The sequence below is a fragment of the Afipia sp. MLSD5-FHT05B12 genome (assembly GCF_058793355.1).
Genome location: NZ_JBXAFS010000016.1, coordinates 1 through 57,671, shown reverse-complemented (window position 1 = coordinate 57,671; position 57,671 = coordinate 1). Strand labels below are relative to the sequence as shown.

The 57,671-nt window shown below is 62.0% G+C and carries 50 protein-coding genes and 1 pseudogene (1 of these 51 running past the window's edge); 23 read left to right on the top strand and 28 right to left on the bottom strand.

The genetic code is table 11. The features are described from left to right. Together AC1Q6J_RS18135 and AC1Q6J_RS18130 are read right to left on the bottom strand one after the other, a co-directional pair. Positions 1-344: the 5' end (the start) of a heavy metal translocating P-type ATPase gene (locus AC1Q6J_RS18135; protein WP_492280598.1), read on the bottom strand. It extends 2,110 nt beyond the left edge of the window; 344 of the gene's 2,454 nt are visible here — the first part of the coding sequence; its start codon is at positions 342-344; the stop codon falls past the left edge of the window. A 52-nt stretch (positions 345-396) separates the two neighbouring features. Continuing rightward, complete coding sequence (locus AC1Q6J_RS18130; protein ID WP_492280597.1) at positions 397-621, bottom strand: heavy-metal-associated domain-containing protein; 225 nt, start codon at positions 619-621, stop codon at positions 397-399. A 128-nt stretch (positions 622-749) separates the two neighbouring features. Here AC1Q6J_RS18130 and AC1Q6J_RS18125 point away from each other — a divergent pair, with 128 nt between their 5' ends. The 4 genes from AC1Q6J_RS18125 to AC1Q6J_RS18110 all read left to right on the top strand — a co-directional run bounded on the left by AC1Q6J_RS18125 (position 750) and on the right by AC1Q6J_RS18110 (position 8,329). Then, on the top strand, positions 750-1,103 hold the full coding sequence (locus AC1Q6J_RS18125; protein ID WP_492280596.1) for a hypothetical protein: 354 nt from the start codon (positions 750-752) through the stop codon (positions 1,101-1,103). Between the two features lie 1,571 nt (positions 1,104-2,674). Beyond that, positions 2,675-6,124, top strand: coding sequence for an AAA domain-containing protein (locus AC1Q6J_RS18120; protein WP_492280595.1), 3,450 nt, complete (start codon positions 2,675-2,677; stop codon positions 6,122-6,124). Beyond that, positions 6,121-7,593, top strand: a complete 1,473-nt coding sequence (locus tag AC1Q6J_RS18115) for a hypothetical protein (RefSeq protein WP_492280594.1) — start codon at positions 6,121-6,123, stop codon at positions 7,591-7,593. Before AC1Q6J_RS18120 ends, AC1Q6J_RS18115 begins: the two co-directional genes overlap by 4 nt. Further along, on the top strand, positions 7,583-8,329 hold the full coding sequence (locus AC1Q6J_RS18110) for a PP2C family protein-serine/threonine phosphatase (RefSeq protein WP_492280593.1): 747 nt from the start codon (positions 7,583-7,585) through the stop codon (positions 8,327-8,329). Before AC1Q6J_RS18115 ends, AC1Q6J_RS18110 begins: the two co-directional genes overlap by 11 nt. Before the next feature lie 3 nt (positions 8,330-8,332). On the opposite strand, the gene AC1Q6J_RS18105 is transcribed toward AC1Q6J_RS18110, so the two are convergent. Then, positions 8,333-8,953 carry a hypothetical protein gene (locus AC1Q6J_RS18105; protein ID WP_492280592.1) on the bottom strand — a complete coding sequence of 207 codons (621 nt, stop codon included), beginning with the start codon at positions 8,951-8,953 and terminating at the stop codon, positions 8,333-8,335. A gap of 309 nt (positions 8,954-9,262) precedes the next feature. Between AC1Q6J_RS18105 and AC1Q6J_RS18100 the strand changes: the two genes are divergently transcribed. The 8 genes from AC1Q6J_RS18100 to dinB all read left to right on the top strand — a co-directional run bounded on the left by AC1Q6J_RS18100 (position 9,263) and on the right by dinB (position 18,243). Then, a complete protein-coding gene (locus AC1Q6J_RS18100; RefSeq protein WP_492280591.1) occupies positions 9,263-9,907 on the top strand; it encodes a hypothetical protein in 645 nt (214 codons plus the stop codon). Between the two features lie 279 nt (positions 9,908-10,186). Continuing rightward, the gene (locus tag AC1Q6J_RS18095; RefSeq protein ID WP_492280590.1) at positions 10,187-10,423 is read left to right on the top strand and encodes a hypothetical protein; all 237 of its coding nucleotides are present in this window, start codon (positions 10,187-10,189) and stop codon (positions 10,421-10,423) included. Positions 10,424-10,644: 221 nt separating this feature from the next. Continuing rightward, the gene (locus tag AC1Q6J_RS18090; RefSeq protein ID WP_492280589.1) at positions 10,645-11,022 is read left to right on the top strand and encodes a hypothetical protein; all 378 of its coding nucleotides are present in this window, start codon (positions 10,645-10,647) and stop codon (positions 11,020-11,022) included. Between the two features lie 122 nt (positions 11,023-11,144). Then, positions 11,145-12,422: a metallophosphoesterase family protein gene (locus tag AC1Q6J_RS18085; RefSeq protein WP_492280588.1), complete on the top strand. Its 1,278-nt coding sequence runs from the start codon at positions 11,145-11,147 to the stop codon at positions 12,420-12,422. Beyond that, the gene (locus AC1Q6J_RS18080; protein ID WP_492280587.1) at positions 12,422-15,916 is read left to right on the top strand and encodes an AAA family ATPase; all 3,495 of its coding nucleotides are present in this window, start codon (positions 12,422-12,424) and stop codon (positions 15,914-15,916) included. Before AC1Q6J_RS18085 ends, AC1Q6J_RS18080 begins: the two co-directional genes overlap by 1 nt. A gap of 48 nt (positions 15,917-15,964) precedes the next feature. Then, positions 15,965-16,414 (top strand): hypothetical protein, encoded by a 450-nt coding sequence (locus AC1Q6J_RS18075; protein WP_492280586.1) that lies wholly within the window; start codon positions 15,965-15,967, stop codon positions 16,412-16,414. 3 nt (positions 16,415-16,417) lie between these two features. Next, positions 16,418-17,143: an SOS response-associated peptidase gene (locus AC1Q6J_RS18070; protein ID WP_492280585.1), complete on the top strand. Its 726-nt coding sequence runs from the start codon at positions 16,418-16,420 to the stop codon at positions 17,141-17,143. Continuing rightward, positions 17,140-18,243 (top strand): DNA polymerase IV, encoded by a 1,104-nt coding sequence (gene dinB, locus AC1Q6J_RS18065; protein WP_492280584.1) that lies wholly within the window; start codon positions 17,140-17,142, stop codon positions 18,241-18,243. Before AC1Q6J_RS18070 ends, dinB begins: the two co-directional genes overlap by 4 nt. 283 nt (positions 18,244-18,526) lie before the next feature. On the opposite strand, the gene ligD is transcribed toward dinB, so the two are convergent. Further along, entirely contained in the window at positions 18,527-19,450 is a 924-nt protein-coding gene (gene ligD / locus AC1Q6J_RS18060; RefSeq protein ID WP_492280583.1) for a non-homologous end-joining DNA ligase, read from the bottom strand. A gap of 264 nt (positions 19,451-19,714) precedes the next feature. Between ligD and AC1Q6J_RS18055 the strand changes: the two genes are divergently transcribed. The 3 genes from AC1Q6J_RS18055 (at position 19,715) to AC1Q6J_RS18045 (ending at position 21,828) form a co-directional block, all read left to right on the top strand. Continuing rightward, on the top strand, positions 19,715-19,843 hold the full coding sequence (locus tag AC1Q6J_RS18055; RefSeq protein ID WP_492280582.1) for a hypothetical protein: 129 nt from the start codon (positions 19,715-19,717) through the stop codon (positions 19,841-19,843). A 456-nt stretch (positions 19,844-20,299) separates the two neighbouring features. After that, positions 20,300-20,893: a DUF6932 family protein gene (locus tag AC1Q6J_RS18050; protein ID WP_492280581.1), complete on the top strand. Its 594-nt coding sequence runs from the start codon at positions 20,300-20,302 to the stop codon at positions 20,891-20,893. Further along, positions 20,890-21,828 (top strand): hypothetical protein, encoded by a 939-nt coding sequence (locus AC1Q6J_RS18045; RefSeq protein ID WP_492280580.1) that lies wholly within the window; start codon positions 20,890-20,892, stop codon positions 21,826-21,828. Before AC1Q6J_RS18050 ends, AC1Q6J_RS18045 begins: the two co-directional genes overlap by 4 nt. 12 nt (positions 21,829-21,840) lie before the next feature. On the opposite strand, the gene AC1Q6J_RS18040 is transcribed toward AC1Q6J_RS18045, so the two are convergent. The 3 genes from AC1Q6J_RS18040 to AC1Q6J_RS18030 are packed head-to-tail and all read right to left on the bottom strand — an operon-like array spanning position 21,841 to position 24,688. After that, on the bottom strand, positions 21,841-22,194 hold the full coding sequence (locus AC1Q6J_RS18040) for a ubiquitination-like system serine protease family protein (RefSeq protein WP_492280579.1): 354 nt from the start codon (positions 22,192-22,194) through the stop codon (positions 21,841-21,843). Further along, complete coding sequence (locus AC1Q6J_RS18035; protein ID WP_492280578.1) at positions 22,191-23,594, bottom strand: ThiF family adenylyltransferase; 1,404 nt, start codon at positions 23,592-23,594, stop codon at positions 22,191-22,193. Before AC1Q6J_RS18035 ends, AC1Q6J_RS18040 begins: the two co-directional genes overlap by 4 nt. Next, positions 23,591-24,688 carry a multiubiquitin domain-containing protein gene (locus AC1Q6J_RS18030; RefSeq protein WP_492280577.1) on the bottom strand — a complete coding sequence of 366 codons (1,098 nt, stop codon included), beginning with the start codon at positions 24,686-24,688 and terminating at the stop codon, positions 23,591-23,593. Before AC1Q6J_RS18030 ends, AC1Q6J_RS18035 begins: the two co-directional genes overlap by 4 nt. A gap of 162 nt (positions 24,689-24,850) precedes the next feature. Here AC1Q6J_RS18030 and AC1Q6J_RS18025 point away from each other — a divergent pair, with 162 nt between their 5' ends. Together AC1Q6J_RS18025 and AC1Q6J_RS18020 are read left to right on the top strand one after the other, a co-directional pair. Continuing rightward, the gene (locus AC1Q6J_RS18025; protein WP_492280576.1) at positions 24,851-25,231 is read left to right on the top strand and encodes a helix-turn-helix domain-containing protein; all 381 of its coding nucleotides are present in this window, start codon (positions 24,851-24,853) and stop codon (positions 25,229-25,231) included. Positions 25,232-25,356: 125 nt separating this feature from the next. Continuing rightward, entirely contained in the window at positions 25,357-26,163 is an 807-nt protein-coding gene (locus AC1Q6J_RS18020) for an ImmA/IrrE family metallo-endopeptidase (RefSeq protein ID WP_492280575.1), read from the top strand. Here AC1Q6J_RS18020 and AC1Q6J_RS18015 read toward each other — a convergent pair. The 6 genes from AC1Q6J_RS18015 to AC1Q6J_RS17990 form a co-directional block, all read right to left on the bottom strand. Further along, entirely contained in the window at positions 26,155-28,938 is a 2,784-nt protein-coding gene (locus AC1Q6J_RS18015) for a phospholipase D-like domain-containing anti-phage protein (protein WP_492280574.1), read from the bottom strand. The two genes, AC1Q6J_RS18020 and AC1Q6J_RS18015, sit on opposite strands and share 9 nt — an antisense overlap. Positions 28,939-28,944: 6 nt before the next feature. Then, on the bottom strand, positions 28,945-31,932 hold the full coding sequence (locus AC1Q6J_RS18010) for an anti-phage-associated DUF1156 domain-containing protein (RefSeq protein WP_492280573.1): 2,988 nt from the start codon (positions 31,930-31,932) through the stop codon (positions 28,945-28,947). An 11-nt stretch (positions 31,933-31,943) separates the two neighbouring features. Continuing rightward, positions 31,944-32,525, bottom strand: a complete 582-nt coding sequence (locus AC1Q6J_RS18005; RefSeq protein WP_492280572.1) for an anti-phage-associated DUF3780 domain-containing protein — start codon at positions 32,523-32,525, stop codon at positions 31,944-31,946. Then, entirely contained in the window at positions 32,522-35,659 is a 3,138-nt protein-coding gene (locus AC1Q6J_RS18000) for an anti-phage-associated DUF499 domain-containing protein (protein WP_492280571.1), read from the bottom strand. Before AC1Q6J_RS18000 ends, AC1Q6J_RS18005 begins: the two co-directional genes overlap by 4 nt. Before the next feature lie 17 nt (positions 35,660-35,676). After that, the gene (locus tag AC1Q6J_RS17995; RefSeq protein ID WP_492280570.1) at positions 35,677-35,799 is read right to left on the bottom strand and encodes a hypothetical protein; all 123 of its coding nucleotides are present in this window, start codon (positions 35,797-35,799) and stop codon (positions 35,677-35,679) included. Positions 35,800-36,579: 780 nt separating this feature from the next. After that, on the bottom strand, positions 36,580-36,828 hold the full coding sequence (locus AC1Q6J_RS17990) for a helix-turn-helix domain-containing protein (protein WP_035651211.1): 249 nt from the start codon (positions 36,826-36,828) through the stop codon (positions 36,580-36,582). A gap of 239 nt (positions 36,829-37,067) precedes the next feature. Between AC1Q6J_RS17990 and AC1Q6J_RS17985 the strand changes: the two genes are divergently transcribed. Further along, a complete protein-coding gene (locus AC1Q6J_RS17985; protein ID WP_492280569.1) occupies positions 37,068-37,442 on the top strand; it encodes a hypothetical protein in 375 nt (124 codons plus the stop codon). 28 nt (positions 37,443-37,470) lie between these two features. Here AC1Q6J_RS17985 and AC1Q6J_RS17980 read toward each other — a convergent pair whose 3' ends face one another. The 14 genes from AC1Q6J_RS17980 to AC1Q6J_RS17915 all read right to left on the bottom strand — a co-directional run bounded on the left by AC1Q6J_RS17980 (position 37,471) and on the right by AC1Q6J_RS17915 (position 50,840). Next, positions 37,471-38,325, bottom strand: coding sequence for a relaxase/mobilization nuclease domain-containing protein (locus AC1Q6J_RS17980; RefSeq protein ID WP_492280568.1), 855 nt, complete (start codon positions 38,323-38,325; stop codon positions 37,471-37,473). Positions 38,326-38,543: 218 nt separating this feature from the next. Beyond that, complete coding sequence (locus tag AC1Q6J_RS17975) at positions 38,544-39,062, bottom strand: plasmid mobilization protein (RefSeq protein WP_492280567.1); 519 nt, start codon at positions 39,060-39,062, stop codon at positions 38,544-38,546. A gap of 424 nt (positions 39,063-39,486) precedes the next feature. After that, positions 39,487-40,479, bottom strand: coding sequence for a ParB/RepB/Spo0J family partition protein (locus AC1Q6J_RS17970; protein WP_492280566.1), 993 nt, complete (start codon positions 40,477-40,479; stop codon positions 39,487-39,489). Next, positions 40,463-41,233: a ParA family protein gene (locus AC1Q6J_RS17965; protein ID WP_441519575.1), complete on the bottom strand. Its 771-nt coding sequence runs from the start codon at positions 41,231-41,233 to the stop codon at positions 40,463-40,465. The genes AC1Q6J_RS17970 and AC1Q6J_RS17965 overlap by 17 nt, the downstream gene beginning before the upstream one ends. 508 nt (positions 41,234-41,741) lie before the next feature. Beyond that, positions 41,742-42,197, bottom strand: a complete 456-nt coding sequence (locus tag AC1Q6J_RS17960) for a hypothetical protein (RefSeq protein ID WP_492280565.1) — start codon at positions 42,195-42,197, stop codon at positions 41,742-41,744. A gap of 274 nt (positions 42,198-42,471) precedes the next feature. Then, entirely contained in the window at positions 42,472-43,026 is a 555-nt protein-coding gene (locus tag AC1Q6J_RS17955) for an RES family NAD+ phosphorylase (RefSeq protein ID WP_492280564.1), read from the bottom strand. A 149-nt stretch (positions 43,027-43,175) separates the two neighbouring features. Further along, complete coding sequence (locus AC1Q6J_RS17950) at positions 43,176-43,586, bottom strand: antitoxin Xre/MbcA/ParS toxin-binding domain-containing protein (protein WP_371422619.1); 411 nt, start codon at positions 43,584-43,586, stop codon at positions 43,176-43,178. A gap of 273 nt (positions 43,587-43,859) precedes the next feature. After that, complete coding sequence (gene repC / locus AC1Q6J_RS17945; protein ID WP_441519577.1) at positions 43,860-45,092, bottom strand: plasmid replication protein RepC; 1,233 nt, start codon at positions 45,090-45,092, stop codon at positions 43,860-43,862. A gap of 216 nt (positions 45,093-45,308) precedes the next feature. Next, entirely contained in the window at positions 45,309-46,328 is a 1,020-nt protein-coding gene (repB, locus tag AC1Q6J_RS17940; RefSeq protein WP_441519578.1) for a plasmid partitioning protein RepB, read from the bottom strand. 2 nt (positions 46,329-46,330) lie between these two features. Next, entirely contained in the window at positions 46,331-47,536 is a 1,206-nt protein-coding gene (gene repA, locus AC1Q6J_RS17935) for a plasmid partitioning protein RepA (RefSeq protein ID WP_441519583.1), read from the bottom strand. 320 nt (positions 47,537-47,856) lie between these two features. Next, positions 47,857-49,032, bottom strand: a complete 1,176-nt coding sequence (locus AC1Q6J_RS17930; protein WP_492280563.1) for a site-specific integrase — start codon at positions 49,030-49,032, stop codon at positions 47,857-47,859. A 13-nt stretch (positions 49,033-49,045) separates the two neighbouring features. Next, on the bottom strand, positions 49,046-50,134 hold the full coding sequence (locus AC1Q6J_RS17925) for a hypothetical protein (protein ID WP_441519487.1): 1,089 nt from the start codon (positions 50,132-50,134) through the stop codon (positions 49,046-49,048). Beyond that, on the bottom strand, positions 50,131-50,568 hold the full coding sequence (locus AC1Q6J_RS17920; protein WP_441519488.1) for a type II toxin-antitoxin system VapC family toxin: 438 nt from the start codon (positions 50,566-50,568) through the stop codon (positions 50,131-50,133). The genes AC1Q6J_RS17925 and AC1Q6J_RS17920 overlap by 4 nt, the downstream gene beginning before the upstream one ends. After that, positions 50,565-50,840, bottom strand: coding sequence for a type II toxin-antitoxin system Phd/YefM family antitoxin (locus AC1Q6J_RS17915; protein WP_441519489.1), 276 nt, complete (start codon positions 50,838-50,840; stop codon positions 50,565-50,567). The genes AC1Q6J_RS17920 and AC1Q6J_RS17915 overlap by 4 nt, the downstream gene beginning before the upstream one ends. 141 nt (positions 50,841-50,981) lie before the next feature. Here AC1Q6J_RS17915 and AC1Q6J_RS17910 point away from each other — a divergent pair, with 141 nt between their 5' ends. The 4 genes and pseudogenes from AC1Q6J_RS17910 to AC1Q6J_RS17895 all read left to right on the top strand — a co-directional run. Continuing rightward, positions 50,982-51,293: a prevent-host-death protein gene (locus AC1Q6J_RS17910; protein WP_441519490.1), complete on the top strand. Its 312-nt coding sequence runs from the start codon at positions 50,982-50,984 to the stop codon at positions 51,291-51,293. 299 nt (positions 51,294-51,592) lie between these two features. Further along, positions 51,593-53,236 (top strand): transposase, encoded by a 1,644-nt coding sequence (locus AC1Q6J_RS17905; RefSeq protein WP_492280562.1) that lies wholly within the window; start codon positions 51,593-51,595, stop codon positions 53,234-53,236. Next, positions 53,233-54,150, top strand: a complete 918-nt coding sequence (locus tag AC1Q6J_RS17900; protein WP_492280561.1) for a TniB family NTP-binding protein — start codon at positions 53,233-53,235, stop codon at positions 54,148-54,150. Before AC1Q6J_RS17905 ends, AC1Q6J_RS17900 begins: the two co-directional genes overlap by 4 nt. Continuing rightward, positions 54,147-54,572: pseudogene (locus AC1Q6J_RS17895) on the top strand (TniQ family protein); the annotation flags it as partial. The gene AC1Q6J_RS17900 and the pseudogene AC1Q6J_RS17895, both read left to right, overlap by 4 nt. A gap of 640 nt (positions 54,573-55,212) precedes the next feature. Here AC1Q6J_RS17895 and AC1Q6J_RS17890 read toward each other — a convergent pair. Further along, positions 55,213-56,178 (bottom strand): recombinase family protein, encoded by a 966-nt coding sequence (locus AC1Q6J_RS17890; RefSeq protein ID WP_492280560.1) that lies wholly within the window; start codon positions 56,176-56,178, stop codon positions 55,213-55,215. A gap of 788 nt (positions 56,179-56,966) precedes the next feature. On the opposite strand from AC1Q6J_RS17890, the gene AC1Q6J_RS17885 reads away from it, so the two are divergent. Beyond that, positions 56,967-57,671: RHE_PE00001 family protein (locus AC1Q6J_RS17885; RefSeq protein ID WP_492280559.1), on the top strand; the 705-nt coding region annotated here is incomplete at its 3' end.

The window sequence follows — 57,671 nt, the reverse complement described above, 5'->3', positions numbered from 1 at the left end:
AGGACGAAACGCCGGGCCTCGCGCACCAGATCGCGCTCTTCCTCTTCGAAGGCCCTGAGCTTGCGGGGATCGGAGATGGTGTAGCCGATATCGCGTAAAGTCTGCAGCAACTGCTCCGGACGCGCGACAGCCGGGTCATATTCGACCAGCGCCTGCTCATGCGTCAGGCTTACGGCGACCTTGTCGACGCCGGGCATTCGGCCGAGCGCCTTCTCGATGGTGCCGGTGCAGAGCGAACAATGCAGGCCTCCGATCCGAGCACGTATTTTCCTGCGATCGGGGCGCGCCGCGGGCTCTTCGCTCCAGAGATCGAACGTCGAAACGGTTGCTGTGGAATCGGTCATGGAAATCTCCGGAAGCCGTTGTCTGGGACGAGTAGAGAGTGGAGTCAGACGGTCACCTCAGCTCTTCGCGTCCCACCACCCGAAAACCGGGCTTTTGGATCGTGGCGACGAGCTGCTCTTCCGCGATCGATTTCGGATCGAACAGCACGCGGGCCTGCCGCTCGCTGTAGGAGACGGAGGCCATCTGCACGCCCGGTTCTTTCTCGACGAGAGTCTTGATCGTGTTGGCGCAGGCGTCGCAGTTCATGCCTTCGATTTTGAAAGTGGTGGTCTTCATCTCGTTCTCCGCTTTTCGAGGCCGTAATGCAGCCAGGCTAACCCTTAGAGGTACCTCCCAGGTCAAGCGCTTTTGGAAGCAACGAGGATGATGGTGAAGCCATCGAGAGCGGCCAACCGGTGCTGCGTGTGGCTCGATTCGATACGATTCTCGCCAAGGTCGTCGTGCCGTCCGGTATCGCAGTGTCTGGCGATGCAGCGGCTCGAGTGATCGTGATCGGGCAAGACAATCACCCACTCGCAGGCGAGAGTATTGCGCTCGTCGCAGTCGACCCGAAGACGCAAGGCCAGACCTTCATCGTCCGGCTGCGGGCTGACGGATTCGCTTTGCGGCCGGGGCAAGCCGTAACGGCATATCTCGCAGCGCCTGGGGAGCCGCTCGCAGGCGTCATAGTGCCTCGCGAAGCGCTGGTACGCTATGCGGGTAAGGCATGGGTCTATGTGCAGACCGAGAGAGAGAGACCTTTTTACAGCGTGAGGTAACGACGGACACTCCGGTTGACGGCGGGTGGTTTGTGACTAGCCGGTTCAAGCCGGCAGAACGAGTCGTTACCGTTGCGGCTGAGACAGTTCTGTCCGAGGAACTGAAGGCGCAGATCCCGTCCGGCGAAGAGGGAGAGTCAGCGGAACAGCAAGAGCGGAACAGCAAGAACGGGAAAAGCAGGAGCGCCAGAAATGACGAGGCTCTGATCCAATGCTTCGACAACTCATCTCTTTTTCCATCCGCTTCCGCACGGTCGTCCTTGTCCTCGGCTGTATTCTCAAAACGAATACTTGCAGCCAGTGAAAAACGATTCCCCCTCAAGCGGTTATGAGTTCTTCACGGTCGACTATCGAGTGGCACGCAGGGCAAGGAGCTCTGCCGCTCGATACTTAGGCCGCGCTCACAGCGCATGAATGGACAATAATAGAACGCCCCGGGCGTTAGCGTTTCTAGGAATATATTCCATAATGAAGGTTATGCGAATCAAAGACTTGGTGGATGAAAGTGCGCGCGACGGGCGCGAGATCGTGCGGAGCGCGTTTCAAATCGGGGGGCGCAACCAGTGATACCGCTACGGCGCAGCGGCGCCTTGGCTCGTGTTCGTCGCCATTTATCCAGCATGCGCTCTGGCCAGCGGTAGCCTGAAGGAAAAAACCGCGCCGCGCTGCCGATTTTCCGCCCAGATGTCGCCGCCGTAACTTTCGAGATATGGCACTGAAAACCACACTTGTGCTAGGTCGTGCCCGGATGCAGCCCCACCTCGAAAGTCACTATTCCCCCCGCTCTTTCTAGAAATCTCCTCCAGGTTGAACAGTGAAGCAAGAGCTCGAAGTAAGAGCTGCCCTAAATCATAGTTTGGCCTCAACAGATAGTCGGCTGGGCCGTCCTAAGGAAAGCACAATCACAATCGAGCGGTTGCCGGGCGAGTTGGCGCGGCATCCTCATTGCTCCGGAGGGCGGCGCCTTCCCGCCGCGAAATGGCAGGCGATTATAAGTGACCGCCCCGTGCGGAAGCAGCGCAATCTCACTGCCCTCCCCCATAAAGCCGCGGAAACCAGCGATCGACCACGCTGGCCGGGAACCCCAGCCGCACGGGGCTGCGGGTGGTCTCCCAGATGAGGTAACCTTGGTTGATGAGCATCCGGATCCCTGGATGTGTTAAGCAGGAGGGAATACCCCCAGTCCCAGTCGGCGATCTCGACGACGTAGTCGACGAACTCCTCCCGCGATGCGCGGCGGCGCTTCTTCTTTGCGGCTGCTTTCAGCTTCGGTTCGGCGGCCATCTCAATCCGTCATCTGGCAATCCACCCTGCGAGGCTATCCGAGTCGTCCGAGCCCGTTAACGCCAGTCTGTGGCGTTCCGGCGCCTGCCGCAACGACCTAGCGGGAGCAGGACAACCACGCCTCGCTCACGGCGCCGGGACGAGATGTTTCGTCGGCGATGCTTCACTGATCTTCTGATCCATGTCCCGGAGAACGAGGATGAAGGGTGCGTATTCGTTGTAGCTGGTATAGGTTGCAACCCGCTGCGCCTACCACGCGATCGTCAACAACTGGCATCCTCATCGTCATGGTCATAAAAGCCGAGAACGCACCGCGAATCCTTGGCAACCGCTACGCCCTGACGAAAACGGAGCGTCACGGCGCGCAGGCGATCGTCACCCAGGCATTCGACACTCAAAAGGCCACGCCGGTCGCGATCAAGCGCATGCGATTCGGACCCGAGGACGAGCGGTCGCGGGAAGGCTTTCAACGAGAGGTCCGGATGCTGCAGGATCTCCGGCACCCCAACATCGTTGAGATGCTGGAAGTCGACCGCGACGACGAGGGACACTGGTACATCGTTCTTGAGTGGGTCCCGGAAAACCTCGAGACCGTCATCGAGCGGGACGGCCCCTGTTCGTGGGAGGTTTTTTGGCAGCGATCCGGCCGACAGATCCTCGATGCCGTCGTCTACGGGCAGAAGAAACAGATCGCCCATCGCGACATCAAACCGAAGAACATCCTTGTGTCCGCGGACGGCGTACCGAAGCTCGCCGACTACGGAATCGCGAAGCTGCTGGATCAGGTCGGCAACTGGGCGCCGGTCAAAGGACTGACGTTCAGGTTCGACTATACCAAGGGGTATACGCCGGCGGAACCGGATGTCGCCGAGCATGCTCTGAGCCGGGATTGTTACGCCTTCGCGGCGGTAGCGCTGTCGTGCGTGACGGGTCGTGTCTTCGACAGTGTGGAAGATCCACTGATCGCCCTGCAGGAGGCTGTGCTGCCAGGCAACATCCGCGCGGTCCTCGGGCAATGCCTGGATAACGACGTTGCGAAGCGGCCCGCGCTGGCATCCATGCTTCTCAGTCAGATTGAGAGGGCGGAGGAGGAAACCAGACGCGCATCTGCCGCCGTTTCGATCTGTCATCTTTCCCTGTCGAGTACCGTCTTGACGCGGATCTGCTCGCGAATGGACCTGCAGGACCGGAAGGATGCCGAACGCTTCGTGCGAGACGAACTCGACGAGGTCGCGGGGATCATGCCTGCCGAGGATACGATGGCGGGCGGCGAAAGGATCGACGCAGACCTGATCGGCGCGACCTGGCGGTTCAGATGCCGGTTGAGCGGGCGCCACAATGAGATGCTCGAACTGGTGCACGTGTTGGAAATCGACGCTTCCCTCGCCACGAGCCTCAGAGACGGCTGCCCGACTCGTCGGATGACATTTTCCTTCGACCGGCCGCGCGACCCGGAAACCGCTGGGCAACAGCTCGGGCTGCTGCTTGCGGAGGCAGGCGAGCTTCGACGACAGTTAGCCGAGGAACGCGAGGCCAAGGCCGGCCAGCGGATATTTCGGGTTTGGCGCAGCTACCTGCGCGACAGAGCCGACCTGGAAGCGAAGCGCACGAATGCCATCAGATACGTCAATCGAGTCGTCACGGAGGATCACGTGACACTGACGACCGAAATCGCGCAGAGCGAAGAGCTAGTCGGACAGGAACGCGTCATCACGTTTACTACTGGCGGGAGGGTGACCGGCATCGTCACCACCGTCACCTTCAACAAGATCACGCTCAACGTCACATTTGGCGATGCGAGCCGGCTGCCAAGGCGGGGAGAGCTTGCGATCAACACGCTCGCCGCGCAGCGCGCTCTCGACCATCAGAGCGCGGCTCTGAACTCCGTGTACTTCGGCAGGGCAGTGAGCGACCAGCTCAAGGGCATCATCCTCGATCCCCGCACGGCAAAGCCCGTGGTGGTTGTGGAGGACGTCGTTCCAACTGCTTCGGATTTCGACGAGGAGAAGGAAGAGATCCTGGCGAAGGCGTTGGGCGTGCAGGATATCCTTGCGATCGAAGGTCCGCCAGGAACCGGAAAGACCAAACTTATCGCGGAAATCGTCGTTCAGTGGCTCAAGCGCAATCCTCGGGACAGGATCTTATTGTCCTCGCAGACGCACATAGCACTCGACAACATCCTGGAACGGATCACGGAGACGCAGTTGCCGCTCGAGATGATTCGCATCGGGCGAAGCGACGAAACGCGCATCTCCGAACTCGGGCACAAGCTTTTGCTCGAGCGACGCGTCGAGGCCTGGATCAAGGAGGTTCGTAAGGCCGCGGAGGCGGATATGCAGAGGTGGGCGGCGGAAAAGCAGGTCGATCGCCAGGCCGTGGCAGTCGGGATGAAGGTCGAGCGTCTCCTGCAGGTGCTCGCGATCCAAAAGGACCTCCGCGACCGTATCGCCAGGCAGGAAGCCGATCGGGTCAGCGTCGAGACGGCTGGCGTCGATTCCGCTGGCGGTCCCGCCGATCAGGACGAGGTCGAAGAAGAGACGACGCAGATCGACAGCGAGATCGGCGAGAGCAAGCAAACGCTCAAACGGACAGTCGTCGAGGAGGGGGACCTGCGAGCCGAATTGCAGAAAATGGGCGAGTACGCTGCGGGCCTCGCTCAATCGAAGGACCCGAACGAGCTCGGGGAATGGGCCGCCCATTTCCTGGCAGACACCCCGATAATATCGGCGTGCCGGAATCGGCTGAAGCTGCTTGAGGATTGGCTGCTGCGGGTCGGACGATCTTCAGATTTCAACGCCGCCATGCTGTCGTCGGCCCAGATCATAGCCGGGACATGCGTCGGAATCGCCGGCGTCCGCGGCATGGAGGAGGTCGCCTACGACCTCTGCATCGTCGATGAAGCGTCTAAAGCGACCGCGACCGAGATTCTCATCCCGATGTCCCGAAGCAAGCGATCCATCATTGTCGGCGACCCCGAGCAACTCCCTCCGTTTTTTGAACAATTTGGCGACGAAATCCTGAACGAGTTCGAGGCTGAGGAGGTGCAGGCGACACTCCTCGACAGATTGTTGAACGAGGATACCGGCCTCCCCGCGGGATGCCGGGCCGGCCTGAAGAGCCAATACAGGATGATCGAGCCGATCGGCGATCTCGTCAGCACATGCTTCTACGGCGGAAAACTGAGGAGCCCGGTGAAGTCGCATGGGCTGAAGTTGTCCGCAGCCTTTCCCAAACCGGTAACTTGGTATTCGACCCAGGACCTGCCCGGTCGCTTCGAGGAGCCCGAAGGATTTACGTTCAAAAACCCAACCGAAGTCACCAAGATCCGCGAAATCCTGCTGCGCCTTCAGTTTGTAGCGAAGGCTCAAAAGGAACGCATATCCGTCGCTGTTTTGTCTGGCTACACGGCGCAGGTGAGGCTTCTCAATGAAATGATCGATCGGGGTGTGGCCGAATGGTCGTCCCTCGATATCTACTGCTCGAGCGTCGACGCCTTCCAAGGGCGTCAAGCAGACGTATGCATCTACTCGGTCGTCAGATCGAACGACCAGAAGGACCTCGGTTTCCTGCGCGAACGCCCTCGGCTGAACGTGGCCCTGTCGAGGGGTAAGAGCGGTCTCGTGATTGTGGGAGACAATTTCTTCTGCCGAAACATCCGAGGCAAGAATCCGTTCAAGGCGGTGATCGACTACATCGACAAAAACGAGCGAACCTGCAAGGCGGAGGAGCTTCAGTGACGCCAGAGCTCGCTGCGAGGAAGTACCAGTTCCGCGAGGGCTTTCACCTCGTCGATTACGGTGAGGTCGGACTGCCGATTTTCCGCTTGACGCTCGAAGCCATTACGATGGCGCCGCGGGTCATGCCCACCATCCAGGAATTCGCCATGCGCTGCTTAGCTTTGGGGGAGACGCACGAGTCCGACGTCGCCAACATGCTCGGGCTGAAGCTTGACGTCGTGGTCGGCGCCATGAACATGCTCATCTCCGACGGTTACGTCACCAGGCAGCCGAATAGCGACGGCTCCGACGTCTTTCATCTGACGGAGGCCGGCGAATTGCGTCTCGGAACCGACCGCTTGGAGATCCCCCAGGAGGAGATGATAGTCGTCGACTACGACGGCATCCGCCGAGGCCCCCTGCGCTTGACGGGTGAAAGCGTTGTTCGTCCCAGCCAACTTCAGGGCACCGGAGCCGTTCAGATCCGACCCTATCCGGCGGAGCCGCCGGGGATTGACGACTTGGCCATTCCGGACATCTCGAAAGTCATCCGACGACGGCGGAACGAGGACTTCCGGCGAACCGTGCTCTCGCTTAAACGCGTGGTCCGACGAAACAACCTCTTCCGGGAGGGTGTCGCACTCGTCTACGCCGCCGAAAAGTCCGACGAGATCCAGGTGGCGTTCGTCGTAGACGGCAAGCTGGCCGACGCGTATGAACTCGCCTTCGCGCGGCACGGCGGTCCCCGGAAGATGGGGTTCCTACGGGCGATTGCGGACACCGACTTGAGTAAAAAGCTCGAAAAGATGGTCGGCCGTCCCATGTACAGGAGCATGCCCGATCGCGACGCGATCAGATCGGTGCGAAAAAGGGAGGTTGATAGTCTGGTGGAGGTGGACTCGGTGAGAAGAGCTGCAGCCGGTTTGCAGCCGCGCGGCCCGAACCCCCCCGTCGCCGCCTTGGTAGCGGCCGAAGAACGTCAGGAGATCGCAAAGCACGAGTTGGATGCTTTCGAGGTCCGTCCCCTTTCATGCTACGAGCAATTCGAACTTCTGGACGAGGCCTTGAAAGTGGCCCGCAAATCGTTGGTCATCACGAGCGCCGGAATCCAGCCGTCCATCGTCACCGGAGCCAGGCTGCGCGAAATGGATCTATTGATCGGAGAAGGCGTCCAGATCGAGATCGAGTCCTATCTCGCTCCTCAGACCGAACCCCGCACCGGTGGCCGATACGATCCTCTGTCAGAATTCGCCCGCCGGGCTGCCAAGGGCGGATTGACGATCCGGAAAGGCCGGACGCAAGACTTCTTCTTCCTGGTCCAGGACGATGAACTGGCGGTCATCTCGACACGACCGTTCCTCGGCGAAGTCTCGCGCCGGACGGGCTTCATGCGTGTCCAAGGTCTCGTGACGCGTAAGCCGGCGTTCGTCGAAGAAATCAGGAGAATCGTGCTCGGCAGCAGCCGCCCGGTAGGACGACATGGCAACTGACCGGCCAGTGTGGACCGCTACTCACGTCGGCCGCGTGAGAAGCGCGAACGAAGATCTATATCTCGTCGGGAATCGGATTGGCCGCGATCCGATCGAATGCTGGTCTGGGACCCTCGCAGGCGGTCACGGCTGGGCCGTTATTGCGGACGGTATGGGCGGGCACGAAGGCGGCAAGATAGCCAGTCGCGTCGTCGTCGAGGCGATCGCAGGATCGATTGATCGCGCACGCGACGAAGCCGACGTCACGTCGATTATCACCAATGCCAACCGAAGGCTGTTCGAAGAGATGTTTTCCGGCGAGGGACGACCGGGGATGGGTACGACAATCGTAGGAGTTCTTTACTTCGACCGCGAAGCGCTGGTCTTCAACGTCGGGGACAGTCGCGCGTATGAGCTCCGACGAGGCCAAATGCTACAGTTGAGTCGGGACGATACGCTCAACGCGGATCGAGGTCGAAGAGGCGTTCGAAGCCACGCGCTCACCCAGTCGCTCGGTGGCACGACCAAACCACTCGCCTTGCGTCCCCACATCCGGCGCCTTCCGCTCGAGGACCATGTCGGCATTCTGCTTTGCTCCGACGGTCTCAGTGACATGGTCCAAGAGGACGAGATAGGACGCGTTCTCGCCGCGCACTCCGACGATCCGGCCGAGGGACTGGTGGCGGCCGCTCTCGACGCGGGCGGGAAGGACAACGTGACCGTGATCGTCATCGGTCCCAAGACGGTCGGCGGATAGCTCCTATCGAGTTCGCGTCCATTTTCGGTCGATAATCTCGGCCATCGCGGAATCCAGTTTCAACGCGCTCATCGGTTTCACCTCTCGCGGAAGTCCGGCTTCCTTCAGAATGCGCTGAAACCTCGACCAGCCGATCTCGTTCGACCGGCCGGCGGAATCTTCGGTGTAGAACCGGTTGAGGTCGGGTTCCGGATCTCTCAGCAACACCCGCACCCGCCGGGTGACGACGGGACGCTTTCGGTCTCGCCAATTGTAGATCCGGATGAGAGTGTCGCCAGGTCCGCACTCGCGGCCGAAGCGGGATTTCTTTCCCCAGCGAATCCAGCCGAAATCGTCCTCTTCCGTTCCCAGCCGCTCGTTCAACTCCCTGGTCCTGCGATCGATGCGCTTCTGCTGACGCTCTGTCGGACCTTTCTTCATCTCCTTCACGCCGAGGATCCAAGTCGCGTTTCCCAGTCTGCGGACTGGGTTCGATGTGCGTTGCTTACCGGTAAAATGACCGGTTCGTACCACCTCCATTGCGCAGAGCTTCCCGATTTCGCCGGCATTCAGCCTCGTTAGCGAGGTCGACAGTTTCTTGATGAACGCAGCTACTCCGGACACGATGACGGGGCTGTCGGTCATGACAGACGCCTCGATAAGGTCAGCTCCAGACATGTTCGCGGAGCCGACGATCGCATGCTTTCCGAATAGCGCGACCTTCGAATGCAGGCCCTGTCGACTGTAGATGACGACACCTGCGCCGTGCAGCTTGCGCAGCAGTTTGGCGTCCGTCTGTCCCGATCGGATGGCTCGAGTGGACGCGTCGGTAACCAGTTATCCGCCGGACAATCACAACTGCCGCAGTGCGGTATTTCGTTCGAACTCGCCGGCTTTCCGTGCCAATGGTGCATAATAGCCCAACCGGAGCTCGCATCACAGCGGGAGAACTGAATGGATTTCGACGATCTGATCACCGAGGTCGCACCCTCGCCTAATCGTCTTCGTCGATGCGACGGAGAGCGGGAGCGTCACCTCCACGAAGGAGCCGTCATGATGGCGTATGCCATGCACCTACTGCGGACTACGCCGGCCAGGGAGATTCTGATTCACCCGGACGGCGAGCACGGAAAGCGCTTCGACTTCGCCGGCTGGCTGGACCGGCACGGCTTCGAACGCATGACCCGCATGGGCAAGACCGGGTATGGCGGGGCCTACACCGAGCGAACCGGTCGGCGGATGGTCATAAATCCCAGATCGGGGCTCGGCGACGTCGTTGCCGATGTTGACGGCACGATCATTTCCGCCGAGTGCAAGGGCGGCATCATCAACACACGCCATTCCGGGCAGGTCTCGCGCCTGTATAAGGGACTTTGCGAAACCGTCGGCATGCTGATGACGGTGCCGTCGCGGGGCCGCCAGGTCGCCGTGGTGCCATACACCGACTCGACGTTGAGACTGGCGACCCGCCTGGCCCCGCGCTGCGCCGCGGCGGGCATTGAGATCGCATTGATGAAAAGCAGGGGCGAAATCTTCGACGTGCCTGCGGCGGAAGGTCGTCTTGATCCTTCACCGGCGCCTGTCGTTCCCATCGCATAGCGTCGATCGGCATGTCGACCACATTCGCCGCAAGGACTGCTCGCGGGCGCCCGCAGGTGGAGAATGATCTTCCCAGATTTGAAACCCAGTCTAAAGGAACCCTGGAATCTGCCGACGGCACCCCTTGATCTCAGCCGCAACGCCGCCCAAAAGTGAGGGGCTCGGGATCCTGGACCCGACCACCGGCCTGATCTCTGCTCCGCAGCGCGGCGAAGCCGAACGAGGGACCTGACGCTGCGGTCGTCCGGAATCCAGGAGCGAGCGCTTTAGGAGTGCCTGATGGCGGAAGTGACCTATTATGTCGCCCTGCCCTTCGTCGGAGCCGAGGACGGCATCGCGGCCGGCGAGGCTGTAGAATGCTTCAACCCGAATGCAGCCGTGATGCGCGCCGAAGCACTTTCGCGGAAGGCTGGCCGTGTCGGTGCGATCGCCTTCAGCCGAACGGGGGATCCCGCGACCGGCGAATTCGGCGATGCAACGGTGATCCGGAAGTTCGGCGAAGTACCGGCGATTTGAGCGCGTTGTGAAGCTCCGCTGCCAGAGGTCTCTTAGTGAAGGTGGTTGAATTTGTGGCGATATCGCCGCTATTCCGCTGCTTCACGATGCGCTACTCACCACTTCCCATATCGCCGACAACCGTCCCCGGGATCATTTTTCGGTTTCCGACCGTCGGCGGACTCGACTCAATGTTCCTGATATGTTCTATTTGCGGAATGAATCGACCCGCAAGTTGGCGCATGCCGAGCCCGAAGCTGATGGAGAAGCTTGCCGCTGGCGTCGGCCGGGAGCCCCGCAGGACACCGACTCCGGGCCCGGGCGATGCCCTGTCCCCCGAATATTGGGATGCCGTCCTGCGGGATTGCCTTGCCTACGCCTGTCCGGAGCCGCCGGGTCCGCCGGTCCGGACGCTGCGGCTGTCCGAAATTTCCCATCACATCCTGAGGGTCGGCTGTCGCCGCTGCGGCCGCTCGGTCGAGATCCAGAAGGCCGATGCGGTCCGCCTTTCCGGGCCGGCAGCGTTCTGGAAGTCCGTCGGTCAGCGGCTGCTCGATGACACCTGCAGGCGGCGGACGGGCCGGCTCGAGGAAGACGGCTGCTGGCCGGTGTTCGAATGAATGCGGTCGCGACAAAGCGCTGGGGATATCGAGGGCGGCGACCTCCGGTTGTCTCCGACAATCCAATAACGATTTGCGCGACGCGGTAGACTTCGCTGATTCGACCGGAGTGAGTTGTAAATATGGGCGCCTACCGTTTCGTGCATTCAGCCGACGTCCATCTCGATTCGCCGTTGCGCTCGCTCGCGCTACGCGATCCGCGACTGGCGGAATTCGTCGGCAACGCCAGCCGGCAGGTTTTCTCGCGTATCGTCGACTTGTGCCTCGACGAGCAGGTGAACGCACTCCTGCTCGCCGGCGACCTCTATGACGGCGAGCAGACTTCGATGAAGACTGCGCGCTTTCTCGCCGAGCAACTCCGCCGCCTAAATGCCGCAGGCATCAAGGTCTTCATTATCCGGGGCAACCACGACGCTCTGTCCAAGATAACGAAGGAACTCGTCCTTCCCGAAAACGTCCATTTGTTCGGCGGCCGGGCCGACGCCGTCGAGATTCCGCGGGATCGCGGAGAGACACCCATCGCGATCCATGGACTTAGCTTCGCCAGGCCGCAGGCCCCGGAAAGCCTTCTCGCCAAGTACCGGCCGCCCGTCGTCGGCGCCATCAACATAGGACTCATGCACACCAGTCTGGACGGTTCGCCGCCTCACGACGTCTACGCGCCGTGCAGCTCGGCGGACCTCCTCGCCTCGGGCTTCCGGTACTGGGCGCTGGGGCACATCCACAAGCGCTCGACGACCGAGGGCCCCTGCACCGTCGTGATGCCGGGGATTCCGCAAGGGCGCGACGTCGGCGAGCAGGGTCCCAAGTCGGTGACGTTAGCCAGCGTATTGGACGACGGGTCCGTCACCCTCGAGGAGCGCATCGTTGGGCTGGCGCAATTCGAACGCGTCGCCGTCGACGCCTCGGGGGCGGCGTCGTGGTCCGACCTGGCCGCTCGGCTCGAGAAGGCGCTCGGAGACGCGGCCGACAGATCGGCATCCGATCACCTCGTCGCGCGACTTGCCGTTTCCGGAACGACGTCCCTGGCTTGGACCATCCGGCGCGATGCCGATCTCCTGCGCGGCGAAGCCGAGGCCCGGGCGGAAGCGATAGGCAACGTGTGGATCGAGAAGATCGATACCGACTGCCGACGGCCGGCGGTCGGTTCGGCGGACAGCACTGATCCCGTCGAAACGCTGCGAAGGACGATGAACGACGAAATCGTCGGCTCCGAGGCCTTCCGATCCGAAGCGGACGGTATCGTCAGCGACCTGCTCGCGCAGTTGCCTCCAGAATGTCGACGCAGCCTGGCTCCGGACGACACCGGCCTGGACCTGCTCGTCGGCCGACTCGCCAGCGAGGGATCGGAGGAGGTGCTGGCGCGTCTCGCCGCAGGCAGCTCGCAGGAGGTGCGCTGATGCGCTTTCGAAAGCTCGGGCTTCGACGCTACGGCAAGTTCACCGATGCGGTCATCGATTTCGGAGAGCGCCCGGTCGGCGCGCCCGATCTGCACATCGTCTACGGACCCAATGAGGCTGGTAAATCCACCGCTCTGTCAGCGTGCATGGACCTGTTTTACGGCATCCACCATCAGAGCCGGTTCAACTTTCTGCACCCTTATCCGACAATGCGGATCGAAGCCGACCTCGAGATTCTCGGGACCGTCCGTAGCTTTTCCCGGCTCAAGCTGCCGCACAACAGCCTGCTGGACGATGCCGGCAATCCCGCCGCCGACGCCGTGCTGCTCGGAGAACTCGGAGGTCTCGACCGCAACGCGTACCAGACCATTTTCTGTCTCGACGACGCGACGCTTGAGGCCGGCGGCGAAAGCATTCTCGCAAGCAAGGGTGATCTGGGTCATCTGCTGTTCTCGGCGACGGCGGGGCTCGCCGATCTGAGCGAGCGGCTCGGCTCCGCGAGAGCGGAGGCGGAAGGGTTCTTCCGGTCGGGAAAGCGAACGGGGATCCTTGTCGACCTCAAGAAGGAACTCGCGGCCCTGAAGGAAGAGCGGGATCGGATCGATACGCTCGCGTCCGAATACTCGCGGCTCGTCATCGAGCGCGACGAAGCGTCCTCGGCCTACACCGGAGCTCTCGTCCAGCGCGGCCGCACGCAGGCCCGTATCGACGAGGTGCAACACTTCATCAATGCGCTGCCGAGGCTGCAGACCCTCCGATCTCTTCGGGCGGAGTTGCTACCGCTCGCCTCGTTGCCCGACGCGCCGTCGACCTGGGCCGACGACCTTCCGGCGTTGATGTTCCGGCAGACGAAGCTCGCGACGCAGACACAGACGGTCAGCGAGACTATCGGGAATCTGCGCTACGAACTCGAATGCCTCGTCGTGAACGCTTCCGCGTGCGGGCTGCAAAACCGCATCGAATTGCTGACGGAGTTGCGGGCGCGGTACGTCACGGCGGAAAAGGATCTACCCGACCGTCGTCTCCGCCTAGGCTCCGCCGAACAAACGGTCGCGCGGGTGCTGGCCCGCATCGATCATGCCTCGGAGCAGGATCCCGCACGACTTGTCCTGCCGGCGGCAGTTACCGGACCGCTTCGCGATCTGATGGAGCGCAGATCGGGCGTCGAAGCGGCTCTCGCTACGGCCGAAACGGAAGTCGACAAGGCGCTCGAGGCGTTGTCGGAAGCCGAAGCAAGGATTGACGACCGTGACGGTGGGTTCGACGAAGCGACGACCGGCGCATTGACGGCGGCCATCGCGATGGCCCGTCAGGCCGACGACGTGGCACGATCGCGCGCGGCCGATCGCATATGCCGAGCGCGCGCGGACGAACTCGCCGACCGCCTGATCGAACTGCTTCCCTGGACCGGCGACAGGAACACGCTCTGCGCGGCATCCGTGCCGACGCAAGACCAACTTCAGCGTTGGGCATCGGTCGACGCGGACCTTTCTCTTGAAATCGCCTCGCGGCAAGGCGAGGAGGATCGCCTCGCTGCCGAGGCCCGACGCCTGGATGCGAAAATCGATGCACTCCGTTCCGTGGTCGGCGTCGTCAGCGACAACGACGCCGGCGAAGCTCGGTCCGCCCGCGAAGCCGCCTGGGCCATTCACAAAGCGGAGTTGCATGCAGAAACGGCCGTCTCGTTCGAAGCCGCGATGCGGAAGCTCGATCTGATCACGGAGCAGCGCTTCAGTCATACAGCTCGCGTCGCGGAATTGAACAGTGCCCTGCTGGAACGAGCAGAGGCGCGGGCGGCTCTGGAGCAGACCGGACGAGAATTGCAGGCGAGCCAGCGGAAACGCGCGGAATTGGCCGAAGACATCGAGAGGGCCCTTCGCGCGATCGGACACGGTCTCGAAATCGGCATCGGGCTTGCCGGGTTAAGCCTGTGGATACGGAAGCGCGAGCGGGCGATCGAGGCCAACGGAAAACTGCTGACGGCCGAACGGGAATGTCGTGAGGCGCAGATCGAAGCGGCCAGTACGCGGGAGCGGATCGCCAACGCGATGCGTTCGGCGGGCGTCGACATCTCCCAGGCTGACGACGTCGCCGCGATGCTGGCGGCCGGCCAGGCGGCGCTCGACCGCGCAGTCGACGCCAAGAACCTGCGGGCGACAATTGAGGATCGACGGCGCGACCTTAGATTTCGTGAGAAGAAACTCGGCCACGCCCGGCTGGCGGAGGAAGTGTGGAGCAAGGACTGGAAAGAGGTCTGCGGGACCTGTTGGCTCGGGCAGCGCGAAATCCGACCTACGACGGCCGTCGTGCGTGAAACGCTGGAAGCGCTCTCGGAATTGGACTCGACTCTGGAAAAACGAGCGGAGTTGATTGACCGCATCGCAAAGATGCAGCGCGATCAGATTCAGTTCGGGACCGAAGTCGATGCGCTCGCCGCTTCGGTCGGGCTTTCACCGAGTCCAGACACCCTCGGACTTTGCCAGAACGTGATGGACTGCATCGCGACCGCCGCGAAGACGATCGACAGACGGCTGGAGATGGAATCGCGGCTCGCGGTCGAGCAGGACAAGGCGCGCGCGCTCGCGGACGAAACCGCGGAAATGCAGGCGCAAGCGAGCCTGATGATGGGTCACTTCGGAGTCGGATCCTTGATGGAGGTCGACGCTCGCCTGCGCGCGCTCGCGCGCAAGTCCGATCTCGAGGCGCGATCGATCCAGGTCCGCGACGAACTGCTCGAGGGGATGCAGGTGGAAACCATCGAGCAGGCCGAGACCATCCTCGAGAAAATCGATCGGGCCTTGTTGGAGGCCGAGATGATCGTTCTGAAAAGCCGCTTCGAAGACGCGGACGCCCGGAGCCGCGACCTTTTCTCCGCACGGAACAGGGCGGACGACAAGATAAGCGCCGTCGGCGGCGATGCCGCTGTGGCAATCCTGGAAGCAAGACGGCGGACTGTCTTGCTCACGATCGAAGACAGGGCGTTGGCATATCTCCGGCTGAAGCTCGGGACCGCCGCAGCAGACAGGGCCCTGCGGGCCTATCGCGACCGTCATCGGAGTTCGATGATGACGCGCGCGTCGCAATCCTTCGCGCTGATCAGTCGAGGTGCGTACTCGGAGCTCGTCACCCAACCGTCGAACGGAAGCGAACTCCTGATCGCCAAGGGATCCGACGGCGGTTCGAAGATCGCTTCCGAGCTGTCGAAAGGCACGCGGTTCCAGCTGTATTTGGCGCTGCGCGTAGCCGGGTATCACGAATTCGCACGAGCTCAGGTCCCCCCACCATTTTTCGCAGACGACATCATGGAGACGTTCGACGATTTTCGAGCTGAAGAAGCCTTTCGTCTGCTCGCTGGCATGGCCGCCACGGGACAGGTGGTCTACTTCACCCATCACCGCCATCTCTGCGAAATCGCGATGGCCGTCGAGCCGATGGCGATCGTCCACGACCTTCAGTCGGGCACACGCGTCCGAGCCACTAGCAGGGCTGCCTAGTTCGCCTGGACGCTCCGCCCATGCGCACTTGAAAACGAGGGCGTCCGGATGGGCCCGAAGCACCACCCGACGCCGTTATCCGGAGGAGACCGCAAGGCCCTGCAGAAGGAGCTTGGGAAGGCGCGGGCGATGACGAACATCCTCGCAGCGCAGTCGGCCGAGATGCGAGCCAAAGCCGAAAGCATGCTGCAGCAGGCCGATCGGCTGCTCTGCGAAAGCTGGAACGAACGGATGTGGTCCGACGGCGAGCCGATCGATCCATCGCCGACCATCGACCAGGCCGTGAACGGCGGCTTCCCATGGCTGGAGATCCGATGCGCGCGTTGCAAGACGCCGAGCGACGTCGACCTGGCCGGCATGAAACACCCGCCGACTACCTTCGTGCACGATCTCGCAAGCCGTCTGCGCTGCCGGAAATGCTCGAAAGCGGGCCGTCGTCCGTCGGCGACCCTGCTACAATTGGCCTGGCAACCGCGCCACCCTCGAACCGAAGCCTGAACGATGTGCAATCTCTACTCAATCACGACCAACCAGGCCGCGATCATCGCGCTGTTCCGCGTGGTCAACCGGTATGTGGGCAACCTGGCGCCGATGCCGGGCGTGTTTCCCGACTACAAGGCGCCGATCGTGCGCAACGGGCCAGGCGGCCGCGAGCTCGCCACGGCGCGGTGGGGCATGCCGTCGTCGTCTAAGGCGCTGATGGATGCCACCAAGAAGCGGGCCGAAAAGCTGCAGACCAAGGGCAAATCGGTCGACTTCAAGGAACTACTCCGGATGGAGCCCGACGGCGGCACGACCAACATCCGCAACGTGAAATCCAAGCACTGGACGCGATGGCTGGGAGTCGAGAACCGTTGCGTAGTGCCGTTCAACTCTTTCAGCGAGTTCAACAAGGCCGAGGGCGGCGATATCTGGTTCGCGCTCGACGAAAGCAGGCCTCTCGTGTGCTTCGCTGGGATCTGGACTCGCTGGACGTCCGTCCGAAAGGTCAAGGAAGGCGAGACCACCAACGACCTCTACGCATTCCTGACGACCGAGCCGAACGCGGAGGTCGGCGCGATCCATCCGAAGGCGATGCCGGTGATCTTGACGACGCCGGAGGAGGTCGAGACGTGGATGACGGCGCCTCCGGACGAGGCCTTGAAACTGCAGCGACCGCTGCCGGACGGCTCGCTCCGGATCGTCGCGCGCGGCGTCAAGGAGGATCCGCCCGGGCCGGTGGCGTGACCGGCGAGAACGACGACCAGGCGAAGCGGGCGCCTCGTCAGCGGAAGATCATCCACGTCGACATGGACGCCTTCTACGCATCCGTGGAGCAGCGGGACAATCCGGATCTTCGTGGCAAGCCGGTCGCCGTCGGCGGATCCCGCGAGCGCGGCGTCGTGGCGGCGGCGAGCTACGAAGCCCGGAAGTTCGGGGTCCGATCGGCGATGCCGTCGGTGACGGCGAAGCGGCAGTGCCCGGACCTGATCTTCGTGAAACCGCGCTTCGAGATCTACAAGGCCGTCTCGCAGCAGATCCGTGAAATTTTTGCGGAACACACGCCGATCATTGAGCCGTTGTCGCTCGACGAGGCGTATCTTGACGTCACGGAAAACCTGCGGGGAATTCTTCTGGCGCGCGACGTCGCGCTCGCGATCCGCGCCAAGATCAAGGAGGTGACCGGCCTCAACGCTTCCGCCGGCATCTCCTACAACAAGTTTTTGGCGAAGCTCGCCTCCGACCACCGCAAACCCAATGGCCAGTACGTCATCACACCGGAGATGGGACCGGCGTTCGTCGAGGCGCTGCCGGTCGGCAGATTCCACGGCATCGGACCGGCGACGAGCGCGAAAATGAATTCGCTCGGCCTCCACACGGGCCTCGACATGCGCAATCAGACGCTGGAATTCATGCAGGCCAATTTCGGCAAGGCCGGCGCATACTACTACTGGATCTCGAGGGGCGTAGACAACCGAGAGGTCCGCGCAAACCGGATCCGGAAATCCGTTGGCGCGGAGAACACGTTCTTCAGCGACCTCACCGACTTCGACGCTATGGCCGTCGAACTGCAGCCGCTGATCGACAAGGTGTGGGGGCACTGCGAAGATAAGGGTTCGCGAGGCCGGACCGTGACGCTGAAGGTGAAGTTCAACGACTTCGAGATCATCACACGCAGCAAGTCGGTACCCGCCGCGGTCTCGAGCCGGAGCGACCTCGAACGCCTGTCGATTGCCCTGCTGCGAAACGAGATGCCAATTCCCAGACCGGTGCGCCTCCTGGGGGTCTCGCTATCCTCGCTGCAAGACGACGAGCAGGACGAACCGCAACTCGGCCTGCCTATCTGAGGAAGCGGGTATGATCGGCATTTCAACTCTATCGGAGCGTGAACGCGACAAGACGTGCCCTGCTCTGCCCGGTGATTTGGGTGTCCCGGCACGGAGCCGTGCAGATCATGAGAGCCGCGAAACGCTGACCGACATGATGAGCTTGGACTAGTACATGCATGTCGCCGAGGCCTGGGACTACATGCCTGGAGAGGACAGTTGCCCCTTCGAACCAAAGGCGTCCGACTGGGGATGGTTCGAAGGCCGGATGGTCGCGCTCGAGCGGCGTGGGAGGCCGACGAACCTACTTCCGCTTGAGTCCCTTGAACGAGCTTTGCCTCAGCAGCCCCTCGGAAGTGATGTCCCGATACTCCACGTCCGCGACGAACATCGGCTCAACCCACGTGGCCTTCGGTTTCGTGACCGGCTTCGTCAGCTTCGATTTCGGGCTCACCACGGTATCAAGTTGTTCCCTGATCTGGCTCGAGACAGTTCTCGACCAGCCGGTCCCGACCTTGCCCATGTAGACGAGATCTTTCCCCTCGCGTTTTCCGAGGTATAGCGCAGCCACCCCGCTCGGATCCTTGACGAAGCCGATGACCGGAAATTTGCCCTTCTGAACGGTCTTGATCTTCAGCCAGCCTTCGCTGCGATCGGAACGGTACGTAGCCTGGGCATTCTTCGAGACTATGCCCTCGAAATTCAGCTTCGCGGCGTGTTCGAACATCTCCCGCCCGTCGCCTATCAGGTGCTCGGAGTAGACGACCGGAAGTCCGATGTCGTTCTCCCCCAGGAGATCGGAAAGCATCTGCTTGCGCTCCACCTGCGGCAGTTTCCGAAGGTCGCCGTCGCGCCAGAGAAGATCAAAGGCGTAGTAGACCAGACGATCCTGTTTGCCCGCAGCGAGTTCGGCCTGGAGCTCGGAGAAATTGGTGCGGCCCTCATGAATTACCACCACTTCCCCGTCGAGTATCGCCTGGCCGGGAATGTCCAACGCGCCGGCGATCAAGGAAAACCGCTTCGTCCAGTCCAACCCGCTGCGGGTGAACACCCGCTGCTTTTTCTTATCGAGATGGACTTGGACCCGGTAGCCGTCGAACTTAATTTCGTGGAGCCACTGGGCGCCGGACGGGGCCTTGGCCTTCAGCGTGGCGAGTTGCGGCTTGATGAATCCCGGCATGGCCGCCGGGGCGGCCGCCGCAACAACTTTCCGCGCACCCTTGGTCATTACTCTACTCAAAACGCCAGCTTATCTAGAAAACGTTAAGGAAGCAGGAGGAGCCCACGACCCAGAGCGTGCGCCGGGTGCCGCTTGTCGGCGGCGCAGGGGGCGGCAGGAGGGCTTGCCAGTATTCGCCGGCAAATGGCTCACCTGAAGCTGGATCGTCGATTCTAGGGGCGGCTACGGTGCAAGGCCGTTCCATCTGCCTGGCAGCGACATGCGTCACGGTGTTCTTCTGGAGCGTCGCGTAGTGTCGGATAGGATGGCCACATGACCAACTCTCCCGAAATCGAACCTTCGCGTCAGCCTCGATCCGGAAACCTTGTTGGCCCAGGCAAGGCCGCCCTGCTGCAGGCGATCGACGAAACCGGCTCGACGTCGACGCTGCGACCAGATTGACGATCGGTAGCCCAGCTGTTCCGCGCGCCCCGGACGGGGGCCGGCCGGCGGTCACGGCCGATGATGTCCTTCGCCCGATCGGCGACATGTATCGCTTGGCCTCGGCGGCGGTCGATATCGAGGCGGACGAACTGGCTCGCCGAACCCGGCGGGTTTCCGATCAGTTGCGGCTGCGCAGTCGGTTGTGGCGGCGCCGCCGCCAATCTCGGGCCGATACGGACCATCGACCGCCGAAGAGGTAACTGCCTTGTTCCGGCGATCATTTTGCCGGGGAAGAAGCAGAGAGCCAACCGCTTCGGAGTTGACGAGACGCAATTTTCACGAACAAACTGCTATGTGCAGTTGCAGTTGCAGTTGCGTCGGCGTTCCTTTCCACCAAAGCCTGTTCATTAACTTCATTCCCTGCAAACGCCGAAGCGGCCCGCTGCCCTAACCCGCCAGCCGACCCGGACGTTCATGCCTTTACCAGACTTCAACATCGACGGTGTACTGCCTCCCTTCGTGGGTGCCGATGGACCAGGCGGCCATTTCGACGATTTGTCTCCCTACAAGGTCTCGGTCCTCGACGTCGTTCAAGGCCTCGCCTTCAGTGACGGGCGGAAGTCGATCCTGCGGGGGTGGTTACTACATCGAAAGGCGCTGCGGGCGATCGGCTTCAATGACGGATTTCAGTGGATCGATGGAAGCTTTGTCGAAAAGGGCAAGGAACCGAAGGATATCGACGTCGTGATGTTCTTCCGACGGCCATCGAACGCAATGACCCCGATGGCGTTGGCGCGGCATCGACAGGCCAACCTCGCGGTATTCAGCAGGGCCCAAGTTAAAGCTGCCTTTCACGTCGACTTCATGCCGATTGATCTCCAGGGAACACCAGAGGTCCTGGTGGATTTAACTCGATATTACACCGGCCTGTTCTCCCACCGCAGGGAGAACTTCCTCTGGAAGGGCATGCTTCAGGTGCCGATGGACGGGTCGGACGATCAAGGCGCTTTGGATTTTCTGGGTCTTGAGCCAACGGTATCCAGCGCAGCAGTGGGATCCGCATCATGAGCACCGTTCGAAAGTTGGAACGAGACTTCCTGCGGGCGGACATCAATTCGGTCGATGCCTTGATGAAGCATCTTGGCGATGAAGATGTCATGGCTCGCTTCGGTCTCGAGGAGAGATTGGCGGAACTACAGGGTGCGTTGGCGGGATTGGAAGAAGCACCTCCGGAAACCTCGGCTTCGGCCGCTCTCTTCTTCGGCGGCAAGCCCGTCGTTGGGTCCCTCGGTATCGAGAGCGAATTTGCAAGCGCCGCGGTCGGGCAATTTCAAGATCTTGTTGCGAAGGTTCTCGCGCACGACACCGGCAACTTGGCGGAGCGCGGCACCGTACCTCGAAAGACGTCGTCGACACTTCATATTACCAATATTGTGCGAGGTTCATTCGGCTTTCTGTTGGAAGAGGTTCGGCCGCAACTTCAGATTTTGGATACGTCCTTGAAGACGGCTGTCGACGAAGCCACGCGACTTTTGGACGCATTCGGTGAAGAGGATGAGGAACAGTTCCGAACCGCGGTGGAAGACATCGATCAGCGTGTGCTCGGGACCACGCGCGATTTCTTCGACCTGATGCGCCGCAGCGGCGCGACGATGCGATTGGTCGCGGGGGAGACCGATCGAAGCTTCGCCGCGGAAGCTGTCGCGCGCGCTGCAGAGCGTGCCAAGACAACGACGATTGAAGATCTGGACGATACGGTAATAGGTCAACTCGCCGGTGTCTTGCCGGAGTCGCATCAATTCGAATTCAGAGCTGGCGCGGACCGCGGCACTATTCGCGGGAAAGTTCATCGAGAGCTGACGCCTCATCAGCTTGCGCTGTTCAACAAGGAATACGTCAACGTAAACGCCCGCGCGGTCCTGAAGGTCAAGCGCGTCCTGAGGAACGACATCATCGTCAGGGAAGGCTACACCTTGATGTCGATCGAGCCGACGTCGGAGTGAGACAGGCTGACGTTAGTCACACCATTCGACGCGTCCGGCGCGAAGCCAGAAATGCGATCGGCAACCGGTCTGAAGCCAGACCGAGGGGCGCAAGCTGGGGCGGCCTTTAGCGTCCGTCCTGAGGTCCCAGCGCGGTTTGGCCTCCGGAATCACAAGAAGCTCGATCTTCTGCCCGCAGCCACAGGGGCAATTGAGGCCGACGCACCAATCCTCTTCGCCTTCTCGCGCGAGCATGAGATCTCGCTTTGGCAGGCGCTCCGGCAGGCTGTCGCCCTCAACGATTATCAGGTGCCGGCGGGGACCGAACTTTTCCCTCGCGCGATCCCACGGTGTCCAAATCCTACGCAACCAAGGCGGGATTTTCATTTGTTGGATCCCTTCGGCAGACTCAGGATGGGCAAGCCAAGCAGGGGCTCCTTGTCGCCGCGTCCGAGAATTGGGTTGGCTGCTGAGGTGAAATCTGCTTCTGCCTGATATTCTTCACGACAGTCGGCCAGGCTGAACTCTGTCCGCGCATATAGCTGATTGGGTTCGAGACGAAACGGATACGCCCTGGCGATGAACTCGTTCACGCAGGCAGACGCAGCACGCATGTTCAGCGTGATGACGGACGGAGCCTGTTCCATCACCCCTTTGATGTAACCCGCTTCCAGTTCCTGACGGTGAGCATCCGGCGCTGCGGCTCTCAGGTACTCCGCTCTGAGGCTTTCCGGAGAATACACGCCACGATCCTGCAACGTCGAGCGCCCTGGCTGCACATAGTCGATACGCCCACAGACGTCGGCAATGGCGACGCCTTCGCCTTCCTTGGTCTTGCGGGTGGGAATAACGACTCCGACGTCAAACATCGGGATCAGGAATGCGCAGCTGATAAGGTCCGCGATTTGCCTCGCTTCCAAGGTATCGACACAGCAAAACAGGACATCGCACTGGCTCGCTGCGAGAACGGCCTCGCGGGTCAGGATCGAGGCTGGCACCGGGGAAGCGACACCCTTCCCTCTGTAACCGGCCACGGCGTCTGCGAACATCTCAACCTTCAAACGATGGCTTTCTGCATCGATCAGCGTGGAATTCAGGATGCGGTTCAGGTTCCGGAATTCGACTTTGTCGAAATCGATCAGCGAGATGTGTCCAAAGCCCAAACGTGCAATCTGTTCACCGCTGACCGAACCAGTGCCGGAGACGCCGATTACAGCGGCGGACAAGCGGTTGAGTTCAGAGGTCATGCCCGACGTGAACGCGATCGGGCGGCGGGTTGCTTGGCCAAGCATGGCATCGCTATCCCACCAAAACAGCAGGTCGTGACCCGCAACATTGACGAGATCCACCGGACGTCGCTGCAGGCTGCTGTCGTACAGGCGGGCACGGACTGCGCCGTCAGGCGTCATGATCGCGGTGCCGTGCAACTTGCCGAGCGCCTGAAACAGGCTTGGAATAACAGCCCGGTCGCTGGCGTCGTCGGCTCCGGAAAATGCGTATAGGCCGCCTGGATGCGAGTGAATGAGAACGATCGTCAGGTCGTCAGCTTCTGCCAGATCGATCGCCTTCTCCAGGTACGCGCCGGGCCAAAGGATCGAGTCCTTTTCCCGCACCTTGCACTCTTCGTCCGGGACCTTAAGGACTTCCCGCACCAAGAGGCGCAGCCGGGGTTCTGGCGTCTTCGCGCAAAGGAGGATAGCCGCCGATTCGAGACCGTCGCCCGGAAACAGGTGTGCTTTTACCAACTCGTGCAGCACACCTGGGAAGGTCAGCGTTGAAGAGGTCATTCGCCGATCTCTTTCGCGACGGCGGACTCCACCATGGCAAGCTGGGTCACAACATTGTCCACGGTGGGGTTCCACGGGCGGTGTCGGGACCATCCGTTGAACGGGGCTCCGCGAATGACCGCATTCTGATTGGCCCGGTCGATCGCCCTTCCCGAGGCCAGCTTCAGCGGCGGGTTCGTGTAGAACATATCGATCTGCGCGGTCGGATACGTCGGCGGGATAAGCAGGGCGAGGGCTACCGAGCGCGAGGTGTAACCGGCCGGCACCGGATAGTTGTTGATCAACAGCCAGCGGACCGCGCCCTCGATCACCGTCTCCCAGTGGTAGCCCAGCGAGTTGAGATAGGCTTCATCGACGTCCAAGACTGCGAATTCACGCTTCGGCGAAGCGACCGCTTCGCCGTTGTGAACGCCTGAGGGAGTCAGCCGGAGCTTTTCGATGCCGGGCGTCCGCAGATCAACGGTGTCGTTCAGCGTAACCGGCTTCTTCGGCTGGCCCTGAACGATGAGGAAGATCTGCCATCCCTGGTCCGGATTGAAACCTGCATCGATGAGAGCCTGCCTGACGACGATCGTCGGCTGATGCAGCTTCAGAACAACGCCCTGCACGTTCAGCTTCCACGTCGGCTTGCGGCTGACGAACGCTTCGATGCCGCCCTTGCCGAGGTCGATCAGGTCGCGGGCATCGATGACCCGGTACGGCTCGTCCGTCCTGGTGAGGAGCAGCTCGTCCTCGGGGCTCACCTTTCCGAGCCTGCGCACGACAGCACCCGAGATCAGCCGGCTGGGCCACTCGAAGCGCTCGCCGTTGACCGTCAGAAGGTAGAGCCTGTCGGTTTCCACCACCACAAAGCGACGATCGCCGCGGGTCAAATCGACCGTCTCGGTCGGGCGGATATCCTCGAGTTCGCCGTCCGGGAGGAAGTACAGCACCGTCGCCTGCTGCGCCCGAGTGAACCCGGCTGCGTGGGCGATTTGGGCGCCGGTGGGCGTCAGATCGCCGATAACCACCTGACGGAACACAAGATTTTGATCAGCGACTTCGATCGTGTGCTCCGCCACGCGGTATTCCGGAGCAGTTTCCTGGACGGTCATAGCTTTCTCCAATCTCCGGACGAACCGGCTTTAGGGTTACGCTAATATGACCGTGCTTGCTTAGTTTGTCAAGCAAAACTTAGCATGCTTGCAAAACTTAGCAAATAGCCTATGATTTGACTAGGTCGGGACGAGCCCGACCTCCTGGGGAATGGAGGATCAATGGCAGATGAGAAACTTGATGAACCCAATAAGGCCGAGAGCCTCGGGCGCTACCTGAAGAGCGCCAGGTTAGGAAGCAATATGACGCTGCGGGAAGTCGAGGAAGCTACCGGCAAAGAGGTGTCGAACGCCTATCTCTCGCAGCTCGAGTCCGGAAAGATCATGAAGCCTTCCGTGCATGTGTTGTACGCCCTTTCGACTTCACTCGGCGTCCCGTACGAAACGCTGATGGAGCGCGCGGGGTACATCGTTCCTTCCGGCCAACGGGCAGAAGGGCAGAAGCATGGAAAGGCAGCGACTTATTCGATCGACAATCTTTCCGCCGACGAAGAAAAGGAATTGCTGGACTACCTCAACTACGTGCGCTCGAAGCGGAAATAACCATGCGAAGGCCGGACGATTGCAACTTAACGCCCGGCCAGCTGGCCAACATCAGGAAAGAAGCCGAGCGCGCGCTGCGGGAAGCAGGCGCGCTCGGTGTGTTTCCGACGCCCGTCGATCGCATTATGACGGTAGCGAAGGTTGAAGAGGTGCCAGAGGATCTAATGTCACCGGGTTTACTTGCGAAAATCCGGTCGACCGCGGAAAACGCCGGCGGACTTTTGAAGCGCGCGCTTTCGAAGGTCATGGGGCTGTTTCATGCAAGCGCCGGCCTAGTTTACCTCGACCAAAGCTTGATCGAAGTAAAGAAGCGGTTCGTCCGTCTTCATGAATCCGCTCACGGTTTCCTGCCGTGGCAAAGGCCGCTCTACGCAGTCGTCGAGGACTGCGACAAATCTCTCGATGCCCACGCGGCAGACCTTTTCGATCGCGAGGCCAACGTTTTCGCATCGGAGGTCCTTTTCCAGTTGGACGCGTTCAGAGACATGGCGGAGGGCAAGCCGTTCGAGGTTTGGACGCCGGTCAGGTTGGCCAAGAATTTCAATGCATCGATCTACGCCTGTATGAGGCAATACGTGTCGAAGAACCACCGCGCTTGCGCCGTCGTTGTGCTCGACATGCCGGAAGCGATCGAGGGCGACGGGTTTCGCGCTAATCTCAGACGGCCGGTCCAGTCTCCGTCATTCACCGAAACCTTTGGCGACGACATGTGGAAGGCGTACTACACGCCGGCGGATGACATTGGCCGACTAATCCCTCAAGGCAAGATGAGATCATCCGGCAAACGAAACTTGGGACTTGTTGATCGAAACGGAGCCCGGCACGAATGTATCGCGGAATCGTTCACGCAACGACATCAGGTATTCGTGCTGATTCACTCTGTAAAGACGTTGACAGCCAAGTTTGCGCTGCTGCCCGGTTGGTCAAATTGAGATCGCGTCTGCCCGGTCGCGCTCGCCCCAGCCCCGCGACAGTCGCTTCTTGACGTCGTTCCGAGCCAGCACCTTCTCGCAGAGCTCCCATCGTTCGCCCTTCGGGACGACGTCGCCGGCGTAGCGCAGATCGAACGCATTGGCCCGGGCGCGGCGGTTGGTGTAGTTCTTCAATTCCGCCTCAAGCCTCTCTTCATCCTCGATCCAGTCGTCGTCGATGACGTCGGGCAACGTCCCGAAGATGTCGAAGCGGTCCTTCATGCGGGATGACAGCTTCGCGTAGACCTTCTCGTCGACAGTCGGTTGAGCCGAGCCGTGGTAGAGGAGATTGAGCATGTCCACGCGGTCTCGGCGCTGGCCGAACCGTTTGATGCGGCCGATGCGTTGCTCGAGCCGGGAAGGATTCCACGGAAGATCGACGTTGATTAGGGTCCCCAGCGTTTGGAGGTTCAGGCCCTCGCAGGCGGCGTCGGTGGCCACGATGAGCCTGATGGTGCGTTCCTTGACGGCTCTCTTGATCTGTTCGCGTTCGACACTCTTCCATTCGCCGTTGATGTAGATGCCCGACTTCCCGGCGCCGGCGTAGACCGCCACCGGCTCCCGCGTGAGCCGCCCGGTCAGACCCTCCGCAATCCATTTGGTCGTGTCGAAATACTGGCTGAAGATGATGCAGCCGAGTTCCAGCCACCGGCGTTCTTCCAAGAAGTACAGCACGGCGTCGAACTTCGGGTCCGTGGGATGGGGTGACAGGACGTCGATGATGGTCTGAAGGTGCCGACGCTCCTCGTCGATCAGGCTCAGGCCCTCGTCGCCCAGCTCGAGTTCGAGCTCCTCATCCTCCAGGGACCGGCCGGCGAGCAGCTTCTCGGCGGTAGCCAGGCCGCTGGCATAGCTCGAGCACAGCCGCTGCAGCATCAAACTGCGCATGAAGCCGGCCGACTTCTTCCGCTTGCTGAGCACCTTGGTAAATTTGTCGGCCGCCTCGTACGCCAGGTCGAACGCGTGCGGCGTCGCAAGACCCAGACCGCTGAACATCGGTGGCATGTGGGAGCCTGGCAGCGGATGGATGTCGACCGGAATTCTGGGAAGCAACCCCATGCGCTCCAAGGTCGACCGCTTCCGCAGCACCACGTGCCGCACCACCGGGTTGTTGCGCTGGAAGAAGCCGAGGTCGCCCTTCGGTGTCAGGACGTCGTCTACGAACTGATCCCGGCAGAACGCGTCGTTGATGTCGCTGAAACTGGCCTGGCTGACGAAACGGCTCGTTGGAAGCTGGATCGCCTCTCGGACGAACCCGAAAATCACCTCGTTTTCGGCCGCTGCGGGCAGCGGGTTGCGGAACAGCGACCACGCCTCGCGTTCGGTGCTCACCTTCTCCTTGCCGGTAATTACCGGGACGGCCTTGTCGGTGGACCGCCATTCGCTCCAGGCGTCTCCGATGACCTGTTCAGCCCCCATCCCGAGGATCTTGAGAAGGTCCCACATGTCCTCGACATCGGTCTGGATCGGCGTCGCCGTGCCCAGTAGAACGTGCCGCGCCCGCTTGGCGATCTCGAACATGAAGTCCAGGAGGTTGTTGGCGATGCGCTCTTTCTCCGCCGGGTCCTCTTTGCCGCGGGCCCGGTGCGCCTCGTCCAGGATGACCATCCCGAACGACTTGGACATCAGGTGCTTCCGCTCTTCCGTGTTGTGGAAGATCAGGCCGGTCGACACGAGCGCGATCTGGCGTGGGCACTTGACGACGCCCGCAGCGCCGATCGACGGCATCGGGATCTCGTCCGGATCCAGCCGCCAGGCTTTTTCGGTCGAAAGCCACACCGCCGAGGGGATGTTGAGGCGGTCTTTGAGCTCGATCTGCCATTGAGTGGTGAGCGTCGCTGGACACAGGATCAGGACGGGGCCGTCCCCCAGCAGGGCCGAGACCAGGGCGGCGCCGGCGAGCGAAAGGGTCTTGCCGACCCCCACCTCGTCCGCGAGCAGGAGGCGGACGCCGCCGTAGGTTTCGCGGTGTTCCAGGAACAGCGAAACGAACGCCCGCTGCCAGGGCATCAGCTCCTCGCCCTTGCGGTAGATGTCGGCTTCGACCAGGGCGGCCGGCGCCACCTCCGACGGCTTGAGGTCCGCCAGCTGGACCTCGACCCGCCGGGCGCTGCGGCCGATCTCCTCGATGATCGCGTCAGGCAGCGGCTTGCCCAGTTCCCAGAGGTAGTCGAATTCGTCCTCGACCCAAGCGACCCCGTCGGCCGAGGTGTCCTCCCAGACGAATTCGTAATTGGCCGACCAGCCTTCCCGGGTCTCGTTAAGGCTGCCCATGAAGGCCGAGGACGTCCCGTCCGGACGGTAGATGACCCCGGCCTTGCCATGGACGAAGGGCGCATGCTTCCGGGAAACCACACGGATCTCAACGTTGCCCCGGGTCAAGATGTCGTACAGCCGCTGGTACCGCGGCCGGCGGAAGAAGCTTTCCACGGCGTCGTCGACATCGTTCCACTTCTCTTTGAGGAGCTGCTCGCGGGCCTTTTGAGCGGCGTCGATGTCCAGCTGATCGAGGTCGGAATTGCAGACGATGCGTACCTTGCCGATCGCTTCGATCTCCTCGTTGATGAGGTCGAATATCGAGGACCGGAAGTAGCCGGCGATCCGGCGATACTCCGAAGCGCCCTTGAGCTGATCCTTCAGATAGACATGGGACAGCCGACCGAGCCTGGACGAAAAGCGCTGGAGATTGCCGCCTCCGACGAGACTGGTGGAGCGGCCCAGCGAATTCACGTCCATCGTCTGTTACCCTAGGCGTTCATTCCGGATCAGGCCGTGAAGGATACGCGCTGCGCGTGATTCTGTCTCGTCCACAGCCTCCCGCTTTCGGGCAATGTACTCCGCGATCGCGGCCAGGTCGTCGCGCTTGTTGTGGTAGCCCGGCAGCAGATCCTTGAGGTGGGAAAGCACGTCGTCCCCCTCCACGTCGTTTTCCAGTTCGAAGATGGCGTATAGCGCCGCGCGGGTCACCGAAGGACCGAACTCGGGTACTTCGAAGCTGTTTTTCTTGAACTCTTTCGCTGTTCGTAACCGGGCCTTGTTCGGCTCCATGCTCCCCATTAGGGCGCCGTAGTCGCTCACCCGGAATGCCTTCGCGAAATTCTGGTAGTTGTCGAGCTTTCGGAGCGACGTAGTCTCGATGTCCATCATCTTAAAATAGAAGCGCTCCGCACCCGTCAGGCTCTCCCAGAGCTTCGGAGCCATATTCTCGGGTACCATGTGCTCATTCGCCACCTGAACCGCAAAGTCGATGATCTCGCCGACCAAGTTCTTCTCGCCCGTGCGACGGGGCCGGAGAGCTTCCTTCGTCATGTCGGTGCCGTCGATCTTCTCGTACTTCGTGAGCACGCGTAGCGCGGCCGCATAGCCCGCCATCTGAAGATCGGCATCCTCGAAGAGGTTCTCGATACGGCCATGGCCCTTCATATGTTGATTCAGGCCGGCCATCGTATCGATCTGATCGGCAACCTCGGCCCGCACCTCCTGCACGATCTCGTCCTTGTATCCGGCCTCGCTCCCTCTGCGCTTGCGAGCGACCAGAATTACGGTGCCTTGGACGTATCCGCCCTTCTTGAGTTCAGAAGTCGTTTCCGTCGCGATGTACCAGGCGGCAACTACCTGCAGGCCGGCCCCCCAGAATATCTGAGCCATGTCCGCCCACACGGCGGAGGACTGATGGGTGAACATCACGATCTGCAACCCAGACGACGGCATGTGATCCGTCATGGTCCGGTATGCGCCGACCATGTTATGCCGAAAATCTTCGCCGTCGCCTTTGATCGCGACGGGACGACGAGAGTCCCATGTCCACTCGGGGAAATCCTTGCGGCCGATGCCCCGTATCCACGAAATGAAGAATTCTGTGATCTCGTGATAGTTGACCGCATCCGCATAAGGCGGGTCAGTGATGTAGACGTGATTTTTGGCCTTAAGGTCGGATACTGAGTGGGACGCCACCGTACGGGTGCTCGTCAACGGAAACGACTGTACCTCGGACGTCAGAAACAGATCCTTGATGAGAAAAACCGACGCCCGGCTTGAGTAGTTCCAGAATGTGTTTAGCGCCTGATTGTAGAAGACGTGGTTCGGGAGCTCTCGAGGCCCGCCCAACTGCTTGCCACGCGCGTCTTTCCTGGCGGCGGAAGTGATCCACTGACACATCTTGCTGGCATGATTCAGCACCGACGGGACGGCGACCAACAGCGACGGGTCGTCGATATTCTTCAAGACGGTTGATAGAACGATGTAGTCACGCGGGGTAAAGAGATGATGCCAATAGGTCCATCCGCGCTCACGTAGGAGTCGCGATGTTTCATCGCCGGCTTCGATTTTCATGTCCGGAACGAGACCGGCGGCTTGCCATGAGGAAAGGTTTTTCGAGACGATCTTTTCGACCTTTCTCTCGACTTCCAGATCGTGATCCGTGGGAGCCGCAAAGAAGGTCTCTTGCCGCGTCTTATCGAGCGAATCCTTTGCGATCCACTGAATGCAATAGAGTCTTTCTTGGAACATGTCGGCAAGCGTTGGCTTGAATTCTTCCTTTTCCCAAAGCCGAAGACTGCTGGTTTTTGACCCATCCGCAGCCCGACGATCGCCTCTAATCGTCTTGATGGGTGTGGAATAGGTTTCGCCATCGAGTTCATAGACCAGGCTTCCGTCCCGAACCGTCCCGAGGTCGGCTTTTTCCAATTCCTTGTCGGAAACTCCGGCAACCACTTCGATGTTGAACCGCTTATTGGCGTGATCGGGGACCAGACGGCCAATCACGTTCCTCGACTTCGAGATTGCCCAAGTTGTCGACATCGGGACCATCCACTGAGTCTGTGGGCATCTCGTTTCAAGACAATAGAGGTATGCCTTCGCACGATCGCCTGCAGCGTTGAACTCGATGCCAAGCGAGGCCAGCTCTTTGTTGACCTTGGCGGCAAGCTTTTTCTCCGCCCTTCCGATCTCAGCGCGACGTTCTTCGTCGGCCCCGATCACGTTGAGAGCGCCCCACGTCAGGGTGCACGCGATGGGGTTGAGATCAGAAGCGTATACGTCGAGGCCCAATCGAGCCGCCTCGAACGGAATCGAACCGCCGCCGCAGAACGTGTCCGCGACTCGGACCCGCTCGCCAAATCGCTGCTCGCCGATCTCGTTAAGGAGTTCGGCGAGATTCGTCGCGTTGGTGCCGAACCGTGCGTTGATCTCCTTGAGATACGGTCCTGTGAGTTCTTCTTCCTTCACTTCTTCCGGACGCAAGAGCTTGGCGACCCTGGTTGCATATGGCATCCGCAGCAGGATCGCAGTCATCAGGGCTAAGCGTTCGTCTCGCGGCATCGGAGCGAGGCGCTTCTCCGACTTTCCGGTGAGATCGATCGCTTCGACAAGTGCGGCGACCTCGGCCGGAGTGCCGTAAGCCTCGATTTCTTCGACCGAGAGCGGAGTTTTGAACCGCTGCGGGATCTGCCTGTCGCTCATTCCCATCAGTATTTCGAAGGTCTCCAAGTCGGCGACATCGTCGCCGGTGGACGGCAACAACGAGGCGAGAACGCAGGCTCGGACCAGGACGAGAGGCTTCCGTCCCTTCCAATAGGACCCCAGCCCGGTCAACGTCTGACCGAGATTGGCCTTGCGCTCCTTTTGCGCCTCGACCGAGATCTTCTGTGCCGGCCACACACGCTCGATCAGGGAGACGGTATCCTTGAACGAAAACGGCACGATCTTCGGCTTCGCGACCTTGGCGTCCATGCTCACACTCTTCACTTCATGCGCTCGAACAAAGGGAGGAGGGGGCGTTCCTCCGTGCTTTTCGGTCGCTTGGCCCGAATGGCTACGACCTCTTCACCTGTCGGATTCTCGGTCAGCGCGACCCGCAGTGCCTTCCGCCAGCCCACGTCAACGTCCTGCGAGGTGCCCGTCATCGACGCCGCCATGGCGAACAGCCACCAGCGCTCTTCGGGTTTCAGCCCGCTCCAGTTACGGATCGCATTGGGAATCGTCTCCTTTGGCGCGGACTCGATCGCCCACAGCAAGACACAGAGTTCACGGCCGAGAAGCCGCTCCACCTGATTCTTGCCGCTTTTCCACCGGCTGGTCGTAAGCTTTTTCTCCTTGAGACGGTCGTTCAGCACGCGCTCAAGTTCTTTGCGGACGCCGTTCCAGGCATCCTGTCCGATCCGACAGCGCTCGATCGAATCCGGCACACCGCTGGAGCCGCCGGCCAGGCCGAACTGTTCGGTGATGACGACCGGGTTGGCGCGTGCCGCTGGGATGTCGACCACGAAATGATGTGGGTCGATATCGTTCGGGACGCCAAAACCTGTCGTCTTACGCTCACTCACGATTGTTCAACCTCATCCGGACCGACGGCCCATCCGACGGTCGCCACAAACTCTTCCATCTCTCGGCCCGTCTCGAAGTGCACCTCCGCAAAGCCGATCTCGGCCTCCGCCGTGTCGTTGCCCAGCGCGCTGCGGCCGGCGCCGAGAAACGCTTCCAGTGCGTCGGGCGCGAGAATGGTCTGCGGCCCGAAACGGGTCGTGGCGTTGACGTCGCCCTGCCCCACCGTGACGGCTAGGCTGCCCTTCAGTTTCGCATGGGCAACCTTGAGCGCCTTGAGCGTCGAAAATACGTCCGCCGTCGAGGCGATCTTCTGGCGCTTTCTGACGACGACGGGCTTATCCGGATCCAGCTGGATCGCGCCTGCCGCCACCCGCCTGACGGTGAAGATCTTTGACGTCTCGACGCCGGCATCCTCGGCATAGGCGTACACCTTCACCTCGTCGTCCCCGTCGATTGAGATCGGGCCGGTGTATGGCTTGCCCTCGCGCGCATTGGTGCCGTCGGTATTCCAGCGGATGGTGCCGCGCGGCTTCACGGTCAGTGCCACGGTGCGCTTGCCCATTACTTCCTTCGGCTCGAACGTGAGGGTCAGCGTGTTGGACCACTTCACCGGCTCTCCGGTCTCGTGCTTGCCGTCCGGATCGACAGCCAGGAACCAGAGGACCGTTTCGTCGCGCTCGCTGATGAGATCCGGAACCACTGGGGATTTAGCCGAAACATCGCTCGTCGGGGCCCAATGGATGCGCCCGTTCGGTCCGGCGTCGGTCGGCGTCAATTCGATCGTCGAGGTGCCGGTCTGCTCGTCGTAGCCGCGAACCACGTACTTGACCGACGTCTTTGCCGCCGGGAACGGGCCCTTCTCGATGTACCCGTCGCCGCTGTCACGCCATTGCCCGGTGCCGAGTGCAGCGCGCTTAACGTCCTCAAGACCGCGCGGCGGCAGCCATGGCCAACGGACGTTGCAGATCGCCCGCTCCTCGACGTCCTTCCAGCGCGTCTTCCGTTCGGTCGTTCCCCACAGAAGGTCTTCGGCGCGGGCCCGCAGGCTGGACGTGACGCCTTCATCGGCCAGATCGACGATAAGCTTCGAGGCGCCGGTGGCGCTAAGGGCCTCCTCGACCGCCATCTCGCCGTCGATGGTGGTCGGGCCGCCTTCCTTGCTGCGGCGTTCGACCAGCTTCAGCGCTGCGTAGGCCAAGCCTTCCCCGCCCTTCGGCAGCCGCGCCGGATAGTAGACGCGGTTGAACAGGTTGATCAGCGTCGAGTTGAACTCGAACTCGGCCGTTTCGGTCTCTTCTTCGAGCTCAGCCAGGTTCGGGGAGCGCTCACCACCATCCTCCTGCAGCACCTTGGCGGTGGCCCAGATGCGGCGGACCTTGTCTTCCAGCTTGGCGAGATCGGTCCCGTCCCCGGTGACGACGCAGAAGTTGTTCTTCTCCACGATGGCGTTGAACAGCCGCTCCGCCTCTTCCGGGGGTACCCGTTTGTCCGGACTGAGGACCAGCAGAAGACGGTCGCCGTTGGTCTTGATGTCCTCGATCTTCGGCAGAGCCAGAGCCTGCGAATACGCGTTCTTGCGCTTCGGTTCGAACACCAGCGCCAGCCGGCGCTCCATCTCGGCGTCGATCTTGGGCTGTGCGGCAGTAGCGGCGTATTTCTCGATCTTCTTCTTGAGGTTCTCGTTCTTCGAGAAATACCACGCATCGTTTTCCTTGCGGTGCAGATACCAGCATTCGATACGCAGCTTCTCAAACGCCTCGTCGAACTCCAAGGGCGAGCGCAGCGGCGCCACCAGATTCTCGACGACCTGCGATTTGCTCAATCCTTTGACGGCATCGCTCGCCTCCGACAACGACGACAGCAGCAGGAGCCGGGCAACCTGGCTCGCAGCGTCGCCGTCGGTCTGGTCGTCGATGGTCTGGGCGTGCGCCCTCTCGGTGCCTGTCCCCGCGATGTCGTGCGCGATCGCCCCGGAGAGATCGTAGACGTTGATGATCACGTCGCGGACGTCGGGCTGCGACAAATCGATGTGCTGGCAACCGACCAGGAAGACGTCGTTCGCCGGCCGGTTGAGGGCGGACTTCACCATCAGGGCTGCCATGGTCATCAGACCGCGGGTCTGGCGGAAGCGTTCGTTTTCCTTGAACAGCGCAAGGATGTGCTTGAACGAAGGGTGGAAGGGATAGCTCGCCGCGATCTCATCGGCGATCTGGGTCGCCGACTTGGCGACGGTCTTCGATTTGACGGCGTCGGAGATCGCGTCGGAGAACGCAGTCGCAACTGAATCGACCACCTTGGAATTCGGCGCGGCTGTCAGCAGCCGGGTCCGCAGGATGCTGTAGATTTCATCCGATCCAAGTTCGACCGGCGTGATGCCCTTGGCCTGGCGGCCGGTCTCGTTCTGGAGATCCCGGGTGGCCTTCGCCACCATCGCGGTGATTTCCTTGGTGGTGTTTTCGTAGGCCCCCGACAGGTTCGAAATCACGATGCACAGCCGAGGCAGCTTGAGCGCCGCGGACAACAGGTTCGAGACCGCGTAGGTCGTGACGTCGGCCAAGGTGCCGCCGCCGACGTTCTGCGTGATGGCGTTCCGGAAGTACGGCGGCAGCTCGTCGAGCAGGATCAGGGTCGGCGCGTCGCCGATCAGCGATATCCAATCCTTCTCGTTCGGCGCCACCGGGGCGCCCTTGTAGAACTCGAGAAACTGGTCGGCCTTGCCCAACTGGGTGGCGATGTCACCCCACAGGTGCTTGTCCCGCGAGATCGAGCGTCCCGAGATGGCGACGACCTGGGCCGGCTCGGCTTTGATTCCTTGGGTAATGTCGGCAGCGACCTGGCCGAACAGCTTCGGGTTCGCGGCGAGATAGCCCAAGGCCAGCATCGAGTGGGTCTTGCCCCCGCCCATCGCCTGTTTGAGCTCGAAGACGGCCTGTCCGGAGGTGCCAGCCAGCCGCTGCAGGCCCTGTCGCAGCAGGGTCTTCATGCCGCCAGTAACGAAGGTCTTGGCGAAGAACGCCTCGGCGTCCTTGGAATCGTGACCGATCAGATCATCGAGATTCTCGATCTGGTCGCTCAGGGCGTAGTCGATCGCTTTTGAATCGAACTTGCACGCGTCCTTGACTGTCTGAAGCATCTTCCCCCACCCGCCCCTTACTTCTTGCCTGCGCGATGACGCTCCAGCCATTCCTTGGCGGCCTGTTCCATCACGTCCGAGGCGGTCCGGTCCAAGTCGAGCGCTCTTTGCTTGATCGCTCGAATGACGTCCGGATCCATGGTCGTCAGGAATTGCCTCTTGTCGCCTTGAGGGGGTTTTCGGCCCCTTCGCGGAGACGGTTTTACGTCCGCCATCACCCTGCCTGCGTTGTGCAATCTGCGGAACGGTCCCATGGGTTGCGGGCTGCGGCAAGGGACTGGGGCGAAAGCTTTTCCCGTTTCCCCGACAATCTACCAATCCCCACTTTGCCCATCCCATTGCCAAAACGGCAGAATCCGCCGCTGCAGGTCGCGGACCCTATATAAATATAGATATAGGTATATAGAAACCTATTGCACCTTTTTGTTCTGTTGATAGCGTTGTGTAGGGCTTGGGGATGGCGGGCTTCGTGCGGAACTGGCATTCCGACCAATGGACCGAAATCCTGAGGTGTCGTTATTGTACGCTGACCGGCGTGTCTAGCCTGTCGCAAGACGGCACCGACGCGGTAGTTATCAGTATCCTTCCAGCGGGCTTTGAGGCCGTTTCTTCTGAATACGGTGATACACTGTGAGGCCTGCAATCGACCGGCGGGGACAAGTTTGAAAGGTGCAAGGTCACTCAATAGCCGAGGACGACCAGTCGGCCTGCTGCGATAACGCCCGCTGACGGGGCCTTGGCCCATGATGAAAGACGACCAACCTACGCCCCGCCCTGCTCATCATAGCTCATCCAAGGGGTGAAAGCGCGCTGCATCGGATCAAGAGCGATCCGTAGTTTGCAGGTGCGCTCACGATTCAAACGGTTTGCATCCGCCGATGCGCTCTTTCTGCTACCTGGTAACGAAGTGAGCCTTGCAATTACTGAGAACGAACCGACGCGCGAAGCTTTTTGATTGCATCGATCGGATCAAATCCAATGGCCTCTGCAAGGTCCAAAAATTCGATGACATCAATGCGCCGCTGGCCACTTTCGACCGTAGCCACAAAAGATTGATAGCGCCGCAATCGTTTTGCGAGCTGAGCTTGCGTCAAACCCGATTTCTTCCGCTGCTCAATAAGCAGCGCGATCAAGGCCTTTTGCCGAGGAGATCGGAGTGTTCGTGGCATTTTCTGCCCCAGAGACAAGGGGGCAGACAAATAATCGGATTTACAGATTATCTAAAAAGCAGATATCATGTGATCTGACAGTCGTCCTTAGTACCGTCCCAAAGGGATCGTCTCGGGAGAGGTCTTCCGGTTCAAGAATTGATGTCTTCAACGCATCGCCGCTGCCTGCTCGGCGTTAAAGCTTCGTTTGTTTCAAAGTGGCATCTAGTGGCTCAACATTCTATCGGGAGAGAAAGCCATTGAGCGACCAAGCCGATCTTGAAAAGAAAACCATCGAGGCGCTGCGGCATTATCGCAAGGCCCTCGCCACTGTTGAGAGCCAGGAACAAGCGGAAGCTTCAGCGCAGCGAGCGCTGACGCGGATGCTCCCCGGTCTTGAACGCGCAATTCTCGAAGACTGTGCACCATCGGTCAAAGACAATCTGGTTCAAACTGGCGTGGCGGCGGTCGCGCGATCGAACGAAGCGTGGGACGCCTTGAGCAAGGCCACGACGACATTGGAGGTAGCCCGCCAGGCCTTGGTCGCCCTGGAGCAGCAACTGGGATATATTCCAGGTGTATCGAAGGTTGCGGCATATTCCAGGGCCATCCGGTATAGCCCAAATAGTGGCTAACCGATTTCAGGCCCAGACCCGCGGTTGGCTACTTGCTGCGTTCGTTGCCTCGCGCATCACCGCGCTGGTCGGCATCGACGCCCTGCTCCGCGCCGCGACGCCGGCTGGCGGCAAGCTCCGAAAGCTCCTTCTTCAACGCATGCCGGCGGGTTTCGACCGCGGGCATGTCCTTGACGAACTGACGAATCTGCCGCGCGAGCGCGTCATCGCGCGCCGTCCCAGAGCGCTGCAGCTCAGCCGCGTAGTCGAGATATCGCTGCCGGATCGCGTCCTGACGTGACCGGATACGGGCATCCCAAGGTCGGTCGGTCGTCTTGCCACCCCTGACCTCGCGGAGAACCTCCTCCCGCGCCAGCCGATCGACCACGGGCGCAATCTTTCGCTTGCGCAAGGCCAGCACCGCCCCGCGGTCGGCTTTTCGAATTCGTCCCCGGGTTCGTCGCGGTGTTGCCTCCGCCGCGATCCCACGAAGCCGAAGCTCTCCGGCAAACCGTTCGCGCCAGGCCTGAAGGTCTGCCTTACGTGGGTTTAGACGCCGGCCGTCATGGCCCAAAGACTGAACGGTCAGATGGACGTGGGGGTGTTTGTCGTCGAGGTGCTGGACGAAGACGTAGTCGTGATTGCACCCGAAGGTTTCGATCGCAAACGCCCGCGCCGAATCCTTGACCGCAACCGCGTCAGTTCCCGCCGGCATAGACAGGATGATGTTGATCGAAAGCGATCCGTCGCGGCGGCGCTTGTTGTCGAGAGCAGCATCATCCTCCCATCGTTGCTGCAGATCCTTCAATCCGGACCGGCCCGTCATCGCCGCGCCCTGCTCTGTTTCGGCGTCAAGTTCGCCGTTCCGGGTAATATAGGCGAGGTGCGATTTGAGATGCGCCACGCTCTTGGTGCGGCCCGTGATCTTGACCATCACCTCCGGCACTCGGTTCACGATGCGTTCGAGCTTCGCACGCATCGCCGGTGTGAGACGCCGGGGAACGGACGGATCGGGAATGTCCCACTCCGGCCGCCTTGGCCGCCGATTGGGTGTTTCCCAAACATACGAGATCGGCGGCAGTTCCGCGAGCAGGTTGGGCTGTTGTGGTCGACGGCGCCCGCTCACCGTCGCGTCTCCCAATAATCCGCGTTGCCATCGAGGGCACCACGCAATTGCGCGAGCGCCGATTCAATCACGGTCTTCGCATCGTGGATCACGGACAGATCAGGTTCGACCGCCCTGCCCTGCAACGCGCTGGTATTCGCCGCGCGCGCGATCTGGTTGATGTTGCCGCCGATCCTGTTGAGTTCCCGAACAATGGCGCGGAGGGCGGCATGCTCGTCCGGGGAATGCTGCACCGGCGATCCCAATCGCGAGCGCACCAGTGCCACAATCCAGCCGGTTCGGGTCATGCCGCGCTGTTGTGAGACCCCCGCGAGCTGCCGCATCTCGCTCTCGCGAAATCGCAACGTCACCTTCTGCGGCCGGCCGACGGGCAACGACGCGATGCGGGCCGATGGCGCGTTCAGCGCATCTGCGATCAGACGTCGCAACAGCGCCGACTTGCCGCCTTCGGTCGCCGCTAGAGCCGAGAAGCTCGCCGCGACATCGTCGGGAATTCGAAGCGATATCAGCGCCATCCGCTCCAATCCCAATCGCGATGTAATACATCGCTGGCGCGAAGCCTATCCTGCACTAGAAAACGCTGAGACCACCCCCTCCGTGTTGGTTTGAACCAACATTCCCCGAGTTTGAAGCCGTCCATACCCAGCCGGCAAAATGACGAATGCTCAATAGCTGTCAGTGAGAACTGGCCAGTGCCAGTGGCTTGCAGGGGGAGAGCTGCCGCCAAAGAAGCACCAGCACAGCGGCAAGCTGGCTGAACAACCGGCTCCCAGGTTGTGGACCGCGACCTTTCAGCAGCCTGCGGCCTCACTACGGCGCTATGGGAAGCGCGTTCGGCCTTCGGCTGCTGCGCTGACGCGCCACCCTTCGGGTGGAAACGTCGCTCCACCGGTACCCGCCGCGAGACTTCGTTGCTCCAACAGCAATAGAAGAAGAACCTCATGGCGAAAGGATCTCCTCGATCCTGAGCGCCGAGACGGCTACTTCTTCCGTCTCCTCCGCACCATCGACTAACACCACGGCATGGCGGGTGCCCTGCAAGGGAATGCGATCCAAAACGAGTTGGCCGGTCCGATGCTCATGCCGCACTTTGATGGTCAGGGATGCTGCCGACCGCGATTGTGCAGCGACACGTAGCCTCGCCGGAGAGTCACCGGTTTCCGCATCTGCGTCTCTGTCCTTGCTCGACGTCCGCCACAGCGAGGCTCTCGGCGCCAAGTCGCGTCGTTCCGGTGACGAAGATTCAGCAGCCGACTGGCTCTGAGCATTGAAGTCATCAAACTCGGCGCGTAAGTCTCGGGCCAACTGGCGGGCCTGCGCATCGGTAAAACTGTCCTGCGTCGCGCAAAAGCGCTCGACCGCTTCTGGATGGGTGCGCCAAGCCTGGTAGAGCTCATAGAGCGCACGGATCGACGAGCTCTCGAGCCTCGCCCGAAGAAATTCTGGCATGCTTTGAACCGAGGCGAACCGCGACACCCAGTCTCTTGGCTTGCCGAGTTTTCGCGAAATTTCGGCCTGCGTGTCGCCGGCGTCCAGACGGCTCGCGACGAACGCGGCTATCTCGGGGGCGCGCAAATCGTCGCGCTGGACGTTTTCGATCATCTGAGCGTATCGATCCGGCTCGCCGCCCTCCTGCAAAAATACCGGGATTTCCTGTAACCCGGCACGCAGCGCAGCGCGATACCGGCGCGCGCCCATGACGATAACGTGTCGGCCCTCCTGGTTGGACCTTCGAACCAGGATAGGTTGCAGCACGCCATGTTCGCGGATCGTCGCCGAAAGTTCATCGAGTTCCTGCTCGCTGAAGACACGGCGCGGCTGATCTGGGTCTTCGTCAATGCGGTCGATCGGGATGCGAAGCGGGCACCCGGCGCCGCCGCTTCCCTTTTCAGCGACGTCGGCAAGGTCTTTGAAACTAAGGTCGAGCGTCACCAGTCATCTCCTCGTGGAGCCGTTCTTCGATCTTGGCGAGAACAGCGCGGATTTCCCGGCCGGCCTCCTGAGCCGAACGGCGTTTGAGACTCCACACCGGGACTCGTTCCGCCACAGCTTCGGCATAGCCGTCGCGAGCCACAATCTGTCCCGGGAAGACATACTTGCCGGCTTCGCGCAGCAACTGCTCCAGATGGGTTCGTTGGCGCGGCGATTTGGTGTTGAAGTTTGATGGCAACAAGCCGAGGAAGGTCATGCCCTCGCGGCCGTAACGCCGTTGCACCCCGATCACGGTCTGCAGCAGGCCTTTGACTCCCTTCACGGAATAGTCCTCAAGGTAGATGGGGGCCAACACGTGCGAGGCCGCAACCAGACATGCCACGCTGCGAAGTCCAAGCGACGGCGGCGTGTCGATGACGCAGGTGTCGAACAGTTCGGCAGCAGCAACAAGATTCTGCTGAAGGGTCATCACGGCAGCGGCACTGCCGCGATCAACGTCGGTCAAGGAGCTGTCTGCTGGCGCCAACGTGATGCCACTGTCGCCGCTGGCGACGATCCGCGCCGCCGGCTGGAACAAATCGGCCGCCGAAGTCTCTCCCATGTGACGTTTGAGCGTGTCGGTCGCATTGCCTTGCGCGTCGGCATCGATCATCAAAACCCGCCGGCCCGACTCCGCCATGAACCAGGCCAGATGAACGGCGAGGGTCGTCTTGCCGACACCGCCTTTCTGGTTGTTGATGACGAGGGTGTTCATAGGTCAGCCCCTGACAATGGGATATGGGCCTGCTTCATCAATGGTCATCCGGGCCGCGACCGCGATTTTGCGATCATGCAGCGGACTGTTAAGCGTGTTCGCTGGATCTGCCACACGCGGTGTTGGTTTGAACCAACACCGCGCCGCGCCGCGGCGATCAACCGGACCATGTCAAAGACCGCGGGCAAAATCCCCTGCCAGAAGAGTCAGGGTCGGCCGATGGCAAAAACGGACGACGATCTGACAGCAAATTCGCGCCGGGGGGAAAAAGAAAAGCGACAGAGCGAAAGGCGAAGCTGTTATCTGAGACTGTTGGTTCAAACCAACATGTTCAGCAGATGGGTTCGCGACGCTAAGCGGAGTGCGCGCGCCTTCTTGGTGCCAGGGATGGAAGCCAGAAGAGCGGGCGCCGTTGTAGTATGGAGAAGAAGAAGTTGATTCGAAAGAATGGGCCCTACAAGATCAATCCCAAACTTGGCTTGGCACCGGTGAATAACAATTTATTTGGCTACCCACCCTTTGGACTTCGGGCCGCACGCTTCGCGATCTCTCGTTCGACAAGAGACAGGGCCCTCTGCAGCCGATCGCGCAGCACGACGTATTCGGGTAAAACGCCGTCCGCGCCGTGATCCGGCTCATTTTGGTCGGCCTCCAGGGTTTCCGCGATCAGGTCATCGAGACCGGCCTTTTCAAGCAGACCAAGCTTCATCATCTCACCAAACATCTCGTCGTCATTTTCTTTCGGCCACGGCTGCACCATTCCGTTGGAATCTAGGTGTGGTTTGAACGTTATACTCAGCAAGACTGCCCGTTCGACGATGCTGCATTCAAGCGGCACAACACCCCAGCGCGTACCGTCCGAACCTTTAAAGCCTGCGACGAAACGATCCGGATAGAGATTGTCGGAAGCTTCTGGTTCGAAGAACGGCACAAAATCTAGCGCGCCAGATCTATCATTGGCCATGATTGCCTCCTCCGGGCTACGGATGCCGCGTTATTGGACGAGGCCACCGGCCAATCCGTTTGTGGACAGCTACAGAAGCCATCACAATAGCGAACGATCGTGACGACATTTTAGCTCCGCTGTCCGGTCACCCAAATCAGATCAGCCACAGCTTTTTAGGGACCGTCATTATGACGCGATCGCATTTTTTGGCTCTGCTTGCGCATCAAAGCGACGATCATCGACCGATTGAAAACTCGCCGGAGGATCCTTTGTCAAGCCATGCGGCTGCATTTCAAGGTGTCGGGCGCGCGTACCAGTCGGCCTCACCAATGATGAAATACCGTGTCATCCGGGTGCCATCCCAATGGTACTGAAGCGTTCGCGCCTGAACGACAGGAAGGCGGATAAGATTCGGCCAGAACAACCCGACTGCCTGCCCGGTCGGCCAGCGCACACTTGGATAGACAATTCCTTCGCTGCCGGAATCCTTCAATGAAAATGCAAGCCGCTGGGCTGGCTTCCAGTCATCGGACTGCAAACAATCATCGAATCCGCCGTTTCGCAAATCATGCAATGATCCGGCGATATGCGCTCTGAGTTCGCGATACTGCGCGTCGGCCGGCGGTTCGTTCGTGCGTGCCATGAACCGCTCGAAATGATGTGCGGTTTCAGCCAAAGCGACCTCGAACCGATCACCACAATACCAGACCCCATAACTGCCGTCGGAAAAGCGTCCCGGACGGTCGCGGGAAACATGGGTGAACGCCGCCATCGCCAGGCTAGAGGTGGGACCGGAGACGCGCCGTTCGACGGGAACTAGGCTGAGATCGCCGATTTGATCGCGCACCCGCGGGTTTGTCTTCGCCTCGGCGCTCGCAATCAGATCCCAATCGGCGGGATCAGCGATGTCTTCGAATAGCCACACAGGAGGATAGATCGTGCGGATGATACGATGGCTGACAGACCAATCGACATCGGCAAGCGGCGGAATGGACGTCACCAGCCACCGCGCTCGGCGTCAAGATAGTTGCGGACCGCCGTCAGATCGCTTGGCGCTCCCGCCAACATCCGATCAAGCGCCGACTTGCCGCCGAAAGCCGTATTAGGTCTCGAAACCCAGGCGTAGCCGCGCTCCGGTTCTGTAAAAAGATGGCGCAAGGCTTTATGGATACCCATCAGGTCTCCGAGGCGCCACACGGTGTCAGGTGGCACCGCACCGATCTCGCCCCGTTTCCATCGATAGAAGGTCGATGGACTTGGTTGCCCAAGAAGCACCCGCGCCTGACTATCGTTTACTTTCCAAAGCCGGAGGAGATTTACCACCGCCCGGAGCATTGCCGCGGCTTCCGCCTGGGTCACTTCGCTTGTCGCGGGATCAGCTGTCTGCGCAATCAACATTTGGCTCATAAATCCACTCCCATGCCAATTGACACAAATATACCACCTTGTGTCATTAGACACAAGCCCGACCCGACAAAGTTCCACCCGGATTTCCCTAATCCAGCTGCATCTATCCTGCGTCGGTAATCGATCGAGACACCTTCCATAGTCCAAGTTCACCGACGTGTTCTCCGGTGCTTGGACGCCCGCCAGCTAGACTAGGCCCTCCTCCTACTGCGGCGATCAGCTCTGGTCGCCCGTGGCGAGGCCCACAAAGCGCGCGGACCCGGACTCCGCGCATCAGGCCCGCTTCTTTTCGCGCAGGCGCGAATTGATCTGCGCCATCAGGATCGGACCAAGGGAAAATTCGCCGGCCTGCGCCTTTCGCGTCAACCCGCGCAGGTAACCGCCGGCCGAATTGATCGCTGTACCGCGCTGCAGGATGCACGCGACGACGATCGCCGCCTGCACCTCGCCCATGACGGTTTGCGCCTCCTCCCAGGCGCTGGGGCTGATTCCCAACATCGATCGAACGACCGCGGCGGTCGCCATGAAATCCCGCCAATTCGAAATGCCGCCCTTGGCGTAATCGACAATGCTGGGGCACCCGTCCAGCACCATTCCCAACGGATACGATCCCTCCGCAACCGGCGACGGTTGAGAGCTTGGCTCAGCCCTCGCCGCCCGGCCTCCTTGGAAGACCGGTTCAAGATCAATTAAGGGGTTTGGGTTTGAATTCTGTATGTGGCGCTCAGACTGGGACTCATTGGCGCTCGGATTCTTGGATTTGATGTGTGCTTCCAGAAGATTGAGCACGTCGTCGGCGAGTTGAGACAACTCGTCAGCGATCGGCTCGAGCTGCTGACGCGTGGCGGTCCTCGGAATCTGGGCTAGCATCGCCCTGAAGGTGGCGTGGACCTCTTGCCAATCGGACGGCCCCTGCCCTCCCCTACGCGTCGGAACACCTTCCTCGATGCCGGTGGCAATCATCTTGGCGATGTCGCGCCGGCAAAGCGTGATGCGCTCGCGCACAAGCCTGAGCGCGCGCGACTCTGCTTCGATGTCGGCCGCTAGGTGCTCGAACTCTTCTGAACGCACGACGAGCGGTGACAGATCGAAGCCAAAGGCAAGCTCGATTTCGCCGGCGCGGCCTTTCCGCGCGTAGCGTTTGCCGTTTGGACTATCGCGCCGAATGATCAACCCGGCGTCGACCAGGACGGCGAGGTGGCGGCGCAATGTCGAAGCAGGCATGCCGTGCGCGCGCAACGTCAGCTTGTCGTTGGACGGAAAGACGATCAGGTCGTCCTCCCCTGTCAGTGCCGTCTCCGGATGGAAGGTCAGTAGCGCGTTCAACACCGAAAGCGAGCGCTCGGACACCCCGAGGCGCGGCCGCGCCGTACAGATGGCGTGGAAGATATGCCATTTGTGCACGACCTTTTCAGGGGGCCGCGCCGTAGCTCCCATTTGGCTTGCCACATGGGCAAGCGTCAGCGATCGCCGCCCGAAGGGCGTCGTTGGAGAGTGTGACTGCATGTCTTCGCCTCAGTTGGGCAAAGAAAATCCGCTCGCCGAAACGGCGCCAAAACGCTTGACAGTGATTCGCGGAAGTGTGATTCTTTGAGTGCCAACACAAAGAAGGGGCTTCCGGAACGGCGACGTGACGGGGGCCTTTTTCTTTTGCCTACGGTTCTCCGACTTAGTTGCGGTGGTCTTGATCCGGCCGGCTCATTCCGACCAGGCAAGTTCGGTTCATGCCGGCGGATCGCCGGCTTTGAATTCCTCGTAGAGGGTTTGCAACCTGTCTCTGACGAAATCGCCGAACCTCGGCGCGACGCGATCGTCAAATGTCAGGGTGAGCTTCTTGCCCGCGCGGGAGACCTTGGCGGCGTGCGTTCCGTCCTTCGCGGACCACGTCTCAGCGCGCGCGCGTGACGACTTTTCGCGCAGACCATCCGCAAGCGCCTCGAAGCGCTTGTCGGTGTCCCATGCGCCGAAAGTTGGGGCCTTGACCATCTCAAGTGCGCGAGCACGGTTGCCCTCTCGCTCCAAGAGATCGGTTAGTTCCTGCCAGCGCACACGGCCGAAGGCTGGTGCAGGCCCGATGGCGTCGATGACCGCGGCCGGGACTCGGGTCGCGATCGCGATGAGTCGCGAGAGCGCGGCCTTGTCGACGTTGAGCGAGGCCATGATGATTTCCCGGGAAAATTTCCGGTCCTCGAGCCGCGCCGCAAAGCGCGCACGCTCGATGAAAGTCAGATCGGTGCGCCCGCTGTTCTCTTGGCCCTGTGCGATGACGAGTTGCTCGTCGGTGAGGGAGCGAACCACCGCCCGCACCTTTATGCCGAGTTCGCGAGCCGCGCGCAGGCGGCGATGACCGAAAGCGACCTCGTAGCCCTCGGTGTCGCCGGGCTTCGGACGAACCAGGATCGGTACGTTTTGCCCATGCTGGCGGATGAGCTCTCTGAAGGCTGCGTTCTGCTCCTCCGTTGCGTCCATGCGGTCGGGCACGAACGAGTTATCAATCAGCGCTGGATCGAGGTCGACGATCACCTGCCCTTCGATAAGCTTCTGCTCGATTTCCTCCGCGCGCTTGACTTTCTCCGAGATACCGCCAAGCGATTGCGATATCGCGCCGAGGGCACTGGATTGCTTGATCGAGCGCTCAAGTCCGAGAAGCGGGCGTGAGCGCTGTGGCGCGGCTTCGTGCAGTTCTTCTCGGGGCGGCAGGGCGTCCGCCGTGGGTGGATCGAAATTGATCTTGCGCGCCATCGTCAACTCCTGGCCCAGACCTGTTTGATCAGGCCTTCGATCTCGCCGTTCACCAGATCGAGCGCTTCGATGGCACGGTCATATGTACCGCGGGTGAACTGGTGTCGCTCGACCTCGTAGAGGGTCTGCTTGGTGAGTCCGGCATCGGCGATCGCGGTGCTCTTAACCATTGGGTGGGTCAGCACGCGTGAGCCGAAGATAGATCGCATCAGACCGACCATCGTGGTCTGCGGCCCATCGCTAGGCTCGTAGCGGGTGACCAGATAGCGCATCCAATCGTATTGGGTTGCGCCGCCGGCCTCGGCGACGACGTCGAGGAGGCTCCCCGTCATGTTGAGGAACTGGGACATCGACATCACGTCGAGCATCTGCGGATGCACGGTGATCAGGACTGCGGTCGCAGCACAGAGCGCGGAGAGTGTGAGGAAGCCGAGTTGCGGTGGGCAATCGATCACCACGACGTCATAGGCGTCGCTGACCTGGGCCAGAGCTTCGCCAATTCTGGCGAAAAACAACGAGTCGTTGCTCTGGCGCGTCATCAACGCCTTTGGCGTCTCATGCTCGAATTCCATGAGTTCGAGCTGGCCTGGAACGATGTGTAGGTTCGGGATGTAGGTGCCACGCACGATTTCTGCCATTTCGCGGCGCTCGGCGTCATAGCGGATAGCGCCGTAGATCGTTTCATTCTCGCCGACATCGAGTTCGGGTTGGTGCCCGAACAATGTCGAGAGGCTCGCTTGCGGATCGAGGTCGATCGCAAGGACGCGGTAGCCTCGGAACGCGAGATATTGGGCTAGATGCGCGGCCGTCGTGGTTTTGCCGCTGCCGCCTTTGAAGTTCATTACTGAGATGACCTGCAGAGCCTCCGCGTCCCGCCGGTGTGGAACATATCGGCGGGCACCTTTCCCGGTGCTGTCGAGGTCGCTTCGCAGCGCGTCGATGTCTTCGATTGAATAACTGCGACGGCTGTTCGGCGGTGCAGGGGGCCCCTTCCCTTCGGAGACGAGTTGCCGAAGATAGCCCTCAGCGATGCCGATAAAGCGCGCGGCCTCCGCCGGCGAGAATCGGCGGATGGTCTTCTCCGCCGCTGGCGGGAAGTCGCGAAGCTGCTGGGCGCGCAGCCGCGCTGAAAGCTCCGCCGCGTCCGCATTGATGAGCGACCGGAGATCACTCAAATTCTCGTCTAGGGTCTTGGTCGACGTCGGCATTCTTGATCTCTGCATCTGCGGATTTTTGAGCAGTTGGCCCCAAAAAGCGCTGATCGCGAGTAATGCCCGATTCTTTCGAAGCCGCAAGGATTATTGAGTTAACGAGAAGTTAATGGCTGCGTCTCGTGGAGGGGAATACTGACAGGGCCTCGCAACGAAGCGGCCAGAAAAGCATGCAGTTGTACGCTGACAACTTAACGGCAGCCCGAATCACTTCGCCCTTCCGGGGTAACATATTATCAACGCGCAAGTCTGGACGCACCAAACGAGGCCCGCAGGGCGTATCGAGGAGTTGTACGCTGACAACTGAGCGACAGTTGCTAGATGCCAAGGCGCACGGCTCGCCCCTGTCTTCGCTCAGCGTCATTGTAATAACTGGCCGCCTGTTGCACGGATCGATGCTGGGATTGCTGCATAGCCTCCGGCAAAGAAACACCGCGTTGCGCGGCTTCCGTCAGATACCCGGATCTCAGGCCGTGCGCGGAAAACTCCCTCGCATCGAGCCCCGACATTGCGCACCGCCGCTTGAGGATCAGGTTGATCGACTGCGGCGTCAGCGCCCTCTCCTCGATCGCCTCCCAGCGATCGATCGCGCGGAAGATCGGCCCCTGGCTGATGTCCGCCCGCTCCAGCCATTCGCGCAGCGCCTCGACCGGCGGGCCGACCAGCAGCACCCTGCCCGCCTCGTCGTCGGCGTTGCCGGTCTTGGTGCGGCCGAGCTGGATCGCCACGCACGGCAACGTCTCGGATTTTGGGTCCTGTGGATCGAGCGGGACCGGTGCCTCGTCGCTGAGCTGCTCGACCCGCAACCGCGCCACCTCGCTGCGCCGACGCCCGCCGGAGGCGAAGGCGAGCAGCAGGATGGCTAGGTCGCGGGTGTCGGCCAGCCGATCCGACGAGCAGGTGGCGAGCAGGCGATCCAGAACATCCCGGGTCACGGCGCGCTTGCTTTTGCGCCGACGCGGTCGCGTGCTGGCTCGCACGGCCAGCCGGAGCGCCGAGCGCAGGCTCGGCGAGGCGAATGGACCCTCCTGCCCTTTCCACCGATGCAAAGTCCCCCAGCTTGCAAGCCGCCGTTTCACCGTCGAAGGCGCATGCGGGCCGGTGCTGCGCAGCATCTCGCTTTCGCGTAGCGCGGCCGCCGCGTCGGCCGGCATGCCGTGCTGCGGATCAGTCTCGCGCCTGGCCGGGTCCCAGAGGTGGTGCGCCACAAACTTCAGAGCCAGGCTTTCCGAGGCCGGCCATGGCAACGCGGCGCCGGTCGCGGCCAGGGCCCAGGCTTCAAGGTAGGCAAGGTCCGACGCCAGGGCCCGCAGGGTGTTCTCGCCCATGCCTTCCTGGGCGAGATGCTTGAGCGTCGCGACGTCATCGTCGGTCAGGAGCTCGGCGAGCCGGTCGCGCCGCTCCATCGGCAGGATCGCCGAGAGCGTGTCGAGTTGCAGCGCGCGCCGAGTTTCGAGATCGGAGACCAAGGCGCGGGAGGTGATGTCGTCCATCGGCGGTGCTCCGTCAGAAACCGTAAGTGCGATCCGCCCAGCGCAGCAGCACGCCGGCGTCGGGGTCGGGAAGCCGCACGCGCTGCGCCTTCAGGCCTTGCGCGATCGCCAGGCCGACATCGGGATCGACCCAGTGGCCGTGGGTCATCAGGAAGAACCAGCCGAAGGGCAAGCCGATCTCGCGGTCCACCGCCTCGATCCGCTCCATCAGCAGATGGACCGAGGCATCTGGCGTCATGAGAAGACGTTCTTTCGGCGGCCGCAACGGCCGGGGAATGAAGCCGACCTCACGCTCACCCTTGTGGGTGTAATCCCGGATATCGAGTGCCCAGTGGGCAAAGACACGATGCGGCCTCGCGCTCGAGTCCTCCCAGTCCTGAAAGAACCGCAGCTCTCTCGGCACAAAGCCGAAATAGTCCGGGACCGCCTCCATGAAGGGCGTCTCGCGCGTTCCGCCCGGCCCGACCTCGCGGATGACGCGCCGCTCCAACTCGGGCCGTTTGGCCTCCCGCTTGCCGCGCTCGATGCGGTCGCAGCGGTCGAGAAAACTGCGGACGTGGACCACCGCCCCGCCGGCGCGGCCGAGGAGGCGATAGACCGGACCGGCGAGGCGATCCGAGTCGGGAAGCTGATCGGTGCGAGGCCAACTCGGATCGAGCAGTTCCTCTTCGCCCCAGGGTCGATAGTCCGGGTTGACGATCCGGCCGGCGCGCCATTCGATCTCGCGGCCGAGCGCGATCTGAACGTAGTCGGCAGCGCCCGGCCCGGTCGGCGCGGAGACGAAGGCGCTCGTGCCGCGCCATTCGGTGATCTGGAGATCGGTCTCCTTCAGGCGCTTCCAAACCGCGGACGCATCACCGTTTTCCTTGGCCAGTTCGGCCATCATCCACGGGCGCAATTCGCCAAGCCGTGTGCCGTCGGGACGAATCACCGATCGGGTGTCGCGCCAGTAATCGTCGTCGATCTGCGCGAAGCCAAATTCAAAGCCCGGGAAGGAAGCGGCGAGGGCAGGGAGCAGCGCCGCGTCGGCCGAGGCGGGGTCTAGCCCGGCCAAAACGGCTTCGAGCGACGCGGCATCGGGGAGGCGGGCAGGGGCGGTCATCCCGGCGTTCCTTCATCGGTCCAGGGGTTGAACAACGGCACGCCGAGGGGCGCAAAATCCTTGGTGTTGCGGGTCGCGAGCACGAGCTCACGGTCAAGCGCTGTGGCCGCGAAGAACCCATCCATCACGGAGAGCGCAAAGCCGCTCTGGCGGGCTTGCGCCATCAGATCGCCCCAGCGTTCGGCGATCGCGGGATCGATCGGCACGATCCGCCCCGCGAAGCGCGCTGGCAGATCTTCGGCGAGCCAGGCGGTCAGCGCCTCGCGACGCCGGCCGTCGTCCATCAGCGCGATGCCGCGCCGGAGCTCGGCGATCGACGCCACGCTGATGAAGGCGCGGTCCTCGTCGATCGTATCGAGCCAGGCGAGCACCTTCGGGTCGGGCGCCGGCCGGCGAACCTCCGACAGCACGTTGGTGTCGAGCAGGACGTTCATAGATCGAGGTCGCGCGGCTGATCGCGGACCCGATCGAGGTCGAGCTCGGCGTCGCGCAACGGCGACGCCATCAGGAATTCGGCGAGCGAACCTTTGCGGACCGTCTTGCGCGCCCACTCCTCGGCCGAGACAATGACGACGCTCGGCTTGCCGTGGCGGGTGATGATCTGGGGATCGGTCTGGGCGCGCTCGATCACCTCGGACAGCCGTGCCTTGGCGCCGGCCACGGTCCAATGGCCCGAGGCGCCCGGGGACTTTTGGGACGTGGTCACGGTTGCCTCCTATGACTATAATGACTAACGTGACTATAAGCGGTGTCCGGGCGATTTTCAACGTAGCTGCGTGCAGAAATGGCGCGGTTCAACTGCTCCCGGAGCGTTGCTATTGTCAGCGACCGAAACGAGAGGCGCGTCATGGCCGAAACCGACAAGCAAAGGGCTCCCCCCATGCCCGAAGCCGGCGGACCACCCGACCAGAACCAGATGGCCGCCAGCCATCGCCGCGCCCTTCGCGCCGAGGATCTGAGCGCGGAGGAGGTCGCGGCGATCGAAGCCAGCGAGATGGAGCCCGGGTTCGAACATCTCGATGCCGAGCTCGACCAGGTTGGGATGTCGTTTGTCGATATTGCGCGCGACTTCGCCCGAAAACTTCGGGCGCGCGGCGATGCCGCCAGGGGACGGCCGGCCGACAAGGCGTTTCGGGACAGCCTGTTCGACGATTCCTGACCCCTATCGCACCCACAGGCGGAGCGCGGGCGCCGAAATCGACCGGAAGGGAAGGGAACAGTCTCTTGCGGAAGAAGGGAGGGCGCTGGCACGGGATGCGGTCTCTCGTCGATCTGAGCCTGGCTGAGGGCGTCAGGAGGCTTCCGGAGGCTGAGAATCGCTGTCGCACGGCTTTTTCCACTGGATTGCATTTGATTGATTTTTAACACTTTCGGCTCACCCTGATTCGGCGGATTCAGCCGAGTTCGCTGGAATCTTACCCTAATTCGCTGGATTCGGGCGAGTGCAAGGACGGCGACGTGCGGCGCAATCGCGACAAGCTCGATATCGACGACGCCAAGTGGCGGGACGCGGTCGCGCGCGAGGCGATCATCAGGCCGCTGGCGCGCGTGACTCGATTGTCGCCGGTTGATGTCGCGACAGCCTGTCGCATTCTGGGGCTGCGTCGAAGCCGGCTCTACGCGCTGGTTGAGCGGTACCGGATCGCGCCGGTGACGAGTTCACTGGCATCGGCGACGCCTGGCCCCAAAAAGAGGTCTCGACGCCTTTCCGATGAACTGGAAGCTGTCATCGAGGAGGCGATCCGTGACAAATATCTGACCCGCCAGAAGGTATCCGTCAGCGTGCTCCATGACCATGTCCGGCATCTGTGCCGGGCGCGCGGGCTGGCGATCCCGTCCTGGAAAGCTGTTCGTGCGCGGGTCGACCAGATCGATCGTCACCGACTTGTCAGCGGGCGGGAAGGCGGCAAGGCAGCGCGCGACTGCCTCAAACCTGTCGTGCAGGAATACCGAGCCGATCACGCGCTCCACATCATCCAGATCGATCACACCCTCGTCGATTTATTCGTGGTCGATGCCGTGCATCGCCGGCCGATCCAGCGCCCGTGGCTGACGCTGGCGATCGACGTGGCGAGCCGGATGGTGGCCGGGTTCTATCTCAGCCTGGAAGCGCCATCATCCGCGTCGGTCGCCCTGGCGATGCATCATGCCGTGATGCCGAAGCCCGCTTGGCTCGCAGCACGCGGCATCGGGACCGATTGGCCCGTGTCGGGCCTGCCGGACGTCGTCCATGTCGACAACGCGCGAGAATTCCGCGGCCGGGCCTTGGCGCGCGGGGCAGCCGAGCACGGCATTTCGCTGATCCATCGGCCGGTGGCGACGCCGCACTATGGCGGTCATATCGAGCGGATGATCGGCACCATGATGGGCGCGGTCCATATGCTGCCGGGTACGACCTTCAGCTCTATCGCAGAGCGCGGCGACTACGATCCCGAACGTCACGCTGTGATGACGCTCGACGAACTCGAACGTTGGCTCACTCTTCAGATCGTCGGCCGATATCACATTGAGGTCCATCGCGGGTTGCATCTGCCTCCGGGTGCTGCATGGCAGGATGCGGTTGACCGCCGGCGGGACCCGCTCCGGTGGCCGCATGACGAACAGCAGTTCCTGTACGACTTCCTGCCGTTCGAGGAACGCTGCATCCGCCGTGACGGGCTGCACCTGTTCGGATTGCGCTACTGGGATGACGTGCTGAGCCCGTGGGCGGGACGTCTCGATCACCGGCTGCGAATCAAATTCGATCCGCGCGACTTGTCCTGCGTCTTCGTCGAGGGGCCGGATGGGGTGCATTGGCCGGTCCGGTATGCCGATCTGCGGCGCCCGCGGATCACGCTCGGCGAACACCGGTTTGCCTTGGCCGCGCTCAAACAGCGGGGCGTGCGGCTCACCGACGAACAGTTGATCTTCGACACGATCGAGGCGCAGCGTAATCTTCTTGAGGCTGCCGCATCGGCCACCAAATCGGCGCGCCGCCAGGTCGAACGGCGCCATCGATCACTTGTTGCCGCGGAGCGGGACATCGGATCGACCGCGATCGCCTGCCGCCCTGAAGCTGAGCCGGGGCATCTGACCCTGCTGGCGGTCGAGGAGTGGTCATGACCGACTATGCCCATCTGCTGCCGGCCTATCGCGGTTATGCTGCTCTCGCTGACGCGGAGCGGATCGCCTGGATCAGGGCGGATCGGTGGTTGGATCTCGATCAAGCCCGGATGGCGCTCGCGCGGCTCGATGATCTCCTGGCCTATCCGCCACGCGATCGCATGCCCTGCCTGCTGCTTTACGGCGACACCGGCATGGGCAAGACCAAGATCATCCGCAAATTCCTGCGCGATCATCCGGCGCGGTTCGACACGGGCACCGGGGTCACGAGCATGCCAGTGGTCGCCATGCAGATGCCGGCTGAACCGGTCGAACGTGACGTTTACAGCGAATTGCTGGCCGCGCTGGGCGCTCCGGGGCCGATTGACGGCGCGGCGCATCGGCAAAAGGAAATCTGCCGCGGGCTATTGCGCACCATGGGGGTCCGCATGCTGATCATCGACGAGATTCACGCCATGCTCGCCGGCAGCTTCCGGCAGCAGCGGATCTTTCTCAACGTGATCCGGTTTCTGGCCAATGACCTCAGGGTGCCGCTGGTCTGCGCCGGGACGGATCTCGCCCGCCAGGCGCTTCTCACCGACCCCCAATTGGCCGAGCGCTTCGAAGCCTTGCAGCTTCGGCGCTGGGGCAATGATCAGCATCTGACGCAGCTGCTGGCGAGCCTGGCGACGATCCTGCCGCTTCGGCGCCCGTCGGCGCTGGAAACCACGGCCATTCGCAAGCGCGTGCTCGAATTGACCGGCGGGGTCACGGTCCGAATCTTCCGCCTGATGGAGACGGTTGCGGTCGAGGCGATCCGCTCCGGGACGGAATGCATCAATCCGGACAGCTTTGACACCGATGAGCTGGTGCTCCCGCTGGTCGCGATGACGCGCGCGGTTGAGACTCGGCTGCAGCGGCGAGGCGTGGCATGATCCAAGATCAGCGCGTGCTGCCGATTGCGCCCAGACCGATCGGGGGCGAATTGCTCTCGTCGTGGCAGGGCCGTGTCGCTTGCCGATACGGGCTCTGCAGCGACGGACTGGCCGCCCTGCTCGGCGCAAAACCCGATAGCGGCCGCGTGACACGGTTCGCGGAACGCGACTTCGCGCCGGACGCAGGGCAGATCAGGGCGTGGGCAAGGGCGTGCCGGTTGGACGACGGAGTTCTCCGCGCACTTATGCTGTCCGGGAGATCGAGACCTCAAGGTTGCTACGTGTGGGGGGAGGGGACCCGGGCAGGAGCCTTTCGGACGCCAGTTTGCGTGGCTTGTCTCGATGAAGACGTGGATGCCGGCGGCGACCATCATATCCGCCGGGCCTGGGCGCACGTCGAGACGTTGACATGCAGCCGGCACGACCGCGTCTTGGCAGAGATGTGCCCGCACTGCCTGAGCAACACAGGGTGGCGATTTGGGACCTGTGATCAGGATGCGCGCGTGGTCTGTGTCCGTTGCGCTCGCGTGGTCCGCAGCCTGCGCGCGTCGGCCGCAATTGCCAATTCCCGCTTCCGGGAGGCCCTGAGCGCTCTGTCGGCCGGCCTCGGAGACGCTATCGACAACACATCATCGGTCGCCGACGACCTGATGCGCGTCGCGCGCCTACTTTGGACCGGGCCCCACGGCCGCGGCGGAAGCCTGACGCCTTTCATTGCCAGCGTCCTCACGGATCGGCCGCTGCCATCGGTGGAAGCCCTGGTCGATCGCAACGAGCCGCTGGCGACAATCCCGCTGGGGTGGCGCATGGCGACGCTGATCGCGGTCGCTCAACTGCTCGATCTCGCCGACGCCCGGCGCGATTTCGGGCCGCCGGCGGTCAGCATGGAGCGGTTGCTCGCATGGACCGGCGTTTCGCCACGCGAGGCGGCAACGCGTCGAGCACCGATCCGGGTTGCCGTGGCACCAACAAGAAGGAGGAAGTTGCGCGACGCGGCCGAATACCGCGCCATGGCCGAGGCGATCCTGGCAAGCGACGATTGGAGCCAGGTCCGGGGTCAATCTACAGCGGCTCGGCAGCGGTTGCTCGGCCGGCTAATGACCCAGGCGCTGGATCATGCACCGCCAGTCCAAGACGCCGCGCCTGGTCCAGCAAGGCCTTCACGGACGAGGCCGCCCACTGTCCGCCACCGCGCGGGGTTCGTTCGCGCATCCGCTCCAGTTGAGCCGCGATCTCGCGCAGGCTGAGGTTGGGATCGGCGATCGCGATGCCGGCGACCAGGGTCATCAACCGGTCCTCCGGGGGTCGGCGCGGCGAACGCTTGATCAATTCCGGCGCGGCGATCTTTTCGCGCACCAGCCGATGCACGGCGCGGCGGAGCTTCTCGATGGTCCAGCTCTGCCCCTGATGGTTCAGCACCCGCACCACGTCGTCCCAGCTGTGCTGGGGTCGCATCCGCTGCACCGTCGGCAGCCAGGTCGACGCCGAAGCAATCAGGTCGCCGATATAGACCTGTTGCCGCGCCGCCGAAGCCGCGCGGATCGCCTCCGGCCGGTGCTCCCGCAGGCCTGGATTGCCCGGCAGCTTGCCCCGCGCCATCGCGGCCTTCATTCCGGCTTTGGTCCGCTCCGCGATCAAGGCGCGCTCGAGCTGGGCGACGGCGCCCAGCACCTGCAGCGAGAACATGCCCTGCGGCGTCGAGGTGTCGATCGGGTCGCGCAGCGACCGGAAATGCGCCCCGCGCGTCTCAAGGTCCTCGATCACCGAGAGCAGGTGGCTGACCGAGCGTGCCAGGCGGTCAAGGCGGACCACGACCAGGACATCCCCGGCGCCGATCTCGCGCATCAGGCGGGCCAGCACCGGCCGGGCCCGGGAGGCGCCGGACCCGTGCTCCTGGTGCACGGTCCGGCACCCGGCGACGCGCAGTTCGTCGACCTGCGCGTCCGTCGCCTGATCCTCGGTCGAAACCCGGGCGTAGCCAATCAAACCGCGGATCGGCCGGGGAGGGGAGGCATGAGGGGCGGCCATAGGGTGTTTTCCGGAGTTCTTTTGGCCGGTTTGTACAGTATCGGCAGGCATTAGGAAACGGTCCTTTGCAGGCGTGTTTTATCGACCGCTTGAGAGAGTCATGGAGGCCGATCGGGCGCGTCGGAGGGCCCAGCACCGGCGGAGGCCAGAATGGCCGCCTGTGGGCTTCTGAGGGGAAATGGGCCTATTTCAGCGGCTGGCGCGCAAAGAAGTCGTCGAACCGACGTGCGGGGCCTTTAGGCGGGCCCGCGGCGCGACCCAGAGGCCCGGCAAGACGGGAGTCCAGCAATCTGAGGCGAGGCGTCCGCTCAATTGAGACAAGGAATCCGGCGATTTGGGGTGAGAAACGTCGAAAAACCGCGTGGTTTCGAGCCAATCCAGCCATCTCGGCCGAGCGACATCGCTGATTTGCGTCCTGGCAGTCAACACTATCGATAAGGGCGAGTTATCGATAGTGAGAGGGGTGCGCGAAAAGGCATCGCTATGACGGAAGTGAAAGGCGTGATAGCTTCCGTTTAATCGATTCCTGTTAGGGTTATCAAAGCCTTGCCAACTGGCTATCAAATCCCCGATCCGCTGCCCTGGAGCCAGATCGCCGGGCCGCTTGTCGCTTTCCGTTACCGATTTCAATTTGCAACACTTAGCGGAAAATCGGCGCACGCTTTTCCGCTTGCGATTTCAGCGAGCCTCCAACAGCGCTTTGATCCACCTGACATTTCGACCCTGGTCCTCGGAACCTTCGGAAAGACCGTCATGAGCGATCCTCGCCTCTCCAAACCGGCCGCCCGATGCCCATCTTGAGCGCCCGCCTTCCCGATCCGCTGCCATGGCCCGAGCTCGCTCGACCGCTCGCCCGCGCCGAAGACGCACTGGCGCGTCTCGACGAGCGGTTGCGAACGAGCCCGATCCGCGACGGCTGGATCGCGAGAACCCACTTCGTCGACGCGGTCGCCGCACTCTGGCTCGAGGGTGAGCTCGTCCATATCGAAGACCTTGTGCTGCACGATGCCGGCATGGACATCCGCGCGCCCACCCACGAACTCACGCGCGCCCATACGGTGTTGCGCGCGCGCCGGCGCATCGCCGACGCCGCGCCCGGTTGGGCTCTGTCGCCCACCGGTCTCGAGGCGCTGCGCGGCAGGGCAGGGGAGTCGGACTCAAAGCATCCCCAGGTCGAATACCCGGAGCCCGACGACGACGGCGACGGGACGGAGCCAGCGTTCGAGCCGCTGCTCGCCAAGGACGGCGAGTTTGCCGAATTGTTCGCCTCGGTCGATGCGGCCATTGCCCAGGCCGGCAGAACCCTCGCCGGCGAACGGCGGCCCCCGGCCGCGTCGGCCGGCGAACGCGATCCGCTCGTCTACGACCTCGACTGGGACGAGGACGCGCGCCTCGTGCAATGGCGCGCCGTCGTCGACGAGACCCGCGATATGCCGCCGACTCTCGCCGCTGCGCTCGCCCACGAGGCCTGGAGTGCGATCGAGCCGCTGCAG

Coding starts and splice junctions, on each gene's coding strand:
- AC1Q6J_RS18025 (WP_492280576.1), top strand. CDS start 24,851: ATGGCAGATGAGAAACTTGATGAACCCAATAAGGCCGAGAGCCTCGGG.
- AC1Q6J_RS17900 (WP_492280561.1), top strand. CDS start 53,233: ATGACCGACTATGCCCATCTGCTGCCGGCCTATCGCGGTTATGCTGCT.
- repA (WP_441519583.1), bottom strand. CDS start 47,536: ATGCCGACGTCGACCAAGACCCTAGACGAGAATTTGAGTGATCTCCGG.
- AC1Q6J_RS17910 (WP_441519490.1), top strand. CDS start 50,982: ATGGCCGAAACCGACAAGCAAAGGGCTCCCCCCATGCCCGAAGCCGGC.
- repB (WP_441519578.1), bottom strand. CDS start 46,328: ATGGCGCGCAAGATCAATTTCGATCCACCCACGGCGGACGCCCTGCCG.
- AC1Q6J_RS18075 (WP_492280586.1), top strand. CDS start 15,965: ATGGGCCCGAAGCACCACCCGACGCCGTTATCCGGAGGAGACCGCAAG.
- AC1Q6J_RS17990 (WP_035651211.1), bottom strand. CDS start 36,828: ATGCCACGAACACTCCGATCTCCTCGGCAAAAGGCCTTGATCGCGCTG.
- AC1Q6J_RS17960 (WP_492280565.1), bottom strand. CDS start 42,197: ATGGCCAATGATAGATCTGGCGCGCTAGATTTTGTGCCGTTCTTCGAA.
- AC1Q6J_RS18090 (WP_492280589.1), top strand. CDS start 10,645: ATGCCGAGCCCGAAGCTGATGGAGAAGCTTGCCGCTGGCGTCGGCCGG.
- AC1Q6J_RS18070 (WP_492280585.1), top strand. CDS start 16,418: ATGTGCAATCTCTACTCAATCACGACCAACCAGGCCGCGATCATCGCG.
- AC1Q6J_RS18080 (WP_492280587.1), top strand. CDS start 12,422: ATGCGCTTTCGAAAGCTCGGGCTTCGACGCTACGGCAAGTTCACCGAT.
- AC1Q6J_RS18130 (WP_492280597.1), bottom strand. CDS start 621: ATGAAGACCACCACTTTCAAAATCGAAGGCATGAACTGCGACGCCTGC.
- AC1Q6J_RS17890 (WP_492280560.1), bottom strand. CDS start 56,178: ATGGCCGCCCCTCATGCCTCCCCTCCCCGGCCGATCCGCGGTTTGATT.
- AC1Q6J_RS17930 (WP_492280563.1), bottom strand. CDS start 49,032: ATGGACGACATCACCTCCCGCGCCTTGGTCTCCGATCTCGAAACTCGG.
- AC1Q6J_RS17995 (WP_492280570.1), bottom strand. CDS start 35,799: ATGGATCCGGACGTCATTCGAGCGATCAAGCAAAGAGCGCTCGACTTG.
- AC1Q6J_RS18045 (WP_492280580.1), top strand. CDS start 20,890: ATGAGCACCGTTCGAAAGTTGGAACGAGACTTCCTGCGGGCGGACATC.
- AC1Q6J_RS17965 (WP_441519575.1), bottom strand. CDS start 41,233: ATGAACACCCTCGTCATCAACAACCAGAAAGGCGGTGTCGGCAAGACG.
- AC1Q6J_RS18020 (WP_492280575.1), top strand. CDS start 25,357: ATGACGGTAGCGAAGGTTGAAGAGGTGCCAGAGGATCTAATGTCACCG.
- AC1Q6J_RS17925 (WP_441519487.1), bottom strand. CDS start 50,134: ATGACCGCCCCTGCCCGCCTCCCCGATGCCGCGTCGCTCGAAGCCGTT.
- AC1Q6J_RS18100 (WP_492280591.1), top strand. CDS start 9,263: ATGGATTTCGACGATCTGATCACCGAGGTCGCACCCTCGCCTAATCGT.
- AC1Q6J_RS18055 (WP_492280582.1), top strand. CDS start 19,715: ATGACCAACTCTCCCGAAATCGAACCTTCGCGTCAGCCTCGATCCGGA.
- AC1Q6J_RS18095 (WP_492280590.1), top strand. CDS start 10,187: ATGGCGGAAGTGACCTATTATGTCGCCCTGCCCTTCGTCGGAGCCGAG.
- AC1Q6J_RS17975 (WP_492280567.1), bottom strand. CDS start 39,062: ATGGCGCTGATATCGCTTCGAATTCCCGACGATGTCGCGGCGAGCTTC.
- AC1Q6J_RS18040 (WP_492280579.1), bottom strand. CDS start 22,194: ATGAAAATCCCGCCTTGGTTGCGTAGGATTTGGACACCGTGGGATCGC.
- AC1Q6J_RS18105 (WP_492280592.1), bottom strand. CDS start 8,953: ATGACCGACAGCCCCGTCATCGTGTCCGGAGTAGCTGCGTTCATCAAG.
- AC1Q6J_RS18110 (WP_492280593.1), top strand. CDS start 7,583: ATGGCAACTGACCGGCCAGTGTGGACCGCTACTCACGTCGGCCGCGTG.
- AC1Q6J_RS17950 (WP_371422619.1), bottom strand. CDS start 43,586: ATGAGCCAAATGTTGATTGCGCAGACAGCTGATCCCGCGACAAGCGAA.
- AC1Q6J_RS18000 (WP_492280571.1), bottom strand. CDS start 35,659: ATGCTTCAGACAGTCAAGGACGCGTGCAAGTTCGATTCAAAAGCGATC.
- AC1Q6J_RS18010 (WP_492280573.1), bottom strand. CDS start 31,932: ATGGACGCCAAGGTCGCGAAGCCGAAGATCGTGCCGTTTTCGTTCAAG.
- AC1Q6J_RS18035 (WP_492280578.1), bottom strand. CDS start 23,594: ATGACCTCTTCAACGCTGACCTTCCCAGGTGTGCTGCACGAGTTGGTA.
- AC1Q6J_RS18030 (WP_492280577.1), bottom strand. CDS start 24,688: ATGACCGTCCAGGAAACTGCTCCGGAATACCGCGTGGCGGAGCACACG.
- AC1Q6J_RS18015 (WP_492280574.1), bottom strand. CDS start 28,938: ATGGACGTGAATTCGCTGGGCCGCTCCACCAGTCTCGTCGGAGGCGGC.
- AC1Q6J_RS17920 (WP_441519488.1), bottom strand. CDS start 50,568: ATGAACGTCCTGCTCGACACCAACGTGCTGTCGGAGGTTCGCCGGCCG.
- AC1Q6J_RS18085 (WP_492280588.1), top strand. CDS start 11,145: ATGGGCGCCTACCGTTTCGTGCATTCAGCCGACGTCCATCTCGATTCG.
- repC (WP_441519577.1), bottom strand. CDS start 45,092: ATGCAGTCACACTCTCCAACGACGCCCTTCGGGCGGCGATCGCTGACG.
- AC1Q6J_RS18120 (WP_492280595.1), top strand. CDS start 2,675: ATGGTCATAAAAGCCGAGAACGCACCGCGAATCCTTGGCAACCGCTAC.
- ligD (WP_492280583.1), bottom strand. CDS start 19,450: ATGACCAAGGGTGCGCGGAAAGTTGTTGCGGCGGCCGCCCCGGCGGCC.
- AC1Q6J_RS18050 (WP_492280581.1), top strand. CDS start 20,300: ATGCCTTTACCAGACTTCAACATCGACGGTGTACTGCCTCCCTTCGTG.